The organism is Mammaliicoccus sp. J-M40, assembly GCF_022386395.1.
In the GTDB taxonomy this organism is placed as follows: domain Bacteria; phylum Bacillota; class Bacilli; order Staphylococcales; family Staphylococcaceae; genus Mammaliicoccus; species Mammaliicoccus lentus.
In genome coordinates, this window is record NZ_JAJNIQ010000014.1 from 1 (window position 1) to 57,671 (window position 57,671).

Annotated in this window: 58 protein-coding genes, 6 tRNA genes and 1 rRNA gene (1 of these 65 running past the window's edge); 53 read left to right on the top strand and 12 right to left on the bottom strand. The window is 31.7% G+C overall.

Annotated elements, in window-relative coordinates; translation table 11 throughout:
- The 16 genes from rrf to LQ688_RS12475 all read left to right on the top strand — a co-directional run.
- Window positions 1–82, top strand: a 5S ribosomal RNA gene (rrf, locus tag LQ688_RS14135); the annotation flags it as partial.
- Window positions 83–98: 16 nt separating this feature from the next.
- Window positions 99–173, top strand: a tRNA-Asn gene (locus LQ688_RS12405).
- 1 nt (window position 174) lies between these two features.
- Window positions 175–246, top strand: a tRNA-Glu gene (locus tag LQ688_RS12410).
- A 9-nt stretch (window positions 247–255) separates the two neighbouring features.
- Window positions 256–331 (top strand) — tRNA-Val (locus LQ688_RS12415).
- Between the two features lie 21 nt (window positions 332–352).
- Window positions 353–436 (top strand) — tRNA-Tyr (locus LQ688_RS12420).
- 4 nt (window positions 437–440) lie between these two features.
- A tRNA-Gln gene (locus LQ688_RS12425) sits at window positions 441–515 on the top strand.
- A gap of 3 nt (window positions 516–518) precedes the next feature.
- Window positions 519–591 (top strand) — tRNA-Lys (locus LQ688_RS12430).
- Between the two features lie 223 nt (window positions 592–814).
- Window positions 815–1,720: an arginase gene (rocF, locus tag LQ688_RS12435; protein ID WP_064211422.1), complete on the top strand. Its 906-nt coding sequence runs from the start codon at window positions 815–817 to the stop codon at window positions 1,718–1,720.
- A 134-nt stretch (window positions 1,721–1,854) separates the two neighbouring features.
- Window positions 1,855–2,661 carry a diadenylate cyclase CdaA gene (gene cdaA / locus LQ688_RS12440; protein WP_016998506.1) on the top strand — a complete coding sequence of 269 codons (807 nt, stop codon included), beginning with the start codon at window positions 1,855–1,857 and terminating at the stop codon, window positions 2,659–2,661.
- Entirely contained in the window at window positions 2,662–3,597 is a 936-nt protein-coding gene (locus LQ688_RS12445) for a CdaR family protein (protein ID WP_016998505.1), read from the top strand.
- 23 nt (window positions 3,598–3,620) lie between these two features.
- Window positions 3,621–4,973 (top strand): phosphoglucosamine mutase, encoded by a 1,353-nt coding sequence (glmM, locus tag LQ688_RS12450; RefSeq protein ID WP_135022350.1) that lies wholly within the window; start codon window positions 3,621–3,623, stop codon window positions 4,971–4,973.
- A 486-nt stretch (window positions 4,974–5,459) separates the two neighbouring features.
- The gene (gene glmS, locus LQ688_RS12455; RefSeq protein WP_064205297.1) at window positions 5,460–7,262 is read left to right on the top strand and encodes a glutamine--fructose-6-phosphate transaminase (isomerizing); all 1,803 of its coding nucleotides are present in this window, start codon (window positions 5,460–5,462) and stop codon (window positions 7,260–7,262) included.
- Between the two features lie 197 nt (window positions 7,263–7,459).
- On the top strand, window positions 7,460–7,762 hold the full coding sequence (locus LQ688_RS12460; protein WP_016998501.1) for a metal-sensing transcriptional repressor: 303 nt from the start codon (window positions 7,460–7,462) through the stop codon (window positions 7,760–7,762).
- 15 nt (window positions 7,763–7,777) lie between these two features.
- Window positions 7,778–10,162 carry a heavy metal translocating P-type ATPase gene (locus LQ688_RS12465; RefSeq protein ID WP_239752836.1) on the top strand — a complete coding sequence of 795 codons (2,385 nt, stop codon included), beginning with the start codon at window positions 7,778–7,780 and terminating at the stop codon, window positions 10,160–10,162.
- 20 nt (window positions 10,163–10,182) lie between these two features.
- Window positions 10,183–10,389: a copper chaperone CopZ gene (gene copZ, locus LQ688_RS12470; protein ID WP_016998500.1), complete on the top strand. Its 207-nt coding sequence runs from the start codon at window positions 10,183–10,185 to the stop codon at window positions 10,387–10,389.
- A 294-nt stretch (window positions 10,390–10,683) separates the two neighbouring features.
- A complete protein-coding gene (locus LQ688_RS12475; RefSeq protein WP_103269340.1) occupies window positions 10,684–11,463 on the top strand; it encodes an SDR family NAD(P)-dependent oxidoreductase in 780 nt (259 codons plus the stop codon).
- A gap of 9 nt (window positions 11,464–11,472) precedes the next feature.
- On the opposite strand, the gene LQ688_RS12480 is transcribed toward LQ688_RS12475, so the two are convergent.
- Both LQ688_RS12480 and LQ688_RS12485 read right to left on the bottom strand, forming a co-directional pair.
- Window positions 11,473–13,077, bottom strand: a complete 1,605-nt coding sequence (locus LQ688_RS12480; RefSeq protein WP_239752837.1) for an amidohydrolase — start codon at window positions 13,075–13,077, stop codon at window positions 11,473–11,475.
- Window positions 13,070–14,506 (bottom strand): sodium:solute symporter family protein, encoded by a 1,437-nt coding sequence (locus LQ688_RS12485; protein ID WP_016998497.1) that lies wholly within the window; start codon window positions 14,504–14,506, stop codon window positions 13,070–13,072. The genes LQ688_RS12480 and LQ688_RS12485 overlap by 8 nt, the downstream gene beginning before the upstream one ends.
- Before the next feature lie 243 nt (window positions 14,507–14,749).
- On the opposite strand from LQ688_RS12485, the gene LQ688_RS12490 reads away from it, so the two are divergent.
- The 5 genes from LQ688_RS12490 to LQ688_RS12510 all read left to right on the top strand — a co-directional run bounded on the left by LQ688_RS12490 (window position 14,750) and on the right by LQ688_RS12510 (window position 18,539).
- Window positions 14,750–15,364 (top strand): DedA family protein, encoded by a 615-nt coding sequence (locus tag LQ688_RS12490; RefSeq protein ID WP_135022354.1) that lies wholly within the window; start codon window positions 14,750–14,752, stop codon window positions 15,362–15,364.
- An 18-nt stretch (window positions 15,365–15,382) separates the two neighbouring features.
- Complete coding sequence (locus tag LQ688_RS12495) at window positions 15,383–15,835, top strand: GNAT family N-acetyltransferase (RefSeq protein WP_239724389.1); 453 nt, start codon at window positions 15,383–15,385, stop codon at window positions 15,833–15,835.
- A 146-nt stretch (window positions 15,836–15,981) separates the two neighbouring features.
- Window positions 15,982–16,761 (top strand): ABC transporter ATP-binding protein, encoded by a 780-nt coding sequence (locus tag LQ688_RS12500; RefSeq protein WP_147640843.1) that lies wholly within the window; start codon window positions 15,982–15,984, stop codon window positions 16,759–16,761.
- A 64-nt stretch (window positions 16,762–16,825) separates the two neighbouring features.
- A complete protein-coding gene (locus LQ688_RS12505; protein WP_218688299.1) occupies window positions 16,826–17,680 on the top strand; it encodes an HAD family hydrolase in 855 nt (284 codons plus the stop codon).
- Between the two features lie 199 nt (window positions 17,681–17,879).
- The gene (locus LQ688_RS12510; RefSeq protein ID WP_239724388.1) at window positions 17,880–18,539 is read left to right on the top strand and encodes a haloacid dehalogenase type II; all 660 of its coding nucleotides are present in this window, start codon (window positions 17,880–17,882) and stop codon (window positions 18,537–18,539) included.
- A gap of 58 nt (window positions 18,540–18,597) precedes the next feature.
- Here the strand turns inward: LQ688_RS12510 and LQ688_RS12515 are convergent, their stop codons facing one another.
- The gene (locus LQ688_RS12515) at window positions 18,598–19,545 is read right to left on the bottom strand and encodes a hypothetical protein (RefSeq protein WP_228064739.1); all 948 of its coding nucleotides are present in this window, start codon (window positions 19,543–19,545) and stop codon (window positions 18,598–18,600) included.
- Window positions 19,546–19,726: 181 nt separating this feature from the next.
- Between LQ688_RS12515 and LQ688_RS12520 the strand changes: the two genes are divergently transcribed.
- The 3 genes from LQ688_RS12520 to LQ688_RS12530 are packed head-to-tail and all read left to right on the top strand — an operon-like array spanning window position 19,727 to window position 21,673.
- Entirely contained in the window at window positions 19,727–20,260 is a 534-nt protein-coding gene (locus tag LQ688_RS12520; RefSeq protein WP_016998489.1) for a CHAP domain-containing protein, read from the top strand.
- Between the two features lie 12 nt (window positions 20,261–20,272).
- Window positions 20,273–20,914 carry an SDR family oxidoreductase gene (locus LQ688_RS12525; RefSeq protein WP_070044995.1) on the top strand — a complete coding sequence of 214 codons (642 nt, stop codon included), beginning with the start codon at window positions 20,273–20,275 and terminating at the stop codon, window positions 20,912–20,914.
- Between the two features lie 24 nt (window positions 20,915–20,938).
- Entirely contained in the window at window positions 20,939–21,673 is a 735-nt protein-coding gene (locus LQ688_RS12530; protein WP_103269332.1) for a metallophosphoesterase family protein, read from the top strand.
- 57 nt (window positions 21,674–21,730) lie between these two features.
- Here LQ688_RS12530 and LQ688_RS12535 read toward each other — a convergent pair whose 3' ends face one another.
- Window positions 21,731–22,678 (bottom strand): cation diffusion facilitator family transporter, encoded by a 948-nt coding sequence (locus tag LQ688_RS12535; protein ID WP_064205086.1) that lies wholly within the window; start codon window positions 22,676–22,678, stop codon window positions 21,731–21,733.
- Between the two features lie 21 nt (window positions 22,679–22,699).
- A complete protein-coding gene (locus LQ688_RS12540) occupies window positions 22,700–22,999 on the bottom strand; it encodes an ArsR/SmtB family transcription factor (protein ID WP_082892515.1) in 300 nt (99 codons plus the stop codon).
- A gap of 136 nt (window positions 23,000–23,135) precedes the next feature.
- Between LQ688_RS12540 and LQ688_RS12545 the strand changes: the two genes are divergently transcribed.
- The 5 genes from LQ688_RS12545 (at window position 23,136) to LQ688_RS12565 (ending at window position 27,834) form a co-directional block, all read left to right on the top strand.
- Complete coding sequence (locus LQ688_RS12545; protein ID WP_239724387.1) at window positions 23,136–23,450, top strand: CHY zinc finger protein; 315 nt, start codon at window positions 23,136–23,138, stop codon at window positions 23,448–23,450.
- A gap of 111 nt (window positions 23,451–23,561) precedes the next feature.
- Window positions 23,562–24,059 (top strand): hypothetical protein, encoded by a 498-nt coding sequence (locus tag LQ688_RS12550; protein WP_016998483.1) that lies wholly within the window; start codon window positions 23,562–23,564, stop codon window positions 24,057–24,059.
- Between the two features lie 74 nt (window positions 24,060–24,133).
- Window positions 24,134–25,570 carry an MDR family MFS transporter gene (locus tag LQ688_RS12555; RefSeq protein WP_016998482.1) on the top strand — a complete coding sequence of 479 codons (1,437 nt, stop codon included), beginning with the start codon at window positions 24,134–24,136 and terminating at the stop codon, window positions 25,568–25,570.
- Between the two features lie 117 nt (window positions 25,571–25,687).
- A complete protein-coding gene (locus LQ688_RS12560; protein WP_016998481.1) occupies window positions 25,688–26,752 on the top strand; it encodes a YkvI family membrane protein in 1,065 nt (354 codons plus the stop codon).
- A gap of 47 nt (window positions 26,753–26,799) precedes the next feature.
- A complete protein-coding gene (locus tag LQ688_RS12565; RefSeq protein ID WP_239724386.1) occupies window positions 26,800–27,834 on the top strand; it encodes an alpha/beta hydrolase in 1,035 nt (344 codons plus the stop codon).
- A gap of 61 nt (window positions 27,835–27,895) precedes the next feature.
- On the opposite strand, the gene LQ688_RS12570 is transcribed toward LQ688_RS12565, so the two are convergent.
- A complete protein-coding gene (locus LQ688_RS12570) occupies window positions 27,896–28,399 on the bottom strand; it encodes a GNAT family N-acetyltransferase (protein ID WP_016998479.1) in 504 nt (167 codons plus the stop codon).
- 120 nt (window positions 28,400–28,519) lie between these two features.
- Between LQ688_RS12570 and LQ688_RS12575 the strand changes: the two genes are divergently transcribed.
- The 7 genes from LQ688_RS12575 to LQ688_RS12605 all read left to right on the top strand — a co-directional run bounded on the left by LQ688_RS12575 (window position 28,520) and on the right by LQ688_RS12605 (window position 35,759).
- Window positions 28,520–29,443, top strand: a complete 924-nt coding sequence (locus LQ688_RS12575; protein WP_239752838.1) for an NAD-dependent epimerase/dehydratase family protein — start codon at window positions 28,520–28,522, stop codon at window positions 29,441–29,443.
- Window positions 29,444–29,452: 9 nt separating this feature from the next.
- Window positions 29,453–30,136 (top strand): response regulator transcription factor, encoded by a 684-nt coding sequence (locus LQ688_RS12580; protein WP_016998477.1) that lies wholly within the window; start codon window positions 29,453–29,455, stop codon window positions 30,134–30,136.
- 1 nt (window position 30,137) lies between these two features.
- Window positions 30,138–31,145, top strand: coding sequence for a sensor histidine kinase (locus tag LQ688_RS12585; protein WP_016998476.1), 1,008 nt, complete (start codon window positions 30,138–30,140; stop codon window positions 31,143–31,145).
- A gap of 104 nt (window positions 31,146–31,249) precedes the next feature.
- Window positions 31,250–32,011: an ABC transporter ATP-binding protein gene (locus tag LQ688_RS12590; RefSeq protein WP_016998475.1), complete on the top strand. Its 762-nt coding sequence runs from the start codon at window positions 31,250–31,252 to the stop codon at window positions 32,009–32,011.
- Window positions 32,001–33,932 (top strand): ABC transporter permease, encoded by a 1,932-nt coding sequence (locus tag LQ688_RS12595; RefSeq protein ID WP_135021012.1) that lies wholly within the window; start codon window positions 32,001–32,003, stop codon window positions 33,930–33,932. The genes LQ688_RS12590 and LQ688_RS12595 overlap by 11 nt, the downstream gene beginning before the upstream one ends.
- Before the next feature lie 198 nt (window positions 33,933–34,130).
- Window positions 34,131–34,748, top strand: a complete 618-nt coding sequence (locus LQ688_RS12600; RefSeq protein ID WP_016998473.1) for a DUF47 domain-containing protein — start codon at window positions 34,131–34,133, stop codon at window positions 34,746–34,748.
- A gap of 12 nt (window positions 34,749–34,760) precedes the next feature.
- The gene (locus LQ688_RS12605) at window positions 34,761–35,759 is read left to right on the top strand and encodes an inorganic phosphate transporter (protein WP_064205079.1); all 999 of its coding nucleotides are present in this window, start codon (window positions 34,761–34,763) and stop codon (window positions 35,757–35,759) included.
- Window positions 35,760–35,992: 233 nt separating this feature from the next.
- Here LQ688_RS12605 and LQ688_RS12610 read toward each other — a convergent pair whose 3' ends face one another.
- Window positions 35,993–36,799: a LysM peptidoglycan-binding domain-containing protein gene (locus LQ688_RS12610; protein WP_016998918.1), complete on the bottom strand. Its 807-nt coding sequence runs from the start codon at window positions 36,797–36,799 to the stop codon at window positions 35,993–35,995.
- Window positions 36,800–37,124: 325 nt separating this feature from the next.
- On the opposite strand from LQ688_RS12610, the gene LQ688_RS12615 reads away from it, so the two are divergent.
- From LQ688_RS12615 to LQ688_RS12625, 3 genes are all read left to right on the top strand, one after another.
- Complete coding sequence (locus LQ688_RS12615) at window positions 37,125–37,772, top strand: Bax inhibitor-1/YccA family protein (RefSeq protein ID WP_275583999.1); 648 nt, start codon at window positions 37,125–37,127, stop codon at window positions 37,770–37,772.
- Window positions 37,773–37,968: 196 nt separating this feature from the next.
- Entirely contained in the window at window positions 37,969–38,682 is a 714-nt protein-coding gene (locus LQ688_RS12620; protein ID WP_016998920.1) for a YebC/PmpR family DNA-binding transcriptional regulator, read from the top strand.
- Window positions 38,683–38,696: 14 nt separating this feature from the next.
- On the top strand, window positions 38,697–39,179 hold the full coding sequence (locus LQ688_RS12625) for a cupin domain-containing protein (protein WP_016998921.1): 483 nt from the start codon (window positions 38,697–38,699) through the stop codon (window positions 39,177–39,179).
- A 122-nt stretch (window positions 39,180–39,301) separates the two neighbouring features.
- Here the strand turns inward: LQ688_RS12625 and LQ688_RS12630 are convergent, their stop codons facing one another.
- Window positions 39,302–40,411 (bottom strand): 5-methyltetrahydropteroyltriglutamate--homocysteine S-methyltransferase, encoded by a 1,110-nt coding sequence (locus LQ688_RS12630; protein ID WP_016998922.1) that lies wholly within the window; start codon window positions 40,409–40,411, stop codon window positions 39,302–39,304.
- 129 nt (window positions 40,412–40,540) lie between these two features.
- Between LQ688_RS12630 and LQ688_RS12635 the strand changes: the two genes are divergently transcribed.
- The gene (locus tag LQ688_RS12635; protein WP_135031183.1) at window positions 40,541–42,064 is read left to right on the top strand and encodes a phospholipase D-like domain-containing protein; all 1,524 of its coding nucleotides are present in this window, start codon (window positions 40,541–40,543) and stop codon (window positions 42,062–42,064) included.
- A 55-nt stretch (window positions 42,065–42,119) separates the two neighbouring features.
- Here the strand turns inward: LQ688_RS12635 and LQ688_RS12640 are convergent, their stop codons facing one another.
- Window positions 42,120–42,671 (bottom strand): TetR/AcrR family transcriptional regulator, encoded by a 552-nt coding sequence (locus LQ688_RS12640; protein ID WP_016998924.1) that lies wholly within the window; start codon window positions 42,669–42,671, stop codon window positions 42,120–42,122.
- A 209-nt stretch (window positions 42,672–42,880) separates the two neighbouring features.
- Between LQ688_RS12640 and LQ688_RS12645 the strand changes: the two genes are divergently transcribed.
- From LQ688_RS12645 to LQ688_RS12655, 3 genes are all read left to right on the top strand, one after another.
- Window positions 42,881–43,528, top strand: coding sequence for an HlyD family secretion protein (locus LQ688_RS12645; protein ID WP_016998925.1), 648 nt, complete (start codon window positions 42,881–42,883; stop codon window positions 43,526–43,528).
- Between the two features lie 12 nt (window positions 43,529–43,540).
- Window positions 43,541–45,424, top strand: a complete 1,884-nt coding sequence (locus tag LQ688_RS12650) for a DHA2 family efflux MFS transporter permease subunit (protein ID WP_016998926.1) — start codon at window positions 43,541–43,543, stop codon at window positions 45,422–45,424.
- A gap of 193 nt (window positions 45,425–45,617) precedes the next feature.
- The gene (locus LQ688_RS12655; protein ID WP_016998927.1) at window positions 45,618–46,172 is read left to right on the top strand and encodes a ribonuclease FAU-1 family protein; all 555 of its coding nucleotides are present in this window, start codon (window positions 45,618–45,620) and stop codon (window positions 46,170–46,172) included.
- A gap of 76 nt (window positions 46,173–46,248) precedes the next feature.
- Here LQ688_RS12655 and LQ688_RS12660 read toward each other — a convergent pair whose 3' ends face one another.
- The gene (locus tag LQ688_RS12660) at window positions 46,249–47,070 is read right to left on the bottom strand and encodes an undecaprenyl-diphosphate phosphatase (protein ID WP_064211405.1); all 822 of its coding nucleotides are present in this window, start codon (window positions 47,068–47,070) and stop codon (window positions 46,249–46,251) included.
- 174 nt (window positions 47,071–47,244) lie between these two features.
- Here LQ688_RS12660 and LQ688_RS12665 point away from each other — a divergent pair, with 174 nt between their 5' ends.
- Window positions 47,245–48,120, top strand: coding sequence for a LysR family transcriptional regulator (locus tag LQ688_RS12665; RefSeq protein WP_239724385.1), 876 nt, complete (start codon window positions 47,245–47,247; stop codon window positions 48,118–48,120).
- Window positions 48,121–48,148: 28 nt separating this feature from the next.
- On the opposite strand, the gene LQ688_RS12670 is transcribed toward LQ688_RS12665, so the two are convergent.
- A complete protein-coding gene (locus tag LQ688_RS12670; RefSeq protein WP_016998930.1) occupies window positions 48,149–48,787 on the bottom strand; it encodes an MOSC domain-containing protein in 639 nt (212 codons plus the stop codon).
- A 133-nt stretch (window positions 48,788–48,920) separates the two neighbouring features.
- Here LQ688_RS12670 and LQ688_RS12675 point away from each other — a divergent pair, with 133 nt between their 5' ends.
- Both LQ688_RS12675 and LQ688_RS12680 read left to right on the top strand, forming a co-directional pair.
- Complete coding sequence (locus LQ688_RS12675; protein WP_016998931.1) at window positions 48,921–50,132, top strand: sugar efflux transporter; 1,212 nt, start codon at window positions 48,921–48,923, stop codon at window positions 50,130–50,132.
- A gap of 14 nt (window positions 50,133–50,146) precedes the next feature.
- Entirely contained in the window at window positions 50,147–50,629 is a 483-nt protein-coding gene (locus LQ688_RS12680; protein WP_218707230.1) for a DUF456 domain-containing protein, read from the top strand.
- A gap of 142 nt (window positions 50,630–50,771) precedes the next feature.
- On the opposite strand, the gene LQ688_RS12685 is transcribed toward LQ688_RS12680, so the two are convergent.
- Complete coding sequence (locus LQ688_RS12685) at window positions 50,772–52,073, bottom strand: PTS sugar transporter subunit IIC (protein WP_064205074.1); 1,302 nt, start codon at window positions 52,071–52,073, stop codon at window positions 50,772–50,774.
- Window positions 52,074–52,187: 114 nt separating this feature from the next.
- Between LQ688_RS12685 and LQ688_RS12690 the strand changes: the two genes are divergently transcribed.
- The 7 genes from LQ688_RS12690 to LQ688_RS12720 all read left to right on the top strand — a co-directional run.
- A complete protein-coding gene (locus LQ688_RS12690) occupies window positions 52,188–53,282 on the top strand; it encodes a DUF871 domain-containing protein (RefSeq protein ID WP_064205073.1) in 1,095 nt (364 codons plus the stop codon).
- 2 nt (window positions 53,283–53,284) lie between these two features.
- The gene (locus tag LQ688_RS12695) at window positions 53,285–53,587 is read left to right on the top strand and encodes a PTS sugar transporter subunit IIB (RefSeq protein WP_239724383.1); all 303 of its coding nucleotides are present in this window, start codon (window positions 53,285–53,287) and stop codon (window positions 53,585–53,587) included.
- Between the two features lie 9 nt (window positions 53,588–53,596).
- The gene (locus LQ688_RS12700; RefSeq protein WP_016998770.1) at window positions 53,597–53,911 is read left to right on the top strand and encodes a PTS sugar transporter subunit IIA; all 315 of its coding nucleotides are present in this window, start codon (window positions 53,597–53,599) and stop codon (window positions 53,909–53,911) included.
- Between the two features lie 183 nt (window positions 53,912–54,094).
- Complete coding sequence (locus LQ688_RS12705) at window positions 54,095–54,961, top strand: SDR family NAD(P)-dependent oxidoreductase (protein ID WP_239724381.1); 867 nt, start codon at window positions 54,095–54,097, stop codon at window positions 54,959–54,961.
- 115 nt (window positions 54,962–55,076) lie between these two features.
- Complete coding sequence (gene purU, locus LQ688_RS12710) at window positions 55,077–55,919, top strand: formyltetrahydrofolate deformylase (protein ID WP_016998768.1); 843 nt, start codon at window positions 55,077–55,079, stop codon at window positions 55,917–55,919.
- Between the two features lie 244 nt (window positions 55,920–56,163).
- Entirely contained in the window at window positions 56,164–57,108 is a 945-nt protein-coding gene (gene corA / locus LQ688_RS12715; RefSeq protein ID WP_016998767.1) for a magnesium/cobalt transporter CorA, read from the top strand.
- Window positions 57,109–57,149: 41 nt separating this feature from the next.
- Window positions 57,150–57,671: the 5' portion of an ROK family protein gene (locus LQ688_RS12720; protein ID WP_016998766.1), read on the top strand. 342 nt of this gene lie beyond the right edge of the window; the window shows 522 of its 864 coding nt (coding positions 1–522); it begins with the start codon at window positions 57,150–57,152; its stop codon lies beyond the right edge, outside the window.

Here is a 57,671-nt window from a genome sequence, read left to right on the forward strand (position 1 = left end):
CCCATGCCGAACACAGAAGTTAAGCTCTTTAGCGCCGATGGTAGTTGGGCTTACGTTCCGCGAGAGTAGGACGTTGCCGGGCAAATTATTAGTATTATTCCACAGTAGCTCAGTGGTAGAGCTATCGGCTGTTAACCGATCGGTCGTAGGTTCGAATCCTACCTGTGGAGCCATGGCCCCTTGGTCAAGCGGTTAAGACACCGCCCTTTCACGGCGGTAACACGGGTTCGAGTCCCGTAGGGGTCATTTTTATATGGAGAATTAGCTCAGCTGGGAGAGCATCTGCCTTACAAGCAGAGGGTCGGCGGTTCGAACCCGTCATTCTCCACCATTTCTAATAACTAAATAAGCTGGAGGGGTAGCGAAGTGGCTAAACGCGGCGGACTGTAAATCCGCTCCTTCGGGTTCGGCAGTTCGAATCTGCCCCCCTCCACCATTGTTGGGCTATAGCCAAGCGGTAAGGCAACGGACTTTGACTCCGTCACCCGCTGGTTCGAATCCAGCTAGCCCAGCCATTAGAGCCATTAGCTCAGTTGGTAGAGCATCTGACTTTTAATCAGAGGGTCAGAGGTTCGAATCCTCTATGGCTCATATTGAAGACATTAGTGATTTCACTAATGTCTTTTTTGTTTTTAAGCGTTTTTGCATATACATGTATATGTATTAGGATATTGTTGCAAAGGCGTTTCTATATACATATATGAATAAATATTTGTAATATATTAATAATATCCATAAACCCTTATATACCTTGATGTAAGTGCTTACATATACTAGAATATAATAGTAATGACAATTAAGGGGGATTTAAAATATGAGTAAACGTATTGAAATTATTGGTGCACCCACTGCCTTTGGTCAACGTAAATTAGGTGTTAACTTTGGACCGGATGCATTAAGATATGCTGGTTTAATAGAGAGAATAGAAGATATTGGACATGAAGTAATTGATAAAGGTAATGTTCAATCACCAGTTCTAGACATGAAGAAATATAAAAGTGAACAAAAAGGTCTTCGTAATTTAGAGGAAGTAATTGCTTTTTCAAATAATTTATACGAATCTGTGAATGAAACCGTTGAAAAAGGTCACTTTCCACTCATACTAGGTGGAGATCATTCTTTATCAATAGGCTCTATAGCTGGTATTAGTAAACACTATGAAAATTTAGGCGTGATTTGGTACGATGCACACGGTGATTTAAATACGTTAGAGTCTTCTCCTAGCGGAAATATACACGGTATGCCATTAAGAGCATTGATTGGTGAAGGTGATGAAGCACTGACAAACATTGGTGGATATAAAAATAAAGTTAAACCTGAAAATGTCGTATTAATAGGTATGAGAGATTTAGATGAAGGCGAGAAAAAGTACATAAAAGAAGCAGGTATTTTAACATATACTATGGCTGATATTGATAGGTTAGGTATGGGACAAGTCATTTCAGAAACGATAGAATATCTAAAAGATAAAACGGATGGTATTCACTTATCGCTAGACGTTGATGCTTTAGATCCTGTTGAAACACCAGGAACAGGAACAATTGTACCTGGTGGAGCTACATATAGAGAAAGTCATCTTGCGATGGAAATGTTGCATGAATCTAAATTGATTGTTTCTGCTGACTTAGTAGAAGTAAACCCACTTATTGATGAATATAATAAAACAGCTAGATTAGCGATTGGATTAATGGGTTCATTTTTTGGTGAAAAACTATTATAATTGACAATTATGAATAAAATCATTATAAATAAAGAAGTCTCTAATTATAGAGACTTCTTTTTTATTTAAATTAACAATATAACTGAAAAATTGATATAATAAATAATAGGTTAACGAAATACGGAGGAGATACTATGCAGTTACCTGACATTTTTGGCGATTTAAGTGCCATAAAAGTTATAACAGGTATACTTGATTTGATTATTGTATGGTATGTATTGTACTTAATTATTACAGTAGTGAAAGGTACAAAAGCGATACAATTATTAAAAGGTATATTTTTCATCATAATTGGTAGAACAGTAAGTGATTTTTTAAATTTAACAACAACAACGCTATTATTTGACTTCGTATTACAATGGGGATTTTTAGCGATTATTGTTATATTCCAACCAGAGTTTAGAAGAGCTCTAGAACAGTTAGGTAGAGGTAGCTTGTTTAAACGCGTAAATGTAACGACCTCTGCTGAACAAGAACGTCTAACTGATAGTATCGATAAAGCTGTTCAATACATGGCTAAGAGACGTATAGGTGCACTCATAGTCTTTGAGAAAGAAACAGGTTTGCAGGATTACATAGAGACGGGCATCCCTATTAACGCTGATATTACTCAAGAGCTACTCACTAATATATTCATTCCTAATACACCATTACATGATGGGGCTATGATTATTAGAGAACAAAAGATTGCTACAGCTGCAAGTTACTTACCATTATCAGATAGTCAAAAAATATCTAAAAGTTTAGGTACTAGACATAGAGCGGCGGTAGGTATCTCTGAAGTTTCAGATGCATTTACAGTAGTTGTATCTGAAGAAACGGGGTCGATTTCTGTTTCATTTGATGGTAAATTAAGAAAAGAAATATCTAGTGATACTTTTAGAGAATTACTAGTTGAGCATTGGTTTGGTTCTGTTCAAAGCAGAAAGGATGTGAAGTAGATGCTAGAATCTAAATGGGGATTACGTTTTGTCGCATTAGTACTAGCTTTAGTCATGTTCTTATCTGTTAATAATGTATTTGGTAGTTTATTTAACGAAACAACGTTAAAAAATTCTGATCATGTTATAGAGGATGTTCCTGTTGAAACAGTTTACAATTCTAAAGAATTATACTTATCAGGTGCACCTAAGACAGTAGATGTTAAAGTTTCAGGACCACAATCTACAATCTTAAAAACAGAAAAATTACTTAATTTTAAGGTGGAACTTAATCTAAAGAATAAATCAGTAGGAGAATATAAAGAAAGCTTTAAAGTAAAAGGATTAAACAAAGATTTGAATTATCAAGTTATTCCGAAAACCACAACTGTTTCTTTACAAGAAAAAGTATCTAAGAAATTCCCAATCGAAGCTGAAATCAATCAAAATAGAATCGCTTCCGGTTATGAATTATTAGGTGAAACAGTTAATCCATCACAAATAACGATTACTGGTGGTCAAGAAGAATTAAATAAAATCGCATATGTAAAGGCAACATTAGATGAGAATAAACAACTTACTGATGATACAACTGAGAAAGCAGGCATTAGCGTACTAGATAGTAACTTGAACAAATTAGATGTTCAAATTAGACCTGATACCGTTAATGTAAACATTAAAGTTGCGAGATCGAGTAAAACAGTAAGTTTAAATCCTGTCACAAAAGGATCTGCTTCAAAAAACACAAATATTGACGATATAAGTTTAGATAAATCAGAAGTTAAAATATACGGTTCACGTAATGTATTAGATGGTATTAGTTCAATAGATGTGCCAGTAGATGTATCGGATATCGATAATGATACAACGAAAAAGGTAGATTTAAATTTACCTGATGATATAGACGAAGCCGAATTCAACAAAGTCGAAGCAAAAATAAAAACTTCTAAAAACTAATGGAAATAAAAGGAGAATTACAAATGGGCAAATATTTTGGTACTGATGGTGTAAGGGGAGTAGCGAATTCTGAATTAACTCCTGAAATTGCTTTTAAATTAGGTAGATTTGGTGGATATGTTTTAGCTAAAAAGCATAATAGCGAAAACCCGAAAGTATTAGTAGGTAGAGATACACGAGTATCAGGAGAAATGTTAGAATCTGCTTTAATTGCTGGTCTATCATCAATAGGAGCAGAAGTTATGAGATTAGGTGTCATTTCAACACCAGGTGTAGCTTATTTAACTAAAGAAGTAGAAGCAGATTTAGGTGTTATGATTAGTGCTTCTCATAATCCAGTAGCTGATAATGGTATTAAATTCTTCGGACCAGATGGTTTCAAGCTGACTGATGATGAAGAATTAGAAATAGAAAAATTATTAGATTCAACTGAAGATAATTTACCAAGACCTACAGGTAAGGAATTAAATCATATATCTGATTATTTCGAAGGCGCTCAAAAATATATGAGCTATATTAAGTCAACAGTGGATGGAGACTTAGAAGGGCTTAAAATTGTATTAGATGGTGCGCACGGTGCTACATATTCTCTAGCTCCTTATTTATTCGGAGATTTAGAAGCCTCTAGTGAGACAATTGGTTGTAAACCGGATGGCTATAATATTAATTTAAATGTTGGATCTACACATCCTGAAGAATTATCTAATGCAGTTGTAGAGTACGAAGCAGATTTTGGTTTAGCATTTGATGGTGATGGAGACAGAATTATAGCGGTTGATGAAAAAGGTCAAATAGTAGACGGTGACCAAATTATGTTCATTTTAGCGCAAGATATGGCTGAACAAGGTGAATTAAAAGATAATATGGTTGTATCAACAGTAATGAGTAATTTAGGTTTCTATAAAGCTTTAGAAGAAGTAGGTATAAAATCCGACAAAACTAAAGTAGGCGACAGATATGTTGTAGAAGAAATGAGAAGAGGTTCTTATAGTCTTGGAGGCGAGCAATCTGGCCATATCGTATTAATGGACTATAATACAACAGGTGATGGTTTACTAACAGGTGTACATTTAGCAAGCATCGTTAAAAGAACGGGTAAATCATTAAGCGAATTAGCAAGTAAAATGAAAAAATATCCTCAGCGTTTAGTCAATGTAAAAGTTTCTGATAAGTATGGTGTTGAAGAAAATACTAAAGTTGCAGAAATTATTACAAAAGTTGAAGTTGAAATGAATGGAGAAGGCCGTATTTTAGTACGTCCATCTGGAACAGAACCGTTAGTTCGTGTAATGGTAGAAGCTAAAACTGAAGAAGATGCTGAAAGATATGTAAATAGTATTGCAGAAGTTGTTAAAAGAGAAATGGGAATTGAATAATTAAATGAATATAAAAGCGGTTGAGTCATATGTTTTATGGCTCAACCGTTTTTTTATTATAAATTATTATCACAAGTTCATTTAATATAAATTTATAAAATAAGTTGATATATATAGTGATATAATTGCACAATACTGAGATTCATTGTAGAATAAAGAAAGTTCACTAAAGGAGGATTGTGAGGTTTATCAAAATAAGGAAACTTATAGCGCCTGAACAAAAGGGAATTATGACTAAAGATGCGTGTATATTCAGATACATGTTGAATGAATAATTTCGCTTTTGTTGACGAGGAGGATGGTTATCGAATTATCGGCGGATGCTATCCCGGATGTGGCTCATTCGAAAGTTCAATGGTTAAAGCATATGGGTGACTGTATGTCCAAAGTCATTGAAACAGCCATGAAGTCAATAACGTACTGAAAGCGACTGGACACTTTTTGAAGTTGTCTAACCGCTTATTTAAAATTGGAGGAATTTAATTTATGTGTGGAATCGTCGGATATATTGGTACAGCCAATGCAAAAGAATTATTACTTAGAGGATTAGAAAAATTAGAATATAGAGGCTATGATTCAGCAGGTATTGCTGTTCGTAACGAAGAAGAAATAAAAGTATTTAAAGAAAAAGGTAGAATTGCTGAATTACGTAAAGTTGCAGATAATGATTTTGATGGAAATATTGGGATTGGACATACTCGTTGGGCAACACATGGTGTACCTAACTACGAAAATGCACACCCTCACCAATCAACATCAGGTCGTTTTACTTTAGTACACAATGGTGTAATAGAGAACTATGAACAATTAAGAAATGAATTTTTACAAAGTGTAACATTTAAATCAGATACTGATACTGAAGTAATTGTAGAATTAATTGAACATTTTTCAAATGAAGGTTTAACAACTGAAGAAGCTTTTAATAAAGTATTATCATTACTACATGGTTCTTATGCATTAGGCTTATTAGATGAACAAGATGCAGAAACTATTTATGTTGCTAAAAATAAATCACCATTATTAGTTGGTGTTGGAGATGGCTTCAATGTTATTGCTTCAGATGCAATTGCGATGCTAGCTGTCACAGATACTTATAAAGAGTTAGTAGATAATGAAATTGTAATAGTGAAAAAAGATAAAGTAATCATTAAAGATCAAGAAGGCAATGTTATCGATAGAGATAGCTATAAAGCAGAAATTGATGCATCAGATGTTGAAAAAGGTACTTACGATCATTACATGTTAAAAGAAATTCATGAACAACCTGCAGTTATGCGTAACATTATTCAAAATTATCAAGATGATGAAGGTAACTTAAAAATCGATAAAGAAATTATCGATGATGTTGCACAAGCAGATAGAATATACATTGTAGCTTGTGGTACAAGTTATCATGCTGGTTTAGTAGGTAAAGAATATATCGAAAAATGGGCTGAAGTACCTACGGAAGTACATGTAGCTTCAGAATTTGTTTACAATATGCCATTACTATCTAAGAAACCATTATTTATCTTTATTTCACAATCAGGTGAAACAGCAGATAGTCGTGCAGTATTAGTTGAAGCGAAACGTCTTGGTCATAAAGCACTGACGATTACAAATGTTCCTGGCTCTACTTTATCTCGTGAAGCGGATCATACATTAATCTTACATGCAGGTCCTGAAATTGCTGTTGCTTCTACAAAAGCATATACAGCTCAAATCGCAGTATTAGCGATTCTTTCACAAGTTGTAGCAAATGCTCATGGTAAAGAAACAGGTGTTGATATTTTACCAGAACTTGCAAAAGTAACGACAGCTATTACAGCTATCGTCGATGATGCTTCTAAAATGGAACAAATTGCTAAAGATTTCTTAGAAACAACTCGCAACGCATTCTTCATTGGTCGTACGATGGATTACTATGTTGGCTTAGAAGGTGCTTTAAAACTTAAAGAAATTTCGTATATCCAAGCAGAAGGATTTGCTGGAGGAGAGTTGAAACACGGAACAATTGCTTTAATTGAAGAAGGTACGCCAATTATTGCATTAGCTACTCAAGAAAAAGTTAACTTATCTATCCGTGGTAATGTAAAAGAAGTAGTAGCACGTGGAGCTAATCCTTGTATCATTTCTATGGAAGGATTAGAACATGATGAGGATACTTATGTAATCCCACATGTACATGAATTATTATCACCACTTGTTTCAGTAGTAGTACTACAATTAGTTTCTTATTACGCAGCGCTTCACAGAGGCTGTGACGTAGATAAACCACGTAACTTAGCTAAATCAGTAACAGTTGAATAATATATTTTAGTTTTTAAAGAGTCTGGGACATAATCAATGTCTCCGGCTCTTTTTTTATATTGCCAGTAATCATTGCCGCGGTTGGAATAATAGATTTTTTTATAGAAAATTATGTATCATATTTAATTTTATAAACAAAAAACTTGAAAAATATACGCTAGGGGGGTATAGTATTAATTAAGAAAGGACGTGAGTATATGGGAGAGTTTTTACATGATCATCCTGTAACACCAAGAACTAAAGAAGAAAAAGAGAAAGTATTAAATAGATTAAAACGTATTGAAGGGCAAGTACGAGGTATTCAAAGTATGGTTGAAGAAGACCGTTATTGTGTGGATATACTCGTTCAAATTAGTGCTATACAGTCTGCACTTAAGAATGTTGGGTTTGCAGTAACAGAACGTCATATTAAACATTGTGTTACAGATGCTATCCAAAAAGGCGAAGGCGAAGAAACAATAGATGAATTAATGAGTGTTCTTAAACAATTTTCTAAATAAGGAGGTGTGGTATAAGTGGCAAATCAGAAACAAACAACTGTTGGCGTCACTGGCATGACATGTGCAGCATGTTCAAGTCGAATTGAGAAAGTATTAAATAGAATGGACAGTGTAGATGCCAAAGTGAACTTAACAACAGAAAAAGCATCTGTTTCATTTGATCCTGAACAATCTTCTTTAAAGGATATAACTAATAAAATTGAAAAACTTGGATATGGCGTGTTAACAGAAAAGGCAGAACTTGATGTATTTGGTATGACATGTGCAGCATGTTCAAGTCGTATCGAGAAAGTATTAAATAGACAAGAAGGCATTGAGCAAGCAACAGTTAATTTAACTACAGAACAGGCTAATATAGAATATAATCCTGAAATAGTGGATATTAAAGCAATCATAGATAAAATTAAAAAATTAGGATATGATGCACAAGCAAAAAGTGAAATGAAAAATAAAGAAACACACAAACAAAAAGAAATAAAACAAATGAAATTAAAATTAATTATTTCAGCAGTTTTATCCTTACCACTATTCATGACAATGCTTGTTCATTTATTTAATGTTCAATTACCTAGTATATTTATGAATCCATGGTTTCAATTTATTCTTGCTACACCTGTTCAATTCGTAATAGGATGGCAGTTCTATATTGGAGCATATAAAAATTTAAGAAACGGCGGCGCCAATATGGATGTGCTTGTTGTATTAGGTACTAGTGCGGCATATTTTTATAGTTTATACGAAGCGATTAAAACTATTGGTAATCCAGAATACATGTCACATTTATACTTTGAAACAAGCGCAGTTCTAATCACTCTTATTTTATTCGGTAAATATTTAGAGCAAAGAGCAAAAAGTCAAACAACAAATGCATTATCATCACTTCTTAATTTACAAGCGAAAGAAGCAAGGGTTATTAGAGAAGACAAAGAAATGATGATACCTGTAGAAGAAGTTGTAGTAGGTGATGTTTTAAGAATTAAACCTGGTGAAAAAATACCAGTAGACGGTAAAGTTATAAAAGGAAATACTTCTATTGATGAATCAATGATTACTGGTGAATCTATACCGGTAGAGAAATCAATAGATGAAGCGTTAATTGGTTCAACAATTAATAAAAATGGTTCAATTGAAATGAAAGCAACAAAAGTTGGTTCAGATACTGCTTTAGCATCAATCGTTAAAGTTGTAGAAGAAGCTCAAGGGTCTAAAGCTCCTATACAAAGACTTGCCGATGTTATATCAGGTTATTTCGTACCAATCGTGGTTGGAATAGCAATCTTAACATTTGTGATATGGATAACTTTAGTTAACCCAGGACAATTTGAAGGCGCACTTGTAGCTGCAATTGCAGTGCTTGTTATTGCTTGTCCATGTGCTTTAGGGTTAGCAACACCTACTTCTATCATGGTAGGCACTGGTAAAGCAGCAGAAAGTGGTATTTTATTTAAAGGTGGCGGACACTTAGAGAGAACACACCAATTAAATGCTATTGTTCTAGATAAGACAGGAACAATAACAAAAGGAAAACCAGAAGTGACTGACTTTACAGGTGACGATGAAACTTTACAATTGTTGGCAAGTGCAGAAAGAGGATCTGAACATCCACTAGCTGAAGCAATAGTTGCATATGCTACAGAAAAAGATTTAACTTTAAAAGACGTATCAAGCTTTGATGCAATACCTGGACACGGTATAAAAGCAACTATAGATGGAAATGAAATATTAGTAGGTAATAGAAAACTAATGACTGATGCTCAAATTTCAGTTAATCAAGTTGAAGAAACACTTACAAACTTTGAACATCAAGGTAAAACTGCAATGTTAATGGCAGTTAATGGTCAATATAAAGGCGTAGTAGCAGTTGCTGATACAATTAAAGAAACGGCACCTGAAGCGATTAAACTGATGCAAGATGAAGGATTAGAAGTAATTATGCTTACAGGTGATAATGAAAGAACTGCGCAAGCTATTGCTAAGCAAGTAGGTATTGATTCAGTTATAGCAGAAGTATTACCAGAAGAAAAATCAAATGAAATAAAAGCTTTACAAGATAAAGGCAAGAAAGTAGCTATGGTCGGAGATGGTGTAAATGATGCACCTGCATTAGTAGTAGCAGATATCGGAATAGCTATAGGAACTGGAACTGAAGTAGCGATAGAAGCAGCTGACGTAACGATTTTAGGGGGAGAACTATTATTAATCCCTAAAGCAATCAAGATTAGTCACGCAACAATTAAAAATATTAAACAAAACTTATTCTGGGCATTTGGGTATAACACAGCTGGTATACCTATAGCTGCCCTCGGTTTATTAGCACCGTGGATAGCAGGGGCTGCAATGGCTCTAAGTTCAGTTAGTGTTGTCACTAATGCTTTAAGATTAAAAAGAGTTAAACTATAAATTATAAGGAGATGTATATAATGGAACAAACAATTAAAGTAGAAGGTATGACTTGTAATCATTGTAAATCATCAGTAGAAGGTGCTTTAAATCAATTAGATGGTGTAAATAATGCCGCTGTAAACTTAGAAGAAAATAATGTACAAGTAGCATATGAAGAAGGCAAAGTAAACTTTGACCAGATGAAAGAAGCAATAGAAGATCAAGGATACGATGTTGAAGCATAACAAGAAAATATAATGAATTTTATATGAGTCCTGGACATAAATAATTGTCTAGGACTTTATTTTGTATTGGCAGTAGCTGATTTGACTGAAAATAAGTTTATAAAAAGCTTTTTTCAATATTAGTCATTCTAAGCAGTGTGGGACTACGAAATCTATTTATTAAAATGAGATTTCTGTCCACTCCTATTTTTATAAGGAAACTAGAGTCATCATGAAAACAAGGGGGAATTTTTGCAGTAAGATATAGACTAACGTATATTGAGATATAAGTACAACTAAAGAAAGGGGTATTAGATGGATTTTAAATTAGAGAACAAAGTAGCATTAATTACTGGAGGCAGTAAAGGTATCGGTTTAGAATCAGCTTTATGTTTGGCGAAAGAGGGAGCAAAAGTAGCTATTTGTGCTAGAAATAAAGATAGATTAGAAGAAGCAAAAAGTTATATTCAAAAACACACAAAAGCTAATGTCCAAATTATTGTTGCTGATGTAACAGATAAGTCAGAATGTATAAAAGCTGTAGAAGAAACAGTGGGTAAGTTTGGAACGATAGATATATTAGTGAACAATGCTGGTACATCCCAAGCTCATGCGTTTGAAGAAGTGGAAAATGAACTTTGGGAAGATGATCTTGATTTAAAATTATTTGGAGCCATAAATTGTTCAAAAGCAGCAATCCCTTATATGAAAGAAAATGAACAAGGTTCAATCATTAATGTCACAGCAGCGTTAGGCAAGACACCTCCTAAATCATCGTTGCCGACTTCTGTATCAAGAGCTGCTGGCATGGCACTTACAAAAGCGATGAGTAAAGATTTAGGTGAATATAATATAAGAGTCAATACAGTATGTATAGGACTTATAAGAAGTGAACAATTAGAAAAAAGATGGAAAAATGAAAATCCTGAGTTATCTTGGGAAGAATACTCAAAAATTGACCGCTCAATTCCTTTAGGAAGAATTGGGAACACAGAAGAAGCGGCCAATGTGATTACTTTCTTATCATCATCAGCCGCTTCATATGTGTCTGGAGCTTCAGTTAATATTGATGGTGGATTCATAGGCACTTTATAATTTAATGGGCTATGAGCGTTTATATACTACTTTTCCTCCAATAATCGTATATTGAATCATATCATCATTTAGATCGATTGATTCGTCTAATGGGTTATGATTCAATATTACAAAAGCAGCGTTTTTATTAGGCTCAATTGTACCGTTTTGATTTTCGGTATGGTTGAGCTTTGCGCCGTTTATAGTCATTGCTTTTAATGATTCTAGGCGTGTTAATTTCAATTCTTCACCTAAAGTACGTCCACTTTTTGTTTTACGATTACAAGCAATCATTATATTATCTATTGGAGAGATGGGCGTTACAGGACAGTCTGAATGCAGCGTATATAACACGTCTAAATCTTCAGCCCATCTTGCAGGATCTATTAGATTTGCCCGATTAGGACCTAAAAATTTTTCATAATGTTGATCACCAAAATAATATATATGATTAGTAAAAAATGAACCGGAAATTTGATTGTTTTTCATTGCCACAATGTCTTCATATTCACCAGTTTGAATATGTTCAATTCGTGTTTCATGATTATAATTTGGTAAAGACTGTATTTTAGAATAAGCTTTTATAATGGATTTAATAGCAGCATCGCCATTCGCATGCGTTGTTAATGGAAATCCTTTTTCTGCGAACGATGTATATAAACTTTCTAATGTTTCTTGTTTTATAATAATCTCACTCTTTGTATTTTCATTTTTATAAGGTTGTGTGAGTGCTGCTGTATTTATTTGGATTGATCCATCTTGGAAAAATTTAGCGCTATCCAAAGTACATTTTTGGTTTGAAAGTGTTTGTACTTGTTCATTTAATTCTTGATATGTTTTATCTTTGATTCTTTCATCATTTAATAGCAGTTGGTAATCTATCATGATCCTTAAATTAATGTCATTTTCTAATTGTATATATTCATGATAAGCAGATATATCATCTTTACCATGAGCTAGACCAACCGACGCTTCTGAAGCTGTTGTAATACCTTTTTCAATATAATCTTGAGCAGCATTTTTCAGCGCATCAATCATCTCTTCTTTAGATGGTTTCGGTAAATAAGGTAACAGTTTTTCTACTGCTGGTAATTCATAAAGTAAACCGTTTAAGGTACCATCCGTTTTAGAAAAATAGCCACCTTCAGGATTTTCTGTTTCATCATTAATATTTGCTATTTCTAGAGCTTTACTGTTTGCAACCCCCATATGTGCAGAGCTATGACGTAAGTAAATAGGGTGTTCAGTTGAAACTTCATCGAGTTCTTGCTTCGTAATATGTCGTTCTTCATCAAGTTCTAGTTCGTTGTAACCTTGACCAACTATCCATTCCCCTGAATCCTTTTTAGGTAATTGTTGTTTCAATGCTTTTTTAATGTCTGAAATATTTTTAACTGCTTCAGGCCTTACATCTACTAATTCTTTAAATAAGCCATAAAGTAATAAATGACTATGTGTATCAATAAAACCAGGTATAATAAATTGTTCTTTACCATCTAATGTTTCAACATTTTGATTACTGATAGATGTATTAATTTCTTTAATCTTTCCATCTTTAATTAATATATTACTTTTATAAGGTTTAGGATTAACCATGTCTATAATATTAACGTTTTTAATCATTAAGTTACTCATAATAATCCTCCAAATTCGGGTTGTCTAATTTTTCAAAATAAGCAGCTTGAATCGTTTCTAACTTATCGTGTTTAGTTAGTAAACTTGTGCCTACTAATAAAATAAATGAAATTATAAATCCAAATATTGCATGATCAATAGGTAAATTAAATAAAGGATATAATAAGACAAGTATTGCTGTTCCTATCATACTTACCATAACGCCAATTTTCGTTACACCTTTCCAGAACATTACTGCAATAAATGGTATGACAAGTATAGTAGATGTTAATCTTAAAGCCCATTGGTATGTAGTGGCGATATCACTTACAGTATATGCAAATAAACAAGCCAATATTGTTATGATTGCAACTGAAATTCTCGAAAATACTAACATTTTTCTGCTGCTAGCATTTTTATTAATAAATGTTTGATAAAAATCAATTGTCAGGTTACTGCTACCTTGTAAAATAAATGATGTTGCTCCTGTCATTAAAGCAGCTAATAAACCTAAGAATACAAGTCCTCCTAGTGGGCTAGATAATAATAAATCTGTTACATATGAAAAGACTAAGTCAGGGTGCATATCAAGCGGAACAAATTGTCTTGCTGCTAAGCCAATAATAAAAGGTAAAATAGAAATGAAACCTGAAATTACAAACCCTAAGGCATTTGCTGAAACAGCTACATTTTCGCTTTTTGCAGCAAAGATTCTCTGCCAAATAGATTGCCATACTAAATAAAATGGCCCGACTGATAATGCATAAAGTAAGACTTCCCCATAACCATCTGGTCCTGAAATACTTAAAAGTTTAGAACTACTGTTTTCAAAAAGTGTTGAAAGTCCTCCAACATGAACTACCGTAACAACCGCAAGAATAACGACACCAATAATAATGATGATTGATTGAATAGCATCAGTTAACATAGTTGCTGGTAATCCTCCGATTACAGTGAATATTAAGATGACGACAAATGATATAAATATACCTAATGAAACATTCATATCAAAAGTAATATTAAAGACAGTAGACATACCGACCATTTGTAGAGCCGTTGTCGGTACTGAATATATAAACGCAGATAGTATGGAAGGCACAACTCCTGCTTTACCACCAAATCTTTTAGTAAATAAATCTGCTAAAGTAATGAGCTTTTGCCTTCTAAGTGGCCTGGCAAATCCTAAGATTAATATTAATGAAAATAAAATCGCTACAAAAGCGAATTTCCAATAACCTGATAACCCAACTGTAAAACCGAGTCCTACCCAACCGATGAATACTGCGGCTCCACAAAAAGTACTTATAATTGTCCCCGTAATTTGCCAAAACCCAGTGTTCCAACCACCGATTAAGTAATCCTCATAAGTTTTGATTTTTTTGAAATAATAATATGCTATTGCAAGCATAAATATGAAATAAACTATAAAGTAAGTTGCATACCAACCCAAATTCATCACTCTCCTTTAAAATGTTATAATAAGAGTATAAAGTAAATTATTGAATATTTCTAATTAATCTGAAAATTTTAAATAACAATCGTTAATTAAATGTTCATACTAAAGTCCGACACTAACACACTTGTAATGTTATATAATGGAGTTTAACTTTTATTTTTAATTTTTTGAATTTATGGTTTATGTTTTATGTAATACGGTAATAAATTATTGAAAACAACTTAAAGGAGTCTATTAATGGAGAGTTGGATAACAAGTGTAATGGAACAGTTTGGCTATTTTGGTATAGCCTTATTAATATTAGTTGAGAATGTATTTCCACCTATACCATCTGAAGTCATTTTGACCTTTGGAGGGTTTATGACGACTAAATCCGAATTATCTATATTCGGTGTGGTCGTAGCATCGACGATTGGTTCTGTAGGTGGAGCTGTCATATTATATTGGATTGGTCGTATTCTCAACGTTGAACGTCTTGAACGAATCATTGAAAAATGGGGAAAGTATTTAAGATTAACAAAAGAAGATGTTAGAAAAGCTGATGCTTGGTTTGATAAATATGGACCTTGGACAGTATTTTTCTGTAGGTTTATTCCACTTATTAGAAGTTTAATATCAATCCCAGCCGGTATGAGTGGTATGAATCAATGGCTGTTTTTAGTGTTAACGACGTTAGGTACATTAATTTGGAACTTAGTACTTGTTCTAGTCGGAGCAAAAGTAGGAAATAATTGGCACCAAATTGTAAATTATATGGATGTTTATTCAAATATTATGTACGCAGTTATTGCAGTAAGTGCGGTAATTTTTATAATTTGGTTTATAAAAAGGAAAAAAACTTCTACTAAATAAAAGCTGTAGGTGAATGTGATGATCCAAACATGCAAATTGTTAACTGATAAGCATTATGAGTTGCTTTCATTAGCAGATGATAATCAAAAAGCAATAAATGATTATACTTCACGTGGAGAAGTATTTGCATTTGTTAAAGAAGGACAACCAGTAGGTATTGTAGTTGGATTATTAACGAGGCCAAATACATTTGAACTTGTAAACTTAGCTGTGGATGCACATTATCAACATCAAGGTATAGGTAAACAGTTAATAAATTATATTATTGAAGTAGCTAAAAATTTAGATTGTCACACTGTTACTGTTGGTACTGGTAATTCAGGGATTGGGCAATTAAAGCTATATCAACAAGCAGGCTTTAGAATGAAGTCCATTGATATTGATTACTTTATAAAATATTATGATGAGCCCATTTATGAGAATGGCATACAGTGCAAAGATATGGTTCGGTTAGAATTAGAATTAAAATAGAAAATTATAATCAAGGAGTCTGAGACAGTTATTTATGTTTTAGACTCCTTCTTTTATGAGAGTCTTGTTAGAATCCCGGTCTTTAACATCAAAGTAATTTCATGTACAATGAGTGAATATTATGAAAACTTTGAGGGGATGACAAAATGTTACTTGATTTAAAAAATATCAACTGGATACGTGAAGGTAATTACATATTAAAAGATATTTCTTGGGAAATAAACGATGGGGATCATTGGGTGTTGTACGGTTTAAATGGAGCAGGTAAATCTACTATATTAGATATTATAAATGCTTATACAGCGCCATCGTCTGGTGAATTTGAAATATTAGATATGAAACAAGGCAAACCAGGTTACTCAGCGGATAATATTCGAAAGCAAATCGGTTACGTCTCACAATCGTTATTTAAAAAAATGCGTCAAGAAGATAATGCTTTTACAACTGTTATTAGCGGAGCGTATGCTTCAATTGGTGTATACGAGGATCCTACAGATGAGATTAGAAATAAAGCTGAAGAAATTTGTGCGATGCTAGGTATTACACCATATATAAATAGAAGATTTAGTACATTATCTCAAGGTGAACAAACACGTGTGTTAATTGGTAGAGCTTTAATGTCAGAACCTAGGTTACTTATTTTAGACGAACCGACTAATGGCTTAGATTTTGTTGCAAGAGAGGATTTATTAGAAAGAATTGGGAATATCGGTCAAGATAAAAATGGTCCGACAATGATTTATGTAACGCATCATTTAGAAGAGGTATTGCCAGTGTTCAAACATATATTGTTGCTGAAAGAAGGACAAGTATTTGCTTCAGGGGGCATTGAATCAGTTGTTAATTCAGAAACTATGAGTGATTTATTCAATATAGAAGTAGATGTAACTTTTAAAAGTGGACGTCCAATTTTATCTAAAGTCTAAAAAATTGATTAAATAAATCTTCCGTGAAATAATAATAATGGAAATAAACTTTGGAGGATTATACATGACAACGCAAGTAGTTTTTTTAGACATGGACGGTACGATTTTAAATGAAGATAATAGAGTAACAAATTACACAACTCAAATTATTAAAGAGGTACGTAATAAAGGTGTGAAAGTCTTTCTAGCAACCGGTCGCGCATATGACGAGATACACTATCTTGTGCCAGATGATTTTGAAGTAGATGGTATTTTATCTTCAAATGGAGCAGTTGGTTATATTGATGGTGAAGAAATATTTAAATATCAGTTAGAAATGGATACAGTACATAAATTAATTGATTTAGCTGAAGAACACCAAATATATTATGAGTTATTCCCTTATCATAAAGATAGAATAGCTTTAAATCGTGATAAAGCATTATTAGTTTCAGAACTTGAGCAGTCAGATGATGCAGATGTAGAAATTAATGAATGGAAATCGAGATTAGAAGCAATGAAAGATAAAATCACTTGGGTAGATGAAATACCAAATGATGCCTATTCTAAAATCTATTTCTTCAAAAAGTTTCACACTGATATCGATAGATGGGAAAAAATAGTTGAACCTTTAAAAGAAACTTTAAATATATCAATATCAAATTCAACACCTTGTAATTTAGAAACAATGCCTAAAGGCGTTAATAAAGCGACAGCTATTCAAAAAGTTTTAACGCATTTCGAAATAGAAGAAGATGCTATAACTTATGCTATTGGTGATAGTGATAATGACAGACAAATGTTAGAACATGTAGATAATCCTATCGTAATGAAAAATGCACCAGATCATATTAAGCTACTAGGTAAAGAAGTAACACAATTATCTAACCTCGAAAATGGTGCAGCAGAATTTTTAAAACTTAAATTTTTATCTGAATAAAACATAAGAATCTCATACAAAAATAATTCTCCTAATCTGTTAGTTTAAAAATAACGGGTTAGGAGAATTATTTTGGTTAGAAGTCATATTTTAGCCGTGTAATTTACGTAGATGTAAGTAGTGCACAATTTATTTGGAACGATTGAAATAATAATGTTCGGATATATTAATAATAGTACTCGTTTGAAGGAGTGATACTATGATTAAAGCGATAGTATTTGATATATATGGAACATTATTTGATATCGATAGTGTTAAAAATAAGTGTGAGAAGTTATTTCCGGGCAACGGAGAAAAAATCGCAAAAGCTTGGCGACAAAAGTTAATTGAATATATTCACGTAAGACAATTAGTAAATCAATATAAACCTTTCAGTCTCGTAGTAAAAGACTCACTTGAGTATGTATTAGATAGAAATGAATATGATTACGATTCAGAAGATGTATCTGAATGTGTAAACGAATATAATAAGCTAGAAGCTTTTCCTGAAACTGAACAAGTTTTAAATCAGTTAGAGAATATAGATAAGATTGTATTTAGCAATGGAAATGAAGAGATGGTATTAACTGTTTTAGAACATGCATATATAGAAGATAAATTTAAACATATTGTAGCTTTAGAAGAAATAGGACTTTATAAGCCAGATTCAAACAGTTATAAATATTTATATGAAAAATTAGATTTAAACAAAGAAGATATTTTATTTGTTTCTTCTAATAAATGGGATATTATTGGTGCCCAGAATTTTGGATATAAGACAGCATGGATTAATAGATATTTGACGGAGTTTGAACATATCGATGTTGAACCTGACTATGAATACCAGACTTTATACGGTTTAATTTCTTTAATAAAATAATGAAAAAAACTGAGAATCACCAAATTAAAGGTTTGATTCTCAGTTTTTTATTAATCATTTATTCATCAGGTTGATCATTTTGTGGGTATAGTGCATTTTTATTTTTATGATAGAAGTTCATTGCACTTCCGTACATGATATAACTCATAGCTATTAAATAAACAAATGCGAAAATATAAGCGAAGATGCCAAGTAATATTTTTAGTACGTCAGGAAGTAATGATATTATAAGCGCGGTAATAACTGCGATTATAGCGAGTATGATATAAGCAACAATGAAATATAATACATTACTAAATAGTAATTTCCACGCACTTTTAGGACCTTTACTTGTAATGTTCCAACCTATAGATAATTTATTTAGTGTTGGCAGTGATTGTTGGTCAATATGTACAAGAACCGTATTAACTAAGAAAATGACAACATAATAAATTGGTATGTAAAGCGCAAAGATGATTAACATCATAAGTAACATAATAATTAAGAATGATACTGACATAGCACCAAAGTTATTTTCGTTTATAAACGCAGCTGAAGTACCAAATATCGCGATAAATATCAATTCTACAATAAACACAACGATATATAATACAATTGCTAATGCAACAGAAATGACAAACATAATTGCAGTTAGTTTAAGTGTCTTTACGTATTTACCTTTCTTGAAGAATAATAACAAATCAGAAAATCTTGGCGCACGTCCTAAGTCTGTATCTTTATAATATTTTAAGAACCCATAAGTCATAGGTATTAAGACAAAAACATATAATAATAAACTAACGATAAAACCTATTACCATAGATATTAAAAAGGCTACGATACCTCCGCCTGAAGGCTCGCCAGAGAAATCTTGAGAAGATATCATGCTAATGGCACCTATTAAAAATATAACACCTGGCACTAACATGATGATACCAAGAACAATTGACGTTAATATTGAAAGGAGAACTGTCTTTAAATGAAGTCCTCGACCATTTCGCCAATAATCTAAATGAAATTCAAACATATTGATCACTCCGTATTCTATTTTATATCAATAGCGTAACATAAAAAGTTTTATAAATGTCATAATATTGTCAAAAATATGGATGAAGATAAAGTTAATATAATTATCATAATAAGCAGTTTGTTTGATATCATATTAAATTACTCATATATTGAGGGTAGATTAAATTTAGGAGTGAGCTATGAAGAAGTTATTTCGTTTCACGATGTTTATCGTTACTTGGGTTATAATCATTACGATGCTTATCTTATTCAAGCAACAAGGTGGCTTCAACTTTGTAACCCAATATGTTGATAATATTCAAAAAGAAATGCGACAAAAAGAAATAGCATCACGAACAGAACAAATTAAACAAAAAGATAAAACTGATGACCGTTCACTAGGTAATTTCTATCAAGAAGGACAATGTACTTTTTATGTATTTGAAGAACGCTTAAAAATAGATAAAAGAATCCCAACTTCGTGGGGAGATGCTAAACACTGGGCGGAAAGGGCTAAAAAAGATGGCTTTAAAGTGAATGGTAAGCCAGCAAAAGGTTCTATACTGCAAACAGATTATGGTGATTTAGGTCATGTAGCAATTGTAAAAGAAGTACACTCAAATGGTAATATAGTTGTATCAGATATGAACTATGAGAAACCATATGAAGTAACAAAAAGAGTTATTACATCGGATAGATTGCATAATTATCAATTTATCCATGAAAAAATATAAGGAGTGTTTTATATGAATATATTCGTTATAGGTGCAAATGGACAAATCGGTAGATTACTTGTAAAAGATTTAGTAGAAGAAGGTAATCAAGTAACAGCAGGAATAAGAAAAACGAGCCAAGCTAGCTATTTTGAAGAAATAGGCGCTAAAACAGCTTCTCTTGATTTAGAGTATGACGATATTGATGATATTGCTGAAAAAATTAAAGATGCAGATAAAGTTGTTTTCACTGCTGGTTCTGGTGGACACACTGGTGCTGACCAAACAATTATTATTGATTTAGATGGTGCTGTGAAATCAATAGAAGCAAGTAAACGAGCTAATATTGAACACTTCGTTCTCGTTTCATCATTTGATACAAGACGTTCAGCATTCGAAGGCGATTTAAAACCTTATACAATCGCAAAACATTATGCAGATGATCATTTAAGAAGATCTGAACTACCTTATACAATTGTACATCCTGGCTTATTAACTAATAATGAGGGCACTGGAAAAGTTGAAATAGCAGGAGAAGTTGAACGTGGAGAAGTCCCTCGCCAAGACGTTGCTTCAGTTATACAAGCTGTTTTAAATAACGATGGTACAATCGGAAAAGAATTCCAAGTTGTTACTGGAAATATAGATATAACAGAAGCAGTGAATCAACAATAATAGTGTGATTTAAGGAGATGTATTATGGTTAAATTTGCTATTTTAACAGATATACATGGTAATTATGATGCTTTAGAAGCGGTAATAAAGGATATAGATAGTCGTTCTGATATAGAACACATTTATAATTTAGGTGATAATATCGGAGTTGGTCATAAGACGAATGAAGTATTGGACCTTGTTACAAATCGCAAGGATATGACCAATATTGCTGGAAATCATGATGAAGCAATTATGGCAGTAGCTCATAATGAAACATATCCTGAAAGTCTTAAAAATAAATTTTACGAACACCATCAATGGATAGTAGAACATCTTGATTCTAAATTTTATACTTTTTTAGATCAATTAGACCGAGAAATCACAAAAGAAATAGATGGACTGAATTTTTACTTTACCCATTATCGTATATTAGAAGAAGATATGGATAAGCATATAAGTGAAGATCCGTTTCAACCAATCGTTGAACCATCTTTAGAACATGTTCATGGCTTATTTAATGGTATAGATGCAGACTTTGTTACATTTGGACACAATCATGTGTTACACCATTTTGATGATATTGAGACGATTTATTTTAACCCTGGTTCAGTAGGCCTTAACAACGGTGCTTACGCCGTGTATGGTATCGTTGAAGTTAAAGATGGTGCAATAAATGTTGAACGTATTAAAGTACCATATGATAACCAAGCATTTTTAGATGGCTTCGAAGAAAAGAACGTTCCAGGAAAAGAATTGATATTTGAATCATTTATTTAAATAAAAAGCCTTCCTTTTAAAGTAGATACTTAAAGGGAAGGCTTTATAATATTTAATTTAATGCACATGTTCAGTTGTTTCCATACAACATAATAATGAATCGTCATGTTGATGATTTGGTGTTTCTAACTGTATTGTCGCATGATGAATAGATTTATGACTTAATTTGTGATTGATTTCTTCTATTATATTGTCACATTCTGAGACAGTTTTTTGGCTATCTACAACAGCATGACAACTTAAAGCTGTTAAGTCACTTGTTATTGACCAGATGTGTAAATCATGTATATCTATAATGTCAGGATGTGATTTAATAGTTTCGGTTATTTCGTTAACATCGATGTTTGGCGGCGTACCTTCCATTAACACGTTGAGTGCTGATTTTGTAACCCCATAGCCACTCTTAATAATAAGAAGTGCCACAATAACACTTGCGATTGGATCGGCTAATCTCCAACCAAATATAATCATAATTAAAGCTGCTGCAATTGCACCGACAGACCCTAATAAATCACCGAGTACATGTATAAAAGCGCCTCTCATATTTAAATTATCTTTCGTGTCAGAGCCTTTAAACATTAACCAAGCTATGAATAAGTTCACTATTAAACCTATTGTACTGATTATAAGCATCCCAGTTGATGCCACTTCAGGAGGATTGAAAAATCTTTCAAAAGCTTCGTAAAAAATATATAAACTAATGGCGATTAAAAGTACACCATTAATTAATGCAGCTAGTATTTCAAACCTGCGATACCCGTAAGTTTTCTTATGATTTGCAACGCGTTCGCCAAATTTAAACGCCATAAGTGCTATAAATAGTGAAATAGCATCACTTAACATATGACCAGCATCTGATAACAGAGCTAAACTATTTGTAATATAACCACCAATTACCTCTACTATCATAAATAAACCAATAATAATAAACGAAATGAGCAATATTTTTTTGTTATTAGTATGCACATGGTTATGTGCATGATCGTGGTGATGATCGTGTGACATAAATTTTACCCCCAAATATATTTAATGTTTAGCATGCTCTATAGCTTGCTTTAGCAGTAAAATCACATGGTCATCATCTATAGAATAATAAATACTTTTTCCTTCGCGATCGAATTTAACCAGTCTTAAATTTTTTAAAAATCTAAGTTGGTGAGAAACAGAAGACTGACTTAAAGAAAGTGTTTCTGCTATACAGCCTACAGAATGACGACCAGTACATAGTAAATGCAATATTTTTACGCGAGTTGGATCGCTCAATGCTTTAAATGTTTGAGAAACTAATAATAATGTTTCTTCATCTAATAAATTAGATTGTGTCATAGTGTACTCCTTTTCATATGAATATGTGTTCATATATAAATATATAACATAAAACATTAAAAGTCAAAGCGTATAAAATTGACAAAGTATACTTTATTATGAGAAGTTTTAAATATTATAAATTGAGGAGGTACACATGGTTAACATACACGGTTTAACTGTTGACGATGAGTCGAGATGTACACATTACCATACGCCACTTGATATCATAGCAATAAAATTTAAATGCTGTAATAAGTTTTATCCATGTTATAAATGTCATAATGAAAATGAAAATCATGAAATAATAAGATGGGAAAAAGATGAATTTGATGAACAAGCAATTTTATGCGGTGTCTGTAATCAAACAATGTCCATTAATGATTATATGTTAAGTGAGGTATGTCCGCACTGTTCTGCAAGATTTAATCATAGATGCAAATATCACCATCATATTTATTTTAAAATTTAAAATATACCAGTTTTTGAAAGTATTTATAATAAAAACGTGTTATAATATTTTTAACCATAAAATTGAGAGTTAACTTCGATAGATGTTGCATAGAGAGAAGGAGGACATTGAATGAAAGATTTGATTAAAGGTCATATATTAAGTGGCGAATTTGATACTGCATATAGATTGATGTCCGAAGTGGATTTCTTAGAATTTGAAGAACACTTTATTTCAGCAGCTCATGAAGATGAAAGTACAATGTTTTATACTTTTATACTCGATTGCATAAAAAGAGAAGAAACGAATGAATTACACGATTTAGCATTTCTTCTACATGTATATCCATATAGTGATCATGAAGGTGCTTTCCATACAGCTTATTATCACGCAGAGCGTTCTATGATTCTTACAGAACATAAGGAAGTGAAGAGTTTGTTACAGATGCTTTTATTACATGCTATTCCTGAACCTTTGCTGACTGATAAACAAGCTTTTGACTTAAGTAAACAAATTTTAAAATTAGATCCAGAAAATAAAGTAGCAAGAAACATAATGAAAGAAACTGCTAAGCGTATGGATCAAGTTGTAGTTGATTTTTCTCAACTGTCTAAATTCAATAACGCTTAAACCTAGTCAATTGACTAGGTTTATTTTTTATGGCATCATAGGAAAGTTAAAAAAATAAAAATTAGGAGAAAGACATGGATAATAAATTTAAGAGAAGAATCATAATGATAGTGTTCCTAGTGGGAACATTTTTTATGATTTTAAATGAAACACTTTTGAATATAGCATTAAAAGAGCTAATGTCTGTATTTAATGTAGATGCACCAACTGTGCAATGGATGGCAACTGGTTTCATGTTGGTAATGGGTGTGTTAACGCCGTTATCAGCAATCGTTAACCAGTGGTTCCCCACAAGAAAACTATTTTTAGGGTTAGTTGTTATATTCTCAATTGGAACATTAATTGCGGGATTGGCATTGAATTTCCCAATGTTATTAGTCGGAAGAATGGTTCAAGCTGCAGGTACGGGACTTATGATACCTACTGTTATGAACGCCATGCTGATGCTTTATAAAGAAAGTGAACGCGGGAAGATTATGGGTCAATTTGGTTTAGTTATAATGTTTGCTCCAGCATTAGGCCCAACGTTATCGGGAGTTATCGTTGATTACCTAGGTTGGAGATGGTTATTTTTAATTGTTCTTCCATTTATGTTATTTACATTTATATTTGCTTATAAATATTTACAAAATGTAGGAGAGGTTACAAAACCAAAAGTCGATATTGCATCAATTGTAATGTCTACAGTAGGTATTGCTGGTATCATATACAGCGTTTCATCAGTTAGTTCAATTGAAGGTGGTTTTACGAATCCAGCCATCTACATTACATTGATCGTGGGCGCAATTTCAATCGTTTTATTTGTTTTAAGACAATTTAAACTTGAAGAGCCAGTATTGGATTTAAGAGTATTTAAATATCATAATTATACTAAAGGTGTTATCATATTCGTTGCTGTTATTATGACGATGTTTGCTTCGGAAATTGTAATGCCTATGTATCTACAAGGTCCAATGGGCTTTAGTGCAAAAGTAGCTGGTCTCATTCTATTACCTGGTGCATTATTAAATGGTTTCCTTTCACCGTTTATGGGAGCTATTTTTGATAAAGTTGGGCCAAGAAAACTAGTTGTACCGGGATTACTTTTATTATTAGGTGTGTCTATTTTTTACGCAAACATTCATCCAGGTATATCGGTATGGGTATTTGTACTTGTTTATATTATATTGATGGTCAGTATATCAGCTGTACTTATGCCTGCTAATACTAATGCTTTAAATGCGTTACCTAAAGAAATGTATCCACACGGAACAGCTGTATCTAATATGCTTCAACCAATAGGTGGAGCATTAGGTATTGCAGTATTTGTGAGTATTATGAACGGTGGACAAACTGCAGCTTTAGAAGGCATTAAAAACCCTACAACAGAAGATGTAAACCAAGCGATGACTATTGGATTACATCAGTCTTATTGGTTCGCTATTGTATTATTAGCTTTAGTTGTAATTGTTGGTTTCACAGTTACGAGAGCTAACTATAGCAAAACTTTAGAAAGTAAAAGTGAACAATAAATGTAAAAATATAAAACCTCTTACTTAAGTAAGAGGTTTTCTTAATCTTAATGAATATTTTTAAAAACAGTGGGTATAAGATTATATGTTGATTCAATTAAATGAGGAGGAACATTTGTGTCAAATGTAAAAGAAGCAACTAAAATTGGTTTTGCCTATGTCGGAGTCGTGGTAGGTGCAGGATTTTCTACTGGTCAAGAAGTGATGAAATTCTTCACTCATTATGGCTTATATGGATACATAGGCGTTATTATTTCAGGGATTATGTTGGCCTTCTTTGGTAGACAAGTCGCGAAAATTGGTACGGCGTTAGATGCTGATGACCATAGCTCAACTATTAATTACTTATTCGGAAAATTCGGTGTCGTGATTGATTATGTATTAATCTTTTTCTTATTTGGTATATCCGTCACGATGATTGCTGGCGCAGGCTCTGCATTTGAAGAAAGTTTCAGTGTCCCAACTTGGTTGGGGGCGTTAATAATGTGTATTGTTATATATATAACATTATTATTAGATTTTGATAAAATAGTTAAAGCTTTGGGTGTCGTAACACCATTCTTAATCATTGTCATTCTAATTATTGCAGGCTATTTCTTTGTGAATGGTCATGTAAGCATTAGTGATATAAATTCAACTGTAAAACAACCAAGTTTATTATGGGGGATTTTACAAGGATTTATTTACGGTGGTTTAGCATTTTCAGTAGGATTTAGTACTTTAGTCGCTATAGGTGGCGATGCTGATAAACGACATATTTCAGGTTTAGGTGGAATTATCGGCGGTGTTATTTATTTAGTATTATTAGGTTTAATCAATTCAGGTTTACTATCAGAATACCCAAACATCATCGGAGTAGAAATACCAACTTTAGCCTTAGCTAGAACGATTTCTCCAATAGTTGGTTTAGCATTATCGATTATCATGTTAATGGTAATGTATAACACAATATTAGGGCTAATGTATTCATTTACTGCTAGATTTACAGTGCCTTTTTCTAAACAATATATTGTATTACTTACTATAGCAATGGTAGCAGCTTATGGACTTAGTTTTGTTGGGTTCTCATCACTTATCGATAAATTATATCCAGCTATGGGTGTTATAGGTTTAGTTATCTGTGCGGCTATATTATTTAAGTATATTTTAAGGAAAAAAGACAACAAAAAACATATCGCATAAAATTATTGTATATGTTAAACTATCTTCTTACATGAGGAAGTGAACATATGAAAAGAAAGAAACGACGATTGTTTATTTTAATAGTGGTGATCATCGTTGTTATAAGCGGTTTCTATATCTATAACAAATATCAAGAACATAAACAACGTGAAATGCAGTTGCAAGCTCAAAAGGCAAACCAGTTGCTACTTAATAACAAAAAAGTTCAACTTTCACGCGATGTGGCATATGGGCACGAAGCTCCAAATAGCCAAATGGATATAATAACACCATCCAATATTAAAAAAGGTGAAAAATTACCTGTTATTTTTTGGACGCATGGGGGCGGATTTATAGCTGGCGATAAAAGGCATAAAAATCCTTACTTAGCGCAAATTGCAGAGCAAGGATATATTATTGTGAATGTTAATTACGCGTTAGCACCAGCTTCTAGATACCCAACGCCTATACAACAATTAGATCAAGCTACAAAATATACACTCAAAAATAGAAACAAATTTAACATTGATCATAGACAAATCGTATATGGTGGAGACTCAGCCGGTGCACAGATTGCAAGTCAATATGTTGCACTACAAACAAATCCAAAATTACGACAACAAATGGAAATGAAACCAACAGTTAAACGTAAATACCTTAAAGGTGTTATATTATTCGGTGGTTTATATAATATGCAAACTGTTAGAAGTACGGAATTTCCTAGAATTGATTTATTTATGACAAGTTACACAGGCTCTGAAGAATGGGAAAGAAACTTTTCTCAAATTAATCAATTATCTACAGTTGAACAGATTACAGATAATTATCCTCCTACATTTTTAACAGTAGGGGATGCAGATCCATTTGACCCACAAAATAGAGAATTTAACGATGTACTAAAAAAATATAATGTTCAAACAACAACAACATTCTTTGATGGTACACACGGATTACGTCACCAATATCAATTTCATATGAACTTAAAAGAAGCTAAGAAAAATTATAATAATGTAATGATGTTCTTAGGTGCGAACACTAATAAGTCACCATATGAAAATAATACAAAGCGTGAATCTGAAACTGTAGTAAAAAAAGATAAATAAAAACTAACAGGCTAAGACAATTATTTGTCTTAGCCTGTTAGTTTTATATAGGTGGATGATTTTATAAAAGTTTAGCCATTACAAATTCATCATAATATTTTTCATTAAAATACAAAGTATCTTTTTTTCTACCTTCATTTTTAAAACCAAACTTCTCATATAAGCGGTAGGCGGGTTCATTTTCTGTAACAACTGTTAGCTCTAATCGATGGAGCTGTCTTTCTATCGCCCAAGACTCAGATTTTTGTAGTAATTTATAGCCGATTCCTTTATTTCTAAATGTTGGTAATAGACCCATTGCTAATTTTGCAGAATGTTGGTTTCTATGTGTACGACCGCCTTGAATAGTAACATAACCGATTAAGACATCATTTAGTTCAGCAACGATTATAGTAGAATTACTTGTAGTAATCATCTCTTCTAAAAATAATGTTTGGTTTTGTATAGAAATTTGATGTTCACCAGGATTGAACAAAAGATATTCTGACTGGTTAATAACGCTATCTAATAATTTGTTGAAATTTTCAACGTCATTTATTCTAATTTCTCGAATGATTTCCTCCATAAAATATCTCCTATTTCTATTTATTATTTATAATCAGTGTTATATTTAGGGTAATTAAAGTTTAAAGTTATAATCAGTATAACATATGTGTAAAGACCGTTAATAAAGGAGTGTTTCAACATGAAACCGAATGTATTAATCTCTGGTGCTTCAGGATATATAGGTAAACATTTAATTCATACTTTAAAAGATATAGGCAATTTATATGCTATTACAAAATATGAAGAAGATATGACTGAAGAAGATGTGTTATGGAGAAAATGCGATATTTTTGTTTTGAAAGATATGATAGAAGCATTAAAAGATATAGATATTGCAATATATTATTTAGATCCAAATAAAAAATCTGCAAAATTAACTCAAAGTAATGCAAGAAATTTAAACATTATAGCTAGCGATAATATGGCAAGAGCATGTAAAGCAAATAATGTTAAACAAATCATATATATTACAGGCTCTCCTTTTGATCAAGAAACAATTCAAACTTTAAAATCATACGGCACAGAAGTTATCGAAACAGAACAATCTATTAAACGACCTGCTGTTTCTATTGAATTGCAAAGGTCGAAATATGATGATGTTAGAAGTGTACATCGTATGCCATTACCGTATTCATGGAATCTAGAACAAGGTATGGAATACTATTTTGAATGGTTAGAAGAAACAAGTGGCACGCTTGTAAGGATTAAACATTACAAAGATACTTATTATATTTATTTTAAGCATAGTAATAAACCATTATTACAATTACAAAGAGAACGTCATGATATTGGTGATGATATAATACAATTTAAAGTAGTAGGCGGCACACTAGCTGTAAATATGTACGAAGATAATGGCATTTTAGAATTTAGACGTTTTAAAGAAACGAATGAATTTATGGTTCATTTATTTAATTATATACCTAGAATTCCTTGGGGGATTTATTATTTATCTCAAGCACCTATTCATAATGTTACATTAAAAGGATTTGAGATTGATTGTAGAATTAAAGATTTTCAATTACGTTCAGAGGCAGGAGAATCAAAAAAATATACTAAGTAGAGGGATAGAATGGAATTATTAATTATAGAAGATGATGAAACACTATTTAAAGCGATGCAAACTCAACTTGAGAAATGGGGTTGGTCTGTTCATGGTATTAATGATTTCAGTTTAGTATTTGAAGAGTATCAAAAAATAGAACCAGAAATGGTTATTATTGATATTCAATTACCTAAATATGATGGATTTTACTGGTGTCGGATGATTAGGCAACAATCTAATGTGCCGATAATATTTTTATCTTCTAGAGACCATCCTATGGACCAAGTCATGAGTATGGAACTAGGTGCAGATGATTTTATACAAAAGCCATTCCACACAGAAGTACTCGTTGCGAAATTACAGGCAATATATAGAAGGGTCTATCAGTATAATAAAGAAGAACCTCGTGTGAAATTATGGAATAAAGCTCGTGTAGATTATGGTAAGCATGTTATAGAAAAAAATGATATTGAAATATCACTTACTAAAAATGAAATGTTTATATTAGAAATTTTACTTAATCATAAAAATGAAATCGTAACAAGAGATACAATTATTACCGCATTGTGGGATGATGAGCAATTTGTTAGTGATAATACTTTAACAGTAAATGTTAATAGACTAAGAAAAAAATTAACGGACATTGGTTTAAATGATTTAATTGAAACAAAAGTAGGCAAGGGTTATATTGCCCACGAGCCGGAGGGATAGGATGCTTAGACAGTTTTTAAAAGAAAGATGGCCGTGGATAATATTTTTTATAGCTATGCAAATTGTGATTCTCATCACTTCTTGGCTTGATGTAGCGATATCTGTAAAAAGTGCTCAATATTTAATATGCGTTAATCTTATTTTATTTGTTATCTTTTTGTTATTAATCTATTCAAGAGAAACAAGGTTTTATCATGCTTTAAAGTCGAATATGTCTCTAAAAGAAATGGAACATAAAGACTTACAACATTCTGCTTATGAAAAAATTATATTTAACTATATTGAAGATTATGAAGAAACGAGTCGTTCAACTATTCATAAACAGAATAAAGAACTTAAGCAAACTAAAAATGATTTATTAGAATGGATTCATGAAGTGAAGACACCTATCACTGCTATGAAATTATTGTTAGATCAAATAGAAGACACAAAGTTAAAGCAAGATTTATTGTATGAGTGGAGTCGTATCGATTACTTACTCGATCAACAATTATACATTAGAAGATTAACTTCTAAATCTAATGACTTTTACTTTGGACACTTTAATCTGAAAAATATGGTCATAAAAGAAATTCAGCATGGTAGAAATATAAGCATTGCCAAAGGTGTCGGTTACGATATAAAAATAGATAATACAGAAGTCTATACTGACGAAAAATGGTGCCGTACCATCTTGAGACAAATTATAAGTAATGCTTTAAAATACACTGAAAATAGTGATATATTGATTAAATCTGGAGAACAACACGGTCAAACTTATTTAGTAATAGAAGATAAAGGTAGAGGTATAAAAGCAAGAGATTTACCAAGAATTTTTGAAAGAGGTTTTACTTCTACAACGAATCAAAGGGAATCAACTGCGACGGGCATGGGATTATATCTTGTGAAAGAAATAGCTGAAGGACTAAGTATAAAAGTGAATGTCAAATCAACATACGGCGAAGGTACAAAAGTCCTTCTCATTTTCCCTAATCCGAATATGTTTACAACAATTGAACTTGCAAAGTGACAATAATGTCACTTTGCAAGTTCAAATTGTATCATGAATCGAAGGATTTAGAAGCGGTAAACGATTAATATTAAACCATAAACAAATTTAAAGGAGTTTTGAAAATGAGCATATTAAAAACCGAACAACTAGTAAAAGTTTATGGTTCTAAAAATAATCAACAAGAAGTTTTAAAACAAATAGATATGTCAGTAGAAAAAGGCGAATTTATTAGCATAATGGGACCTTCTGGTTCTGGTAAAACAACGTTACTTAACGTATTAAGTTCTATCGATTACGCAACTAGTGGACAAATTGAAATCAATGGTAATCAACTACAAAATATGAATAACAGACAGATGTCGAACTTTAGAAAAAAAGAATTAGGTTTTATTTTCCAAGAGTACAATTTATTAAATACGTTAACTGTTCAAGAAAATATTATGTTGCCATTAACAATTCAAAAAATCTCTAAAAAAGAAGCATATAAAAGATACGAAGAAGTTAGTAAAGTATTAGGTATTTTAGATATCCAAAACAAATATCCTAATGAAATCTCAGGTGGTCAAAAGCAAAGAACTTCTGCAGCAAGAGCTTTTATAGCACAACCATCTATAATATTTGCTGATGAACCGACAGGTGCATTAGATTCTAAATCAGCTTCAGATTTACTTAATAAGTTGGATCAACTTAATCAAACAACTGGTGCAACAATCGTAATGGTTACACATGATTCGGTAGCTGCAAGTTATTCTAATCGTGTTATTTTCTTAAAAGATGGTAAAGTTTATTCTGAACTTTATAAAGGAGACGATGATAGAGAAACATTCTATAAAGAAATCATCAAAACACAAAGTGTGTTAGGTGGTGTCGTAAATGAGCTTTAATCAAATCGTCATTAAAAACTTACGACGTAGTATCCAGCATTATAGTATGTATGTTTTTTCAATTACGATGAGCGTCATGTTATTCTTTGGATTTGTAACTTTAAAGTATTCAGATGATTTAAAAGGCCTACAATCTGGCGTTAAGCCAGACGCAGGTATTAAAATTGGTATAACATTATTAACTGTTATTATTGTGATTTTCTTATTATATGCAAACCAATTATTTATAAAAAGAAGATCAAGAGAAATGGGATTATATCAATTAATAGGTATGACTAAACGTGAAGTATTTAAAATATTCGCTTTAGAAAATCTAGTGTTATTTGCACTTACAGTTATTTCAGGTACTATTTTAGGATTTTTCTCATCAAAAATTTTACTTATGATACTTTATAAAATAATTGGAGTAAATCAAGAAGCACATTTAGATTTTAGTATACAAGCACTTTTACAAACTGTAATATTAATGATTGTTATTTACATTATTATATCTATACAAAACTATATTTTCATTAAACGAAAAACAATTTTAACTTTAATGAATGAACATCATGCAACGGACACTAAAATTAAAAAAATAAAACTATACGAGCTTATATTCGGTGCAATAGGTATCATTATGATTATTAGTGGTTATTATTTATCAAGTGTATTATTTGATAATTCTAAGGGTATGATCGATTTATATACAAGAATGTTAACTATACTTTTCTTAACAATAGTAGGTGCTTACTTACTATTTAGATGTTCTATATCTTTAATATTCAATACGATACGTAAGTATAAAAGAGGAATGTTAACTGTTACAGATGTTGTATCAACTTCATCTATTATGCATAAAATGAAAACAAATGCTTTATCTCTTACAATTATCGCAATTGTTTCAGCTTTAGCAGTAGGGCTCTTATCTTTAAGTTACATTTCATATTATAATGCAGCAGAAACTGCTCGTGATACATCACCAGATGACTATATCTTCATTAAAGAAGACAAAGCGAAACAATTTAAAGAAGAACTTAAGAACGAAGGTATTCCATATAAAGTTCATGATTTCCATGTGACATTCTATAAGTTAGATGATTCAAAAGTATTTAAAGCTCGAAATGATATGGAAGGTCAACAATCTAATTCTCCGACTGTTGTTGCAAAAGCTTCAGATTTTAAAGATATAAATTTAAAAAATGATGAAGTTGCAATAGTTGGTTATAGTGATATGTTAGATAAAGTTGTAACAGTAGATGATAAAGAGCCAATTGTTTATAAGGTAAATAATGAAACGAAAAAATTAAAAGTTAAATCAATTAATAATGATAAATATTTAGCAAGTATAGTTTCATTTAATAGTCCTGTTAATGTTGTTTCAGATGATACATTCAATGAAATGAAAAAGAATGAAGCTAAAAATGATAGTTATAATGATCAATATGGTATTAATTTAAAAAATAAACAAGATATTAAAAAAGCTGAAAGTATATTCGCTAAGGTAGCAAAAGATGAAAATGGCGGTGCTTTATCTTACAATGAAATATATGAAAATTCTAAAAGCACATTAGGTTTAATGTTATTCGTGCTAGGATTCTTAGGGATAGCTTTCTTACTATCAACGGGTTGTATCATATATATTAAACAAATTGATGAAACTGAAGATGAAACTTCAAATTACAAGATTTTAAGAAAGCTTGGTTATACTTCAAGAGATATGTCACGTGGTATAGCATTGAAAATTAGTTTTAACTTTGCATTACCACTTATTATCGGTTTGTGTCATGGTTATTTTGCTGCTAAATCAGGTTGGTTCTTTATGGGAGAATCATTCTACACACCAGTATTAATTGTTATGTCACTATACTCTTTAATATATGTTCTCTTTGGAGTACTTGCTTATATACATTCTAAACGTGTTATACAACGCGCGTTATAAAGGTTTTCAAGACTAATGCTTGCCATTAGTCTTTTTTTATGTTATAAAAAATCAATGTAAACATTGTATTTTCAGAAAGTTTACAAAGAACTTAAAAATTTAAAAATACATTAATAAATAGTGGTTTAATTCAATTTGAAAGAGTACAATGGAAGAGTAATTACGTAAATTATGATGTATATTTTGGGAGGATTATTAATGTTTAATAAGAAAAAGGATAAGTTTGGTATACAGCTAGAAGCTATAGCTGAGAATTTAAGCCGCGCATCTGTTGAATTTGGAGAAATGGATTTTGACTCTGACTTCGATTTGAAAGCTTATTCAGATAAGATAAAAGCCTATGAATCAAATGGTGATGATTTAATGCACCAAATGATTACAGATTTAAATCAAACTTTCATCACACCAATTGAAAGAGAAGATATTCTTGAACTTTGTGATGCATTGGATGATGTTTTAGATGAAATGGAAGAAACATCAGCAATGTTTGAAATGTACTCTATCAGTTATTCTGATGACTACATGGCAGAATTCGTTAAGAACATTCAAGCAGCAGTAAAAGAAATTGCAATTGCTGTGTCACTTGTAGCAGAGAAGAAATTCTCACATATTCGCGTTCACTCAATCAACATTAAAGAATATGAAACTAACTGTGATGGTATTTTAAGACAATCTATTAAATACATTTTCAACAGTGAAACAGACCCTGTAACATTAATAAAAATAAAAGATATTTACGAATCATTAGAAGATGTAGCAGATAAATGTCAATTAGTAGCAAACAAACTTGAACAAATCATTATGAAAAATAGCTAAGGAGTTTAAAAAATGGATAGTTTACTCATTCTTACCGTAGCTATTGTTGTATGTGCGTTACTTTTTGACTTTATTAATGGTTTCCATGATACAGCCAATGCTATCGCAACAGCAGTATCTACAAAGGCACTTAAACCAAGACATGCCATATTATTAGCAGCAGTAATGAATTTTATCGGAGCTTTAATGGCGACAGGTGTTGCCCAAACAATTGCAAAAGATATCGTTGACCCATTCAAATTAGAAAATGGTTCGATTGTTATTTTAGCAGCATTGCTTTCAGCAATAGCATGGAATCTGATCACTTGGTACTTTGGTATTCCAAGTTCGTCTTCACATGCTCTAATTGGATCTATCGCTGGAGCTGCAATCGGTTCGGCAGGGTTCGGCGTATTACATTACCAAGGATTTTCTAAAATTATATTAGCATTAATTGCTTCTCCAATTCTTGCTTTTATTGTCGGGTTTACGATGTATTCCATTTTTAAAGTTGTATTTAAAAATAATAACTTAACAAGAACAAATAGAAATTTTAGATTTATTCAAATTGGTACAGCAGCTTTACAAGCTTTCTCACACGGTACAAACGATGCTCAAAAAGCAATGGGTATTATTACTATGGCGCTTATTTCAGCTAATCTACAATCTACAACTGATATAGAATTGTGGGTTAAAGTAAGTTGTGCTACCGCAATGGGACTTGGAACAGCAGTAGGTGGTTGGAAAATCATTAAAACTGTTGGTGGTAACATTATGAAAATTCGTCCGGCAAATGGTGTTGCAGCAGACTTATCATCAGCATTTGTCATTTTTGGTGCGACGTTTATTCATTTACCAGTATCAACAACACATGTTGTATCTTCATCAATTTTAGGTGTAGGTTCTTCTCAACGCGTTAAAGGTGTTAAATGGACTACAGCTCAGAGAATGATTATTACATGGATTATTACATTACCAGTATCAATAATACTATCGTTTATTATTTATCATATTTGCGTACTATTTGTATAAAAATAGGAAAGCACACTTTCAATTGTAACTTGAAAGTGTGCTTTTTAATTTAAATTAAAAAAGGGATGGGACAGAAATCTCATTTTAATAAATAGATTTCGTAGTCCCACCCCGGCAAGGATGACTAGGGTTGGAAAAAGCTTGATATAAGCGCATTTTCAATCCAGTCAGCTACTGCCATTATAATAAAAGAGGCTGAGACATGTATTTATGCCCCAGCCTCTTTCAATATATTAATGAATATAAGAATAGTTGTAAACTTCAGATGCAGGGATTGTTCTATAGTCTGTTACACCCGGTGGTGTATTGTAATTTGTTTCAGATACAAGTAGACTACCATCTGCATTAATAGATTCTACATATGAAACATGACCATATTGACCAGCACTTGATTGCATAATTGAACCAACAGCTGGTGTATTATCTACACGGAAACCGTCTGCTTGTGCAGCGCCAGCCCAATATTTTGCGTCTCCCCAGTATGTGCTAATTGCACTACCAGCTTGACCTCTGCGGTCAAAGACATAATATGTGCATTGTCCCCAGTCGTATAAGTTTTGGTCATTAAATGTTTGGTTACCGCCTGTTTGAGAAGGTGGTGTATTGTCAGAAGGTGCAGTTGTATCACTACCACTACCACCTGCAATTTTTAAAGTTTGACCAGGATAGATAATATAACCTTGTAAATTATTTGATTTCATAAGTTGGTCAACTGAAACACCATGTTTTTGGGCGATTACTTCTAAAGAATCACCATTTTTAACTGTGTATGTAGAACCTGAAGTTGCTGTTTCTTGTGAACCACTTCCTCCAGCTGAACTACTTCCGTTTACAGTAATGACTTGTCCAGGAAAAATCATATTCCCTGAAATGTTGTTACTTGATTTCAGTTGATCTACTGACACACCATATTGATCTGCAATAGCCCACAATGACTCACCATTTTTGACAGTGTGTTGTGTAGAAGCTTCAGCATCGTTATGAGCGGCGATTGCTGCAACACCTGAAACTGCTGTTACCGCGAATGCAAATTTTTTCAAAGGCTTATCCTCCTTGTTATCTCGATATTATGTTATAAAGCATAAAGCTAATAGCTAATATATAAATCCCTCGATAGATAAATAGTAACAAAAATAAAAACCTGTGTACTGTATGTAATCATCTTGTAATAAAAACACAATAATATTAAATATTGTTTTGAAAAATATTTATATGCATAGTCACTGTGATGGTGGGGTATATATGTAATATGGTAATATATGGTTGTTGATTGAATATTACAAATTTGAATCAATCAACTCGTTTGATATGTTAAGGTCTAACATGTAAAATATGGATAATACTTTATAAAAGGAATGATAAAAATTGAGTTATGAACATAACTACGGTACATATCAAGAAATAGAATCACGAGGTTCATCAATTCGAAAAACTTGGTTGTATTTTTTATACTATTGGGTAATTTTTGGAATTGGTACATATTTAGGTCAGTTTGTGCCACCAGCATTATATCTACCTATAACAATAGGCTTATTCGCTATGATAATGATTTCTTTATTTACAAAATCATCTAGAAAATTTGGCGGATTAATATCAAATCTATTCGCATTTTTAATTGGTATATTATCTTATACATCGTTTATGTATTACCTAGGAACATTAGGTACTCAAGCATTTTATGGTAATATCGCGTTAGCTATAGGAGCCTTTGCTGCTTTTGGTGTGCTAGGTTACTTCATGATTGATAATGCCGCGGGATTAGCAAAATATTTATTTGTTACATTAGTAGCTTTAGTTATTGCTAGTTTTATTGGTATATTTTTAAATAATCCTATATTCCATACAATTATTTCAGTTATTGGAATTGGTTTATTCTTATTATATACAGTGTACGATTTCAATCGAATGAAAAGAGGTCAATTTTCACCGAGAGAAATGGGATTTAACTTATTTATAAACTTACTTAACATCATCATGCATATACTTAGATTAGCGAGTATTTTGAGAGATTAAATAAATAGACTGAGACAAAATTACATGTCTCAGTCTATTTTATTATATTGGTAGTATATGGCAAAATTAAAAGTTTACTTTTATCAAGATTTTTCAATCTCACTTTTTTTACATAAAACGGTAAACTTTGCGAGATGAGCGCAATATTGTATAATAAGAATGTTAAAATAACTCACTTTGAAAGAGAGATGGAATTATGGGACGTAAATGGAATAATATTAAGGAAAAAAAAGCCCAAAAAGATAAAAATACGAGTAGAATATACGCGAAATTCGGCCGTGAAATATACATGGCAGCCAGATCAGGTGAGCCAGACCCAGAGGCTAATCAAAATTTAAAATTCGTATTGGAAAAAGCTAAAACGTATTCTGTTCCTAAACATATAGTAGATAGAGCTATTGAAAAAGCAAAAGGCGGTTCAGAAGAAAATTATGATGAATTAAGATACGAAGGCTTTGGTCCAAGTGGTTCAATGCTTATTGTAGATGCATTAACAAACAACGTTAACCGTACAGTAAGTGACGTTAGAGCTGCATTCGGTAAAAATGGTGGAAATATGGGTGTTTCTGGATCAGTAGCATACATGTTTAATAACACAGCAGTATTTGCATTTAAAGGTAAATCTACTGATGAAGTTTTTGAATTATTATTGGAAGAAGATTTAGACGTTAGAGATGTTATTGAAGAAGAAGATTTAACAATTGTTTATGCTGAACCTGATCAATTTGCTCAAGTCCAAACTGTACTAAAAAATAATGGTGTAGAGGACTTCGAAGTTGCTGAATTATCTTGGTTAGCACAATCTGAAGTAACATTATCTGAAGAAGATTTAGAAACGTTTGAAAAATTAGTAGATGCTATTGAAGACTTAGAAGATGTTCAACAAGTTTATCATAACGTTGAATTATAAATGGAGAGATAAAAATGAATCAAGAACAATGGATTGATATGCTAAATTTAGAGCCTCATCCTGAAGGTGGCTATTATAAAGAAATTATTAAATCTAGTCATACTTTGGATGACCAAAATGCGATGTATACGAGTATATATTTTTTATTAGAAAAAGATAACATATCTCATTTTCATCGTATTCAATCAGATGAAGTGTGGTACTATCATGCAGGACAAACATTAACTGTGCACATGATTCATTCCAATGGCGTTTATGAACAAGTAAAAGTAGGGCCTAACATTCAAGATGGTGATGTGTTACAAGCACTTGTACCTAAAAATACAATATTTGCATCAACTGTTGAAGGCGATAATGATTTTGCATTAGTAGGCTGTATGTGTTCACCAGGTTTTCAATTTGAAAAATTCGAATTGTTTACTCAAGAAGAATTGTTAGTAGATTACCCCCAACACGAAGAAGCAATTAAAAAGTATGCATTTGAATCCATTGAATAAAATAGCAAAAAAGGCGAAATATAAATCTCATACTCAAAATAAATGCTCCTAATCCTTTAATTAAAATAAAGGGTTAGGAGCATTATATAAATGAAATAGTTAAACATTTTTAATTGTTGTAATTATAGTTCGCCGTATACTTCTTTTGCTGTTTCAACAATATAAGCTAACTTTTTCCATTGTGCTTCTTCTGTTAAGATATTACCTTCTTCAGTTGAAGCAAAGCCACATTGTGGGCTTAAACATAGTTGGTCTTTCGATACATATTCTGTCGCTTCATCAAGACGATTTAGTATATTCTCTTTATCTTCTAATTCACCAGTTTTAGAAGTGAATAATCCTAGAACGATATAAGCATCGTCTCTATCAAAATGTCTTAAAGGTTCAAAGTCTCCTGAACGATTATCATCGTATTCTAGGAAGAAACCTTGTAATTTTTCTGTGAATAGCTCTTTTGCAATTGGCTCATATCCACCACTAATTGCCCATGAAGATTGATAATTCCCTCTACAAATATGAGTAGTAATTAATAGGTCATTTGGTAGATCTCTCAATGAATCATTCACTACTTTAGCGGCTAATTTAATTGCTTCTGCTTTTTCATCTTCTGTACGCTCTCTATTCTTGATAAGTTGTTTTGTTGCTGCTAATCCAGCCCAATAAACATCATCAATTTGTAAGTAACGACAACCTAGTTCATAAAATTTTAAAATAGTTTGACGATAAGCTTCTGATACATCTTTAGCAAAATCATGAATATCAGGATAAATATCGTGGTTTAAAATATTTGGGTGAAATAATTGATTTGGACTTGGAATAGACACTTTACTTACAGCTCTACCGTCAACTTGCTTATGTAAATATTCAAAATGTTCAAAGTGTGGATGATTAGGATTAAATTCAACTTTTTGGACAACTCTTACGTCGTGCTTTTTAGTTTCTACACCATTAAAAGTCAGTCCAATTTCAGGCTCATAATCTTCAATACCTGTTAAATTTTCTAAGAAGTCAAAGTGCCAATAAGCACGTCTAAATTCTCCATCAGTGATACTTTTTAAACCGACTTCTAATTGTTTTTCGACTATTTTATTTATTTCTTCATCTTCGACTTTTTTTAATTCGTCTTTAGATAGATTACCTTCAAAATATTTCTCTCTAGCTTCTTTTAAAGGTTCTGTGCGTAATAAACTGCCAACATGGTCGGCACGGAAAGGTCTTAATGCTTCTGTCAATTTACTTCACTCCTATGTATTTTCTCTAAAAATTCTGAAAAATTCAATATTAATAAAAATACCAAAGTAATCCATCGCTGTCAATTATATTTTGATATAATAAAAATATAAGGAGAGGGGGTTATAAATTTGGCAAATAAAAAGAAAACAAATGTGAAGAGTAAAAATAATTTAAAGCAAAGAAAAAAATCTACAAAAAGTAAAAAGAAAAGAAGTAAATTTAAGAAACATTATATTTTATGGAGTTTATATATAATAATATTCACGATTATAGCAGTCAGTATTTATAACGTATTTAAGCCCTTACCTCATGGAGTATCAAAATTAAGTTCAGAGACTAAAACAGATGATGTAGAACTATTAACTGATTTATCATATAAATCCGGAAATGAAATGCATTACGACCACGAAATATTTGATAAAGTCAATGAAACCATTCAAGAAGCAAATGATTTTATTATAATGGATATGTTTTTATTCAATGGTTATCAAACTGGAGACAAAAAGTATCCACCAATATCAAAACGGATTACAGATTCTTTAATTCAGAAAAAACAAGAGAATCCAAATGTTAGAATCATAATATTAACAGACCCTATCAATACATTTTATGGCTCATACACGCCTGATAATATAAAAGATTTAAAGAATCATAATATAGATGTACGTTACACAAATTTAAGTAAGTTAAGAGATTCTAATCCTATTTATTCAGGTGCATATCGCACATTATTTCAATGGTTTGGTAATAGTGAGAAAGGTAAGTTGCCTAACCCTCTGAGTGGAGAAGCACCAAATGTTACTGTTAGAAGTTATTTAAAGTTATTAAATATGAAAGCCAATCACAGAAAAACACTTGTTACTGAAAATCATGGGATGATACTTTCTAGCAATCCTCACGATCCAAGTGGTTATCATCAAAATGTCGGTGTAAGAGTGTCTGGTCCGATTCAAAAGGCACTCATAAAATCTGAGATTGCTGCTATAAATATGAGCGGTGCTCAATATGACGAATCAGATTTTAAAATCAATCATAATAGTTGGAAAGATAATGCACGTTATACTGTACAATTGGCTACAGAAGGTAAAATTAAAGAAAAGGTCATTAGTAACATTAAGAAAGTACAATCCAAAGACCGTATTTCAATAGGTATGTTCTATTTATCTGACCGTGATGTTGTTAAAGAACTGATAAAAGCATCTAAAAGAAATGTAGATATTAAAATTATTTTAGACATTAATAAGGAAGCTTTTGGTAAAGAAAAACCAGGCGTGCCTAATAAACCGGTAGCTAGTGAATTAATTAATCGAACAAATAATAATATTAAAGTGAAATGGGCTTTAAGCAATGGGGAACAATTTCATTCTAAATATTTATTGTTTGAACAACATGAAAATAAAGATGCAACGATGATATTAGGTTCATCCAATTTAACTAGAAGAAATATGAATGATTACAATTTGGAAACTGATATTATAATTCAAGGTAAACAGGATGATCCTGCGTTTCAAAAACTATCTACAACATTTAATGATGCATGGATTAATAATGAACATTCATACACTGCACAGTATGATGAATATAAAGATGAATCACTGTGGAAGAAACTATTATATAGAATACAAGAAGAGACTGGTTTATCCAGTTTCTAATATAAATGCTCCTATTTCGTTAATTAAAATTCAAACGAAATAGGAGCATTAATTTTTATCTGTTTATTCTTAAGATGTTTCTATACATAATATCTGCCATTTTTTCAGGTGAGTCCTGACATCCGTCCCGTAACCAACTATATATAGACGCGATTTGTCCACCAATTGTATATTCAAGAAAGAAGTTGGCATCTTGTAATGTACCGATTTTAGAAATGAGTTTTTCAATTCTGTCTTTTATAAGCTTGATAAAGTTAATGATAAAATCTCGTTCAGGATGTAAAACAAAGACACTATAGAAAAATTTTTGGTACTTTAAAATATAGTAAAAAACATTTGTAAAATACCGTTTTACATATTTTCTCCTATTGGCTGGTTCTTCAATAATAGATAGTTCAATATTATCCATTAAATTTTCGTAATTACTCATGTGATATTTTTGGATTTCATCATATGTATCATATTTATCTTTGAAATGGGCATAAAAAGTTGAACGGTTAATACCACTTTCTGCGCACAACATTTTTATTGTAATTTCGTCAAAGTGATAATCTTCCAATAAATAAACCATATTACTAATAATTAATTGTCTCGCATGTTTTTTCATAATTCACCTCGATAACTTACATGTCCTATATTTTAACAAATAAAGTATAGAATATATATTAATATACTTTAAAAACTTTAATTTAATATGTTGATTTATCTGATTTTTTAGTTAATTTAACCCGACAAATTTTTAATTTTTGTTGGTTTAATTAGTAAAAGCGTAGCCGTATAATAAGTAAATCATTGAAATATGGAGGATATAAAGTAATGAAAAAAATCGTGCTTGTAAATGTTATCACGATAGTGGTTTTAGTGGCTATTGGCCTAGTAGGATTCCATTATTATAGTGAAGCAACAGATTATGTAAAAACAGAAAATGCAAAAGTGGATGGAGAGCAAATTAAAATTGCTAGTCCAGTATCAGGTAATTTAACTAGTTTTGACGCTAAAGAAGGTAAAACTTATGACAAAGGCGATAAAATTGGTGAAGTAGAAGGTAAAGGTGAAGATGGTCAATCTCAAAAAATGAAGATTGAAGCACCATCAAAAAGTACAATCGTAAAAACTTCTGAAACAGAAAACAATTTAGTACAAGCTGGCTCACCGATTGCTTATGCATATAATTTTGATGATTTATATGTAACTGCAAACATTGATGATACAGATGTAGAGGATGTAGAAGAAGGACAAGCAGTTGACATTGATATCGATGGTCAAAAAGCTAGTGTTAAAGGTAAAGTGTCTCAAGTTGGATTAGCAACTGCATCAAGTTTCTCGTTGATGCCTTCATCAAATAGTAATGGAAACTATACAAAGGTGACACAAGTTGTTCCAGTGAAAATCACATTTGATTCTAAGCCATCAACAAATGTTGTTCCAGGAATGAATGTTGAAGTTCGAATCCACAAGAATTAAGGAGGGTGTATTATGACATCAACCTTTACGGTGGCTTATATAATAATTGCAATCTTACTTTGGATTGGAATTAATGCATTTGTATTAAAACGTAAAAAAAGAAAACAAGTTTCTAATGAATCTTTTGAAAAAGATCATAAAGAAGAATACAGTCAACTTAAATCTAAAGATGATGATAGCTTAACAGTTAACCGTCATCAAAAAGAATATAAAGAAGAGCAAGTTGAACAAATGAACCAAGATGAAAATAATCAACCATCATTTAAAGAAAACGTATCTGACGATAATAATAATTCAGAAGATGAAGATTCTGTATTATCTGATCGTGGTATGGAAATACATGAAGACGAACCAATCAACGAACAAATTAAAAAGAATCATGTTAATTTTGTTTATGGTAAAGGTATTACAAGAAATAAAATATTAATTGCAATGATGTTCGGTATGTTCATAGCAATTTTAAACCAAACATTATTAAATGTAGCATTACCTGTTATTAATAATGAATTTAGTATTTCAGCTTCAACTGGTCAATGGCTAATGACGGGATTTATGCTTGTAAATGGTATATTAATCCCAATCAGCGCCTTTTTAATCAGTAAGTATTCTTATAGAAAATTATTCATTATAGCAATGATTCTGTTTACAATCGGATCATTCATTTGCGCGTTGTCAGTAAACTTTCCAATGATGATGACAGGACGTGTCATACAAGCTGTAGGAGCAGGCGTGCTTATGCCATTAGGTTCTAATGTGTTTATGACAATCTTCCCACCAGAAAAGCGTGGTGCAGCAATGGGTACATTAGGTATTGCATTTATTTTAGCACCAGCTATAGGACCAACATTATCAGGTTGGGTTGTACAAAATTACCATTGGAATATCATGTTCTACGGAATGTTTGCTATCGGTTTAATTTCTATCATAATCAGTTATTTCTGGTTTAGAATTTATCAGCAAACGTCTAACCCTAAACCAGACGTTCAAGGTATTATATTTAGTACGTTAGGTTTTGGACTATTATTATACGGTTTCAGTGAAGCGGGTAATAATGGATGGACATCTACAACAGTTTCATTATCATTAATTATTGGCGTTATCTTTACAACAATGTTTGTTATTCGTGAAATAAGAATGAAAAATCCAATGCTTGATATGTCAGCATTAAAATATTCTGGGTTCACATTAACGACAGTTATTAACGTTATCGTAACAATGAGTTTATTTGGCGGTATGATATTATTACCAATTTACTTACAAAATCTTCGTGGGTTCTCTCCATTAGATTCTGGTTTATTATTGTTACCAGGTTCATTAATAATGGGCTTTATGGGACCAATTGCTGGTAAAATGCTAGATTCATTTGGTATTAAGCCATTAGCTTTAATTGGTTTAACAATTATGACTTTTGCAACATGGGAGTTAACACAGTTAAATATGGATACACCATATTCAACAATATTAATTATTTATATCGTACGTTCATTTGGTATGAGTTTTATCATGATGCCTATTATGACGGCTGGGATGAATTCATTACCTCAACGATTGATACCGCATGGTAATGCAATCAGTAACACAGTGAGACAATTGGCAGGGTCAATTGGTACTGCAATACTTGTAACAGTTATGACACAAAATACGACTACTCATTTAGCTAACATGTCAGATAATTTAGATTCAACTGATCCAATTATTCAAGAACAAGTTAAAGCACTTTCAGATTCTGTTGGTGGAAAAGAAAGTGGCATGTCAGCACTTGTTGAGTTTCTAAATAAACTTGCAACTGTACAAGGTATAAATGACGCTTTCTGGATTGCAACTCTGTTTAGTGTTATTGCATTAATCTTAAGTTTATTCTTAAAAGGTAAGTCACATTATATTTCACATGAATAACGTAAAATTTTAGAATTAAAAATCATATGTTTTAAAGTTTAAATTTTATATATAAATAATCATTTCAAAGCCACAAGAATTTCAAACTTCTTGTGGTTTCTTTGTGTAAAATAATAAAAAAAATAAAAGATTACTCGAATGCTTTATATCGGCTCCCGTTTTTTATATAATGAATAAAAGGAGTTGGTAACTTGTGAAAGTTAAGTATATTGACAAACGTCATTGGCGACGTCTCCTTAATCGCGAATATAAAGAAGTTGCGCTGGATACTAATCACTTTAAAGGTCTTGTAGGACTTGTAACGATGCTTGAAGTAAAAGAACCGTTAATAGTAAATGTTGTAGGTAAAGAAATTACAGTAGCTGACAAGGGCTATAAATGGATGCAAATATTACCGGAGAAAAAGCCATATAGTATTACTGTGATGTATAATAAACAAAATCAACCAGTGCAGTATTATTTTGATGTGAATTTGAGGAATATTACCCAGCTTGGAAATGCACGAACTTTAGATTTATGCTTAGATGTGTTGGTGATACCAAAGACAGGGGAATATGAACTAGTTGATGAAGATGATTTAGAAAGAATGCTTAAAGAAAACAAAATTTCTAAAGCGCAATTTCATAAGGCATATGTTACTGCTCATGAGATTATGTTCAAGTTAGAAACAGATTTTAAAGGAATAGAGAAAAAGATAAGATATTGTTTTCATGAAATAATGAATGCAAATAAGAATAGTAATAAATAAATATTCCTAAACTATGATTTACATAAAAAACGAGCATACATAGTATTAACTGTGTATGCTCGTTTTTTAAAAGTTTTTATAAGAATATCAGTGCAAGTATAATTGCTAATGGTCCTACAACGAAACAGTATTTACTAAATATACCTAATTGTCCGCGTTCCATTATGCCTTTTAGCCATTTTAAAGAGAAATAGCTGGCCACAAGTGAAGCTACAAATGCGAACATATAAGAAATCATTAATGAAGAATCTGGTGGTGTTTGAATGATATCTTTAATACCAAGCAATGCAGTCCCTAAACTTACTGGTATATAAAGTAAGAATGAGAACTTAAATGCTGTTTTTTGATTCATACCAACACCTAAAGCACCAACTATCGTTGCACCACTACGACTAAGTCCTGGAATTAATGCAATAGCTTGAAATAGCCCTACTATAATCGCATCTTTTAACGTTAAATCTTTATCTAACTTTTGACCGCGTTTATTTTTAATAAACCATAGTGCAATACCAGTTACAATTAACATGAAACCGACTAGCATAACACTTTTTGTGTCGCCAATTATATCGTTAAAGATTAACCCAAGAACACCAGCAGGTATCGTGGCAACTACAAGATACATAGCAAATCTAAAGTTTCGAATTACTTCTTCAGTGCGATCTCCTTTAATAAATTTTAAAGTATCAACAATGAGTTCGATAATATCTTTTCTAAACAAAATCAGTACAGCAACTAATGAAGCCGTATTTACAAAAATTTCAAATGTTAAACCTTCAGTATGTAAGCCTAAAAATTCTTGAGCCATTACAAGGTGACCACTAGAAGATACAGGTATGGGTTCAGTTACACCTTGCAATAAACCTAGAAAAATATACTTTATTATCTCAATAAGTAACATAGTAAGATCCTTCCTATTTAATTTACATGCTTAACTATAACTAATTTTAAAAAAGTATTCAATTTAGATAGTAAGATTTTTTATAATTCGGTCTTAAGTAGTAGTTGCTTAAAGGCATGCTTGTAATAATTAAAGCATGTTATAATGAAATAAATGTGAGGAGGGTGTCTTTTTATGAAAGTAGATGATTACAAACTATTAGTGACTTTAGAAGATGTAAAGACATTGAGGAAAGCTGCTGACATTCTCTATATTTCGCAGCCTGCCGTCAGTCAACGTCTCAAATCTATCGAAAACTTTTTTGGTATAGATATTTTTATAAGGACTAAGAAGCAATTAATAACAACTAATGAAGGTTCGCTCGTTATTGATCACGCTAGAAAAATGCTTAAAGAAGAGCGTCTATTACTGGATAGAATAAGTTCGAAAGTCGGGGAAGTTAATGGGAGTATCTCAATTGGCGTATCTTCGTTAATTGGACAAACAATTTTGCCTCAAGTTCTAGGGCAATATACTAAACTTTACCCTAACGTCGATATACAATTACAAATTGGCTCAAGTGAACATATTAAATCATATCAGAATGAATTTCATGTAACAGTAATTAGAGGTAATGAAGTAATGAATGTACAGAACGACTTATTATTAAATGAACAACATTACTTTATTTATCCTAAAAATAGAAAACATGATTTGCATTTATTACCGATGATTGAATTTCAAGCTGAACCAATATATTTAAAGCAAATTGAAGAATGGTATTCAGATTATTTCAAACAAGAATACCATGCTCTTATAAAAGTAGATCAAATCGCAACTTGTAAAGCATTGTTATTAAATGGTGTAGGCGTTACAGTTTTACCTGAATTAGTTATAGATGATATAGATACAGACCTTTTTGAAATTAAAAAATTAAATATCATGAAAAAGCCTTTAAAACGGTCAACATATATTTGTTATGAACATAGTGTATTGCAATTACCACAAGTAAAATCATTTATTGAAGTGATTAAAAATTACATAAACCAAATTGATGTTAAAAAGAAGTAACCGATAGAGATTTGTACGATGTTATCATTTATTTTAATAATTTAATAAATATATTTCTTGTTTCTTCATTTATACCATCATGATTTAATACTGATTGTATGCGTTGTTTGTTTTTATTATCTTTAAAACGTGTTTCATTCAATTCAAGTATAGAAAGGGAAGGCTTTTTTTGTTCAATCAATACTAAATCGTCTCCTTGTGATACATAGCCTTCTTTGATTACGCGAAAATAACATCCTGTTTTACAACTGTCTGCCATTCTTTTAACTAAGTCTTTTATGCCATACCTTTGCGCGATTGTAGCGCAAGGTTGTCTTGGACAAGATACTTGTATAGTGGCTTCACCTAACTGATATGTATCACCGATATTTAAATCCGCTTCAGTTAAGCCAGAGACTGTTAAGTTTTCTCCAAAAATTGCATATTCAGGCAACAGGTGAATGATATCGTTCCAATATTGATAGTTATCTTTACTATAGAAACATATAGCTTTTTCAGGACCGCCGTGCCCTTTATATTGTTGTTCATCTTCAACAAACCCTGTTTTTGATAAAAACATACTATTTGAAATAGGGGTTTTATAAATGGCGGTCTTTTTTGTTTTTTGATTATCGAACGTAACGTTAGAAACTTTACCAGTAGAAATATAATCAATTTTAAATACCATGGCTTTTCTCCTTCTTAAATCATGTAAATTTATTTTATAACTTTAGAAAAATTATATCAATTTTAGCATTGACGTAACAGGGGTTTAGCTATAAAGTACAAGCATATAATAAAATAAAGAAAGATGTGAATTCATGTTTTTGAAACTGTTTCAAATCAAAAATTATAAGCTCTTTACAGTGAATATGGGATTACTTGGTATGGCAATCGCAATCACTACCCCGTTCTTAGTGTTATATGCGACACAACACTTAGGAATGACTAGTGGCCAATATGGTCTATTAATGGCTCTTGCTGCTGGAGCATCCTTCACTGTGAATTCTATAGTAGCTAGGTTTTCAGATAATGGTAAAATCAACCGTAAATATCTTATCGCAACAGCCCTTATAATGGGTGCTTTATGTTTCTCCATTTATTTCTATGTACATACTATCTGGATCTTCATTGTATTATACGGAATGTTCCAAGGTCTGGCAGCACCTGCAATGCCTCAAATGTATGCTTCTGCTCGTGAATCTATTAATGAATCAGAATATAAAGATAGAAGTATCTTTGCCAATACTGTTTTAAGATCAACTTTCTCATTAGGTTTCTTATTTGGTCCATTGATAGGTACTGTATTACTTTCACTATTGGGTTATGACGGTCTATTTGGTGGTACGGTTACTATATTCTTAACTGTACTCGTATTACTATTATTATTTTATAAGGAACCAAAGAAAATCTTAAATAATATAGTAGGGAATTTTCCAGAGAAAAAAGCTCCGAACTTAATTAAAGAACCGACTTTACTTATACCATTTTTAGCTTTCATTCTATTGCATATTGGGCAATGGATGTATACTTTAAACATGCCTTTATATGTAACTGAATATTTGAAAGATGACGAGTCTCATGTTGGTTATTTAGCAAGTTTATGTGCAGGCTTAGAAGTACCGCTTATGATTATTCTAGGAGCTATCGCAAGTAAATTCAGAACGAAAACTTTACTCATGGTAGGTTCAATATTTGGCTTTGGTTATTATTTCAGTATCGGGGTGTTTGATAGTTTTACTGCAATGTTAATTGGACAATTAGCTTTAGCATTTTTCTTAGCTATTTTGTTAGGGCTTGGTATCAGTTATTTCCAAGATATTTTACCAGACTTTCCAGGTTACGCTTCGACTTTATTTGCGAACGCTATGGTTATTGGACAACTAGGTGGAAATTTACTTGGTGGTGTCATGAGTGATATAGTAGGATTAGGAAATGTGTTCTTTGTTTCAAGTTTTTCGATAGCACTTGCGTTTGTTCTTTTAATTTTCACTATAGAACATAAGGAACAAAACAATACACAAATTAGTTAGGAGTACTAAATTACATGACAACAATTAGTTGGTTACTTATCATTATAATGTTTGTAATTGCATTTATCGGTTTAATCAAACCAATTATCCCATCCGTTTTATTTCTTTGGATAGGGTACTTTATATATCATTTTGCAATAGATTCATCAAAATTATCATGGATATTTTGGACGGTTATGATACTCTTTACAGTATTTATGATTTTGTCGGACATCATCATGAACAGTTACTTTGTGAAAAAATTTGGTGGTTCTAAATTAGGAGAGACAATGGCAGCAGTTGGTGTTATTATTGGTTGCTTTGTATTTCCACCTTTCGGTATTATTATCGTACCGTTTATCTTAGTATTCGTTTCAGAAATTATACAAAAGAGTGATATCAGTGCTGCACTTAATGCAAGTATAGGTTCACTATTAGGATTTTTAACAAGTACAATAGCAAAAGCACTTATCATGATCGTTATGGTTATTTGGTTCTTTATTGATATTATTTTTTAACATTTAAGAGCTTGAAACATAAATTCTAACTCAAAATAAATAAGCATATCACTTAACGGATTGTTTCAGTTTGAAAGTGATATGCTTATTTTTTATAAAAATCTTCGTGCATCTTTCATCCTTATTTATATCTTCTACATTATTATTTGTTTTCTTCTTCCATATCTTTTTCAATTTCTTCTTTAGATTCGCCACTTTCCTCTAAAATCATTTTACGATCATACATTTTAAAGAATGGGAAATAAATACCGACAGAAATTGCAATATTGATTAATACGAGTATGATAGCCCGCCAATCGCCACCAGTGGCTAAGTATGCACCAATTGGAGCAGGTAAAGTCCATGGAGGCATTACACTGGTCGCATTGACTAATCCTAGGGCAGTTGCGATATAAGTGATAATCGTTAAAACGATAGGTATTAAAATAAATGGAATGACCATAATTGGGTTTAATACAATTGGTAAACCAAATATAACTGGTTCATTGATGTTAAATAAAGAAGGGATGGCAACTGCTTTACCCATTTTTTTAAGGAATTGTGATTTTGCAAATATTAATATACAAATAACAAGACCTAAAGTTGCGCCCGCACCACCAATCCATACAAACCATTGGAAAAATGTTTCGGGTGCAATATGAGGTAGTGCTTCTCCTGCTGCATGTGCTTCACCGTTTTTAGCTAAATAAACTTCCCATAATGGTCGTTCTATCGTACCGACAATAGACATTCCATGAATACCAAATGACCAGAAGAATGTTGTTAAAAATACTGGCACTAAAACACCTGGTAGTGTGTCGCCTGCAAACACAAGCGGTCCGACAATTTTATCTACGAGTGAGTGTAAGTCTAGTTGGAATAGTACTGTAATGATACTCATAAACCCTAGAACAAAAACGACAGGTATAAGAGATTCGAATGAGCGACTGACGGAAGGTGGAACTTGTGGTGGCATTTTAATCGTGATGTTTTTAATTTTACAGAAACGATATATTTCTACAGAAAGAATAGCAACAATCATTGCGACAAATAAACCGTGCCCACCTAAATTTGTCATAGGTAAAACAAAACCTAATTTATCGTCCATAGTAGGTGCGATAGTTAATAGAAAAGCTGCGGTAGAAAGTTGTGCGGCAGATAATGGATCAAGGTCATAGGATTTTGCAAGATTATATCCTATACCAAAAACGATATACAAACTCATTATAAACATAGTCATTCTATAAGGTATTAAAATTTCTTCGGCATGTGCTGTTGCCCACTTAGTAATTGCCCAAGATTCTGGCAATGGTGGTGTTGCAAATATTAAGAAAAATGAACCAAATATAATGAATGGTAACGCTGAAATAACCCCATCACGAATAGCAAGTAGATGTCTTTGGTTTGAAAGCTTAGTCATTGGTCCCGAAAGCTTATTTTCTATCCAAGTTGCAAAATTATTCAATGTTAATCCCCCTTTGTTTGTAAGCGCTTTAATTTTGTTATAGTATAAACTAAATAGTAAAATTATTCAAAATTATAAAAAAGAAATTAATTGAAAGAATTGTGAGGTTATATCATGAGAAAATTGGGGATATCTCTATATCCGGGGAAATCTAAGGAAGCTGATGACTTAAAGTATATAGAGAAAGCACATGAGTACGGTTTTTCTAGAATATTTACGAACTTATTACAAATTACTGAAGAAAACAAATCCGAAATACTTCCATCTATCAAAAAAATTATTCAATTCGCAAAGTCTTTAAATTTTGAAATATTTGTTGATGTAGCACCTAGAACATTTAAAGTATTAAATATTGAAACTAACGATTTATCATTCTTTTATGAAATGGGTGTAGATGGTATCAGACTCGACGAAGGGGTAGGAGCAAAAGAAACGAGTGATATGACTTATAATCCATATGGAATCAAAATAGAGCTGAATATGAGCGTAATGAATCATTATATAGACAATGTATTAGACTTTGAACCTAATCGAAATCGGCTCGTAGGTTGTCATAACTTTTATCCCCATCGTTATGCAGGTATATCTGAAGCCTTTTTTATAGAAGGCAGTAAGAAATTTAAACATTACGGCTTGAGAACAGCTGCATTTGTATCTAGTAAAGAAGCGGATTTTGGACCTTGGCCTATTACAGAAGGACTTCCTACATTAGAACAACATCGCGGTTTGCCGATTACTTCTCAAGCAAAATATTTATGGGCAACCGGCTTAATAGATGATGTTATTATCAGTAATTGCTATCCATCTGAAAAAGAATTAAAGGAATTGAGTGATTTAATCCATGAACCGATAACTTTTGATATTAAATTAGTGGGAAGCTATACAGATTTAGAAAAGAAAATTATTTTTGAAGAACCACATTTTTATAGAGGTGATGTAAGCGACTATTTGATTCGTTCTACTCAAAGTCGAGTGAAATATAAACAAGAATCATTTCCACCTCATCATACAGTTGCTATAAAAAGAGGCGATGTATTAATCGATAATGATGAATATGGTCAATATAAAGGGGAGTTACAAATTGCTTTAAAACCGATGCTCAACACAGGAAAAGTGAATGTTGTAGGAAAAATAGAAAATCATGACTTGCAACTATTAGATTACTTAAAACCTTGGGCATTCTTTAAATTTAAATTATGGGAGAGATAAAAATGAAAAAAATATTATTAGTTTGTTCAGCGGGAATGTCTACTAGTATGTTGGTTAAAAAAATGCAAGAAACTGCCGATAAAGAAAATAAAGATTATGAAATTGAAGCATTAGCTTTATCTGAAGCTGAATCGAAAATAGATGAAGTTGATGTCATTTTATTAGGACCTCAAGTGAGATTTCAAAAAGCTCAAGTAGAAAAAATAGCTAACGGAAAAGTTCCAATCGACGTTATAGGCATGCAACAATATGGCATGATGGATGGAGAAGGGGTACTTAAACAAGCAGAAAGTCTAATGGAATAAGGTGATTAAATGGAAAAGTACGAACAGATAGCTTTTCAGATTATAACGAATGTAGGCATGGCTAAAAGTACCTATATGCAAGCAATTCAAGAAGCAAAATCAAATAATTTTAATGATTCTTATGATTTAGTTGAAGAAGGCAACAAATATTTAACTGAAGGACATAAAGTTCATAAAGACCTCATCCAATCCGAATCTGCAGGAGAAGAGATTAAACTTAATCTGTTATTGGTACACGCAGAAGATCAACTTATTTCAACTGAAATTATAAAAGAGATGGCGAAAGAATTAATTTATGTTCATGAAAATTATATAAAAAAGTAATTTTAGAAACTAATCAGGCTGGGGCATAAATAAATGACTCAGCCTGATTAGTTATGTTGGCAGTAGACATGACAAAGCGATAAAAAATCTTATGAATAGAAAGAGCGATTTTTCATTCTCATTTATGTTAATTATACATTTTTTCGGGTAAATATAACTTAATAAATAAAAGGAGTAATTATAATGTCGAATAGAATTCTAGCTATTACCGGGCCTACGTCTGGTATAGGCAAAAGCACTGTAATTGAATTAGCGTCAGAATATGATATTTTAATATTACTTTGTAGAAACGTTGATAAAGGAGAATCAGTTAAGCAGCTCATACAGGCACGACACCCTTATAAGCGTGTTGATATCATCAAATGTGATTTATCTGATCTAGCGAGTGTAATGCAAGCAGCAACTAATATTTTAAATCGTTATACCCATGTAGATTGCCTGATTAATAATGCGGGTGTCGTTTCTTTAACAAGGCAAAAAACTGTAGATGGTTATGAGCTCATGTTTGGAATAAATTATTTAGGTCATTTTTTATTAACACATACTTTATTCGAAAAAATAATGGAAAGTGAAGATAAACAAATTATTGTTGTATCATCAGGTGCATACAAATATACAGCTATGGGGAATCATAATTTTGCTTACCCACTAAAATTTAACCCAGTTAAATCATATAGTAAATCTAAGTTAGCAGTACTTTACTTTATGCAGGAATTGGATGAACGTTTTAGTAAACATGGATTAAATGTATCGGCTGTACATCCGGGAGCTGTGTCTACTAATTTAGGCAAAACCAAATACAATAAAAAAATTGGTGACTTCATCTACAAAGTATTTGATTCATTTTTTATTTCGCCAGAAGAAGGGGCGCTCTCAACTATTAAAGTGACAAAAAATCGCACTTTATTTAATGGTAAGTATGTTTACGAAGGTAAAGTTGTTCCAGTTGAAAAATATGGATTAAATTATTTCCAAAGAAAAAAATTAATAAGAGATACATTGGAAGAATTGCAATTGGATCAATTTATGTATTTAAATAATAATTATTAACTGAATTCGCTTACATTGGAATAAGTAGGCAAGTTTGATTGTGTTATCTCATATAAAATTTTATAATAGCTATTATCGTAAGAATTTTTACACAATTTATAAAAGGATGAGAAACATGAATAATCATTATATTTTACTTGCAGATTGTAAAGATGAAATAGGAATCACATCTTTAATCTCTACAACTATTAAAAATACAAACTCTAATATATTTCATTTGGATCACTATACAGATGTTCAAGAAAATGAAAATCATTTATATTTAAGAATAGTCTTCGATCAAAATGATGAAGTTAAAGGACTATTAGAAAAAGAACTAAATAGCAGAAATATACATTTCAAAATTTATGACGCTAACACGAAAGTGAAAACTGCGCTACTCGTTTCTAAAGAAGATCACGCTTTAAGTGAGATTATGTTACGAGCAAACAGACAAGAATTTCCTATCGAAATTAGTTGCGTTATAAGCAACCATGAGAATAATAGAAAATTTGTAGAAGACATGGGTATTCCGTTTCATCATGTAGAAGTTACAAAAGATACAAAGCGACAAAGTGAAGAGAAAATAACAGAAATTTGTGAAGGATATGGCGTTGATTTATTAGTATTAGCTAAATATATGCAAATATTATCTCCTGAATTTGTTGATAGACACCATTTGAAAATAATCAATATACACCATTCATTTTTACCTTCATTTATCGGAGCTAATCCATATAAACAAGCGTATACAAGAGGGGTTAAACTAATAGGTGCTACAAGCCATTATGTAACAGAAGACTTAGATGCTGGTCCGATTATCGAGCAAGATGTTGTAAGAGTAAACCATCGCTATACAGCACAAGATATGAAAAATACAGGTCGTCATGTAGAATCAGAAGTACTAGCTAGAGCGGTACAATGGCATTGTGAACATAAAGTGATTGTTAATGGAAACAAGACTATCGTATTTTCTTAATTAAGTATAAAAGGAGCAAGACTAATTGTTCTGAAGTTATAATAGTATCAAATATAAACGGTAACGATTTTGCAAAGTGCTGACGTTGAAGCTTGTACTTTCAAAATCGTATACATACATAAATTCTCCTAATCTGTTAATTAAAACTCCAACGAATTAGGAGAATTATTTTGAACAATCAATTTATGTTCTAAACTTTAAAATAATATATAATGAATTTAAATCAATTCTAAGCGGTGAAAATATGATTAAAACTTATTACATAAATTTAAATGATGAGATAAAAGAAACTACCTTTCCTAGTGAAGTTCAAGAAAAGTATAAATGGATATGGGTTGATATGAACGAGTCAACTGAAGAAGAAACAAATGTACTCGCACAATATTTTGATTTTCACCCATTATCTATTGAAGATGCAACATTGGTACAACAGAGACCAAAATTCAAACAGTATGATGGTTATCAATTTTTAGTATTTCATGCTTTAGATTTAAAAACGCTAGAATCAGAAGAAATCGATATATTCATAGGCGAAGATTATATTGTTACTTTCCATAAAGAACGATTTGAGGAAATTGATACAATTAAAAGAAAACTTTTTAATCGTACGGTACAATATGAAGAACCAAAAGATATATTATTAAATATTTTAGATGATATAACAGATAATTTCTTTCCGTTTATATACGATATTGAAGATAAAGTCTTTAACTTTGAAGATCGGCATAATGTAGATAGTTCTACAAAGACTTTGATTGATGATACGTTTAATTTAAGACAAGAGTTGTTATTAATTAAGAGAACTGTTCAACCAATGAAAGATTTAGTTTATCGGATGCGTGAAGGAAAAGTATTAAATTTGAATGAACAACAATTGTTATATATCATGCATATTAATGATCATCTTATTAAACAGATGGAAATGGTTGATGCTTCACGGGAAATGACAAGTGATATAAGGGATAATTATATTTCATTGAATTCATTTAAAATGAATAACATTATGAAAATTTTAACGATTTATTCTGTCGTATTCATGCCATTAACACTTATAGCCGGTATTTATGGGATGAACTTTGAAAATATGCCTGAATTAAATTGGCACAACGGTTATTACATTGTATTATTCATTATGGTAGCAATAGCAGCAATCATGCTAGTTGTATTTAAAAAGAAAAAATGGTTTTAAAATTACAAAAATATTAGATAATGAGAAAGCGAGTGTCAATCATGCAATATTATGGAGCAATTGAAGCGGGAGGAACAAAATTTGTATGTGCAATAGGTGATGAAGCATTAAATGTTATTGAGCGTGTTTCTATACCAACTACATATCCTGAAGAAACAATGACTGAAGTTATTAATTTTTTCAAAAATTATGAATTGAAAAGTATTGGAATAGGTTCATTTGGACCTATCGATATAAATAAAGAGTCAAAAACATATGGATATATTACATCTACTCCGAAGACAGCTTGGAAAGATTTTGATTTTATCGGTTCAGTAAAAAAATATTTTGACGTACCTATAGCATTTACTACAGATGTTAATGCATCTTTATACGGCGAATATCAAAAAGGAATTGCAAAAAACGTTGATTCAGCAGTTTATTACACTATCGGGACAGGTGTAGGCGGTGGAGCTATGATGAATGGTCGTTACATTCAAGGACTAAGTCATCCTGAAATGGGTCATATGTCTATAAAACAGCATGAAGATGATGATTTTGAAGGTAATTGTCCATTCCATCAT

What these genes read in the sequence shown, in the direction of transcription:
- LQ688_RS12585 (WP_016998476.1), top strand. Translation starts at nt 30,138, where the DNA reads ATGCTTAGACAGTTTTTAAAAGAAAGATGGCCGTGGATAATATTTTTT.
- LQ688_RS12550 (WP_016998483.1), top strand. Translation starts at nt 23,562, where the DNA reads ATGAAAGATTTGATTAAAGGTCATATATTAAGTGGCGAATTTGATACT.
- LQ688_RS12500 (WP_147640843.1), top strand. Translation starts at nt 15,982, where the DNA reads ATGTTACTTGATTTAAAAAATATCAACTGGATACGTGAAGGTAATTAC.
- LQ688_RS12595 (WP_135021012.1), top strand. Translation starts at nt 32,001, where the DNA reads ATGAGCTTTAATCAAATCGTCATTAAAAACTTACGACGTAGTATCCAG.
- LQ688_RS12605 (WP_064205079.1), top strand. Translation starts at nt 34,761, where the DNA reads ATGGATAGTTTACTCATTCTTACCGTAGCTATTGTTGTATGTGCGTTA.
- LQ688_RS12460 (WP_016998501.1), top strand. Translation starts at nt 7,460, where the DNA reads ATGGGAGAGTTTTTACATGATCATCCTGTAACACCAAGAACTAAAGAA.
- LQ688_RS12690 (WP_064205073.1), top strand. Translation starts at nt 52,188, where the DNA reads ATGAGAAAATTGGGGATATCTCTATATCCGGGGAAATCTAAGGAAGCT.
- LQ688_RS12545 (WP_239724387.1), top strand. Translation starts at nt 23,136, where the DNA reads ATGGTTAACATACACGGTTTAACTGTTGACGATGAGTCGAGATGTACA.
- LQ688_RS12520 (WP_016998489.1), top strand. Translation starts at nt 19,727, where the DNA reads ATGAAGAAGTTATTTCGTTTCACGATGTTTATCGTTACTTGGGTTATA.
- cdaA (WP_016998506.1), top strand. Translation starts at nt 1,855, where the DNA reads ATGCAGTTACCTGACATTTTTGGCGATTTAAGTGCCATAAAAGTTATA.
- corA (WP_016998767.1), top strand. Translation starts at nt 56,164, where the DNA reads ATGATTAAAACTTATTACATAAATTTAAATGATGAGATAAAAGAAACT.
- LQ688_RS12510 (WP_239724388.1), top strand. Translation starts at nt 17,880, where the DNA reads ATGATTAAAGCGATAGTATTTGATATATATGGAACATTATTTGATATC.
- LQ688_RS12650 (WP_016998926.1), top strand. Translation starts at nt 43,541, where the DNA reads ATGACATCAACCTTTACGGTGGCTTATATAATAATTGCAATCTTACTT.
- LQ688_RS12525 (WP_070044995.1), top strand. Translation starts at nt 20,273, where the DNA reads ATGAATATATTCGTTATAGGTGCAAATGGACAAATCGGTAGATTACTT.
- LQ688_RS12540 (WP_082892515.1), bottom strand. Translation starts at nt 22,999, where the DNA reads ATGACACAATCTAATTTATTAGATGAAGAAACATTATTATTAGTTTCT.
- LQ688_RS12705 (WP_239724381.1), top strand. Translation starts at nt 54,095, where the DNA reads ATGTCGAATAGAATTCTAGCTATTACCGGGCCTACGTCTGGTATAGGC.
- LQ688_RS12640 (WP_016998924.1), bottom strand. Translation starts at nt 42,671, where the DNA reads ATGAAAAAACATGCGAGACAATTAATTATTAGTAATATGGTTTATTTA.
- LQ688_RS12670 (WP_016998930.1), bottom strand. Translation starts at nt 48,787, where the DNA reads ATGGTATTTAAAATTGATTATATTTCTACTGGTAAAGTTTCTAACGTT.
- LQ688_RS12515 (WP_228064739.1), bottom strand. Translation starts at nt 19,545, where the DNA reads ATGTTTGAATTTCATTTAGATTATTGGCGAAATGGTCGAGGACTTCAT.
- LQ688_RS12555 (WP_016998482.1), top strand. Translation starts at nt 24,134, where the DNA reads ATGGATAATAAATTTAAGAGAAGAATCATAATGATAGTGTTCCTAGTG.
- LQ688_RS12445 (WP_016998505.1), top strand. Translation starts at nt 2,662, where the DNA reads ATGCTAGAATCTAAATGGGGATTACGTTTTGTCGCATTAGTACTAGCT.
- LQ688_RS12665 (WP_239724385.1), top strand. Translation starts at nt 47,245, where the DNA reads ATGAAAGTAGATGATTACAAACTATTAGTGACTTTAGAAGATGTAAAG.
- glmM (WP_135022350.1), top strand. Translation starts at nt 3,621, where the DNA reads ATGGGCAAATATTTTGGTACTGATGGTGTAAGGGGAGTAGCGAATTCT.
- LQ688_RS12495 (WP_239724389.1), top strand. Translation starts at nt 15,383, where the DNA reads ATGATCCAAACATGCAAATTGTTAACTGATAAGCATTATGAGTTGCTT.
- LQ688_RS12645 (WP_016998925.1), top strand. Translation starts at nt 42,881, where the DNA reads ATGAAAAAAATCGTGCTTGTAAATGTTATCACGATAGTGGTTTTAGTG.
- LQ688_RS12590 (WP_016998475.1), top strand. Translation starts at nt 31,250, where the DNA reads ATGAGCATATTAAAAACCGAACAACTAGTAAAAGTTTATGGTTCTAAA.
- LQ688_RS12620 (WP_016998920.1), top strand. Translation starts at nt 37,969, where the DNA reads ATGGGACGTAAATGGAATAATATTAAGGAAAAAAAAGCCCAAAAAGAT.
- LQ688_RS12660 (WP_064211405.1), bottom strand. Translation starts at nt 47,070, where the DNA reads ATGTTACTTATTGAGATAATAAAGTATATTTTTCTAGGTTTATTGCAA.
- purU (WP_016998768.1), top strand. Translation starts at nt 55,077, where the DNA reads ATGAATAATCATTATATTTTACTTGCAGATTGTAAAGATGAAATAGGA.
- LQ688_RS12625 (WP_016998921.1), top strand. Translation starts at nt 38,697, where the DNA reads ATGAATCAAGAACAATGGATTGATATGCTAAATTTAGAGCCTCATCCT.
- LQ688_RS12575 (WP_239752838.1), top strand. Translation starts at nt 28,520, where the DNA reads ATGAAACCGAATGTATTAATCTCTGGTGCTTCAGGATATATAGGTAAA.
- rocF (WP_064211422.1), top strand. Translation starts at nt 815, where the DNA reads ATGAGTAAACGTATTGAAATTATTGGTGCACCCACTGCCTTTGGTCAA.
- LQ688_RS12675 (WP_016998931.1), top strand. Translation starts at nt 48,921, where the DNA reads ATGTTTTTGAAACTGTTTCAAATCAAAAATTATAAGCTCTTTACAGTG.
- LQ688_RS12535 (WP_064205086.1), bottom strand. Translation starts at nt 22,678, where the DNA reads ATGTCACACGATCATCACCACGATCATGCACATAACCATGTGCATACT.
- LQ688_RS12680 (WP_218707230.1), top strand. Translation starts at nt 50,147, where the DNA reads ATGACAACAATTAGTTGGTTACTTATCATTATAATGTTTGTAATTGCA.
- LQ688_RS12600 (WP_016998473.1), top strand. Translation starts at nt 34,131, where the DNA reads ATGTTTAATAAGAAAAAGGATAAGTTTGGTATACAGCTAGAAGCTATA.
- glmS (WP_064205297.1), top strand. Translation starts at nt 5,460, where the DNA reads ATGTGTGGAATCGTCGGATATATTGGTACAGCCAATGCAAAAGAATTA.
- LQ688_RS12505 (WP_218688299.1), top strand. Translation starts at nt 16,826, where the DNA reads ATGACAACGCAAGTAGTTTTTTTAGACATGGACGGTACGATTTTAAAT.
- copZ (WP_016998500.1), top strand. Translation starts at nt 10,183, where the DNA reads ATGGAACAAACAATTAAAGTAGAAGGTATGACTTGTAATCATTGTAAA.
- LQ688_RS12570 (WP_016998479.1), bottom strand. Translation starts at nt 28,399, where the DNA reads ATGGAGGAAATCATTCGAGAAATTAGAATAAATGACGTTGAAAATTTC.
- LQ688_RS12565 (WP_239724386.1), top strand. Translation starts at nt 26,800, where the DNA reads ATGAAAAGAAAGAAACGACGATTGTTTATTTTAATAGTGGTGATCATC.
- LQ688_RS12580 (WP_016998477.1), top strand. Translation starts at nt 29,453, where the DNA reads ATGGAATTATTAATTATAGAAGATGATGAAACACTATTTAAAGCGATG.
- LQ688_RS12490 (WP_135022354.1), top strand. Translation starts at nt 14,750, where the DNA reads ATGGAGAGTTGGATAACAAGTGTAATGGAACAGTTTGGCTATTTTGGT.
- LQ688_RS12700 (WP_016998770.1), top strand. Translation starts at nt 53,597, where the DNA reads ATGGAAAAGTACGAACAGATAGCTTTTCAGATTATAACGAATGTAGGC.
- LQ688_RS12695 (WP_239724383.1), top strand. Translation starts at nt 53,285, where the DNA reads ATGAAAAAAATATTATTAGTTTGTTCAGCGGGAATGTCTACTAGTATG.
- LQ688_RS12530 (WP_103269332.1), top strand. Translation starts at nt 20,939, where the DNA reads ATGGTTAAATTTGCTATTTTAACAGATATACATGGTAATTATGATGCT.
- LQ688_RS12475 (WP_103269340.1), top strand. Translation starts at nt 10,684, where the DNA reads ATGGATTTTAAATTAGAGAACAAAGTAGCATTAATTACTGGAGGCAGT.
- LQ688_RS12480 (WP_239752837.1), bottom strand. Translation starts at nt 13,077, where the DNA reads ATGAGTAACTTAATGATTAAAAACGTTAATATTATAGACATGGTTAAT.